This is a genomic window from Campylobacter sp. IFREMER_LSEM_CL908, from assembly GCF_025771545.1.
In the GTDB taxonomy this organism is placed as follows: Bacteria; Campylobacterota; Campylobacteria; order Campylobacterales; family Campylobacteraceae; genus Campylobacter_D; species Campylobacter_D lari_D.
The window spans coordinates 1-40,810 of the sequence record NZ_JAKMQK010000016.1 but is presented as its reverse complement, the minus strand read 5'-3'; the positions used below and the strand labels follow the sequence as shown (position 1 = coordinate 40,810).

Annotated in this window: 42 protein-coding genes; 31 read left to right on the top strand and 11 right to left on the bottom strand. The window is 29.5% G+C overall.

What is annotated here, in order from left to right; translation table 11 throughout:
* Together L8U04_RS07375 and L8U04_RS07370 are read left to right on the top strand one after the other, a co-directional pair.
* On the top strand, window positions 1-242 hold a 242-nt coding region (locus tag L8U04_RS07375; protein WP_263709757.1), incomplete at its 5' end, for a hypothetical protein.
* Window positions 243-362: 120 nt separating this feature from the next.
* Window positions 363-2,417, top strand: coding sequence for a ShlB/FhaC/HecB family hemolysin secretion/activation protein (locus L8U04_RS07370; RefSeq protein ID WP_263709756.1), 2,055 nt, complete (start codon window positions 363-365; stop codon window positions 2,415-2,417).
* Between the two features lie 17 nt (window positions 2,418-2,434).
* Here the strand turns inward: L8U04_RS07370 and L8U04_RS07365 are convergent, their stop codons facing one another.
* Complete coding sequence (locus tag L8U04_RS07365; RefSeq protein ID WP_133319790.1) at window positions 2,435-3,526, bottom strand: CinA family protein; 1,092 nt, start codon at window positions 3,524-3,526, stop codon at window positions 2,435-2,437.
* A 100-nt stretch (window positions 3,527-3,626) separates the two neighbouring features.
* Here L8U04_RS07365 and ileS point away from each other — a divergent pair, with 100 nt between their 5' ends.
* From ileS to L8U04_RS07325, 8 genes are all read left to right on the top strand, one after another.
* Entirely contained in the window at window positions 3,627-6,392 is a 2,766-nt protein-coding gene (gene ileS, locus L8U04_RS07360) for an isoleucine--tRNA ligase (protein ID WP_263709755.1), read from the top strand.
* A 99-nt stretch (window positions 6,393-6,491) separates the two neighbouring features.
* A complete protein-coding gene (gatA, locus tag L8U04_RS07355; RefSeq protein WP_263709754.1) occupies window positions 6,492-7,856 on the top strand; it encodes an Asp-tRNA(Asn)/Glu-tRNA(Gln) amidotransferase subunit GatA in 1,365 nt (454 codons plus the stop codon).
* A 10-nt stretch (window positions 7,857-7,866) separates the two neighbouring features.
* On the top strand, window positions 7,867-9,318 hold the full coding sequence (guaB, locus tag L8U04_RS07350) for an IMP dehydrogenase (protein ID WP_133319793.1): 1,452 nt from the start codon (window positions 7,867-7,869) through the stop codon (window positions 9,316-9,318).
* Window positions 9,318-9,491, top strand: a complete 174-nt coding sequence (xseB, locus tag L8U04_RS07345) for an exodeoxyribonuclease VII small subunit (protein ID WP_039628709.1) — start codon at window positions 9,318-9,320, stop codon at window positions 9,489-9,491. Before guaB ends, xseB begins: the two co-directional genes overlap by 1 nt.
* A complete protein-coding gene (locus tag L8U04_RS07340; RefSeq protein ID WP_133319794.1) occupies window positions 9,484-10,272 on the top strand; it encodes a carbon-nitrogen hydrolase family protein in 789 nt (262 codons plus the stop codon). The genes xseB and L8U04_RS07340 overlap by 8 nt, the downstream gene beginning before the upstream one ends.
* A 704-nt stretch (window positions 10,273-10,976) precedes the next feature.
* Entirely contained in the window at window positions 10,977-12,269 is a 1,293-nt protein-coding gene (gene murC / locus L8U04_RS07335) for a UDP-N-acetylmuramate--L-alanine ligase (RefSeq protein WP_263709753.1), read from the top strand.
* Window positions 12,262-12,609, top strand: a complete 348-nt coding sequence (locus tag L8U04_RS07330) for a hypothetical protein (RefSeq protein WP_263662975.1) — start codon at window positions 12,262-12,264, stop codon at window positions 12,607-12,609. Before murC ends, L8U04_RS07330 begins: the two co-directional genes overlap by 8 nt.
* Window positions 12,609-14,807 (top strand): endonuclease MutS2, encoded by a 2,199-nt coding sequence (locus L8U04_RS07325; protein WP_263709752.1) that lies wholly within the window; start codon window positions 12,609-12,611, stop codon window positions 14,805-14,807. The genes L8U04_RS07330 and L8U04_RS07325 overlap by 1 nt, the downstream gene beginning before the upstream one ends.
* Here the strand turns inward: L8U04_RS07325 and L8U04_RS07320 are convergent.
* Window positions 14,802-15,815 (bottom strand): hypothetical protein, encoded by a 1,014-nt coding sequence (locus L8U04_RS07320; protein ID WP_263665053.1) that lies wholly within the window; start codon window positions 15,813-15,815, stop codon window positions 14,802-14,804. The two genes, L8U04_RS07325 and L8U04_RS07320, sit on opposite strands and share 6 nt — an antisense overlap.
* The gene (locus L8U04_RS07315) at window positions 15,781-16,710 is read right to left on the bottom strand and encodes a polysaccharide deacetylase family protein (RefSeq protein WP_263661175.1); all 930 of its coding nucleotides are present in this window, start codon (window positions 16,708-16,710) and stop codon (window positions 15,781-15,783) included. Before L8U04_RS07315 ends, L8U04_RS07320 begins: the two co-directional genes overlap by 35 nt.
* A gap of 94 nt (window positions 16,711-16,804) precedes the next feature.
* Here L8U04_RS07315 and L8U04_RS07310 point away from each other — a divergent pair, with 94 nt between their 5' ends.
* From L8U04_RS07310 to L8U04_RS07270, 9 genes are all read left to right on the top strand, one after another.
* Window positions 16,805-17,503 carry an SIR2 family NAD-dependent protein deacylase gene (locus L8U04_RS07310; protein ID WP_220567304.1) on the top strand — a complete coding sequence of 233 codons (699 nt, stop codon included), beginning with the start codon at window positions 16,805-16,807 and terminating at the stop codon, window positions 17,501-17,503.
* Window positions 17,497-18,090, top strand: a complete 594-nt coding sequence (locus tag L8U04_RS07305) for a LysE family translocator (protein ID WP_263709751.1) — start codon at window positions 17,497-17,499, stop codon at window positions 18,088-18,090. The genes L8U04_RS07310 and L8U04_RS07305 overlap by 7 nt, the downstream gene beginning before the upstream one ends.
* A 3-nt stretch (window positions 18,091-18,093) precedes the next feature.
* Complete coding sequence (dapE, locus tag L8U04_RS07300; protein WP_263665055.1) at window positions 18,094-19,194, top strand: succinyl-diaminopimelate desuccinylase; 1,101 nt, start codon at window positions 18,094-18,096, stop codon at window positions 19,192-19,194.
* 133 nt (window positions 19,195-19,327) lie between these two features.
* Window positions 19,328-20,086 carry a CAAX protease gene (locus L8U04_RS07295; RefSeq protein ID WP_263709750.1) on the top strand — a complete coding sequence of 253 codons (759 nt, stop codon included), beginning with the start codon at window positions 19,328-19,330 and terminating at the stop codon, window positions 20,084-20,086.
* A gap of 31 nt (window positions 20,087-20,117) precedes the next feature.
* A complete protein-coding gene (gene thiS / locus L8U04_RS07290; RefSeq protein ID WP_066006795.1) occupies window positions 20,118-20,309 on the top strand; it encodes a sulfur carrier protein ThiS in 192 nt (63 codons plus the stop codon).
* Entirely contained in the window at window positions 20,306-21,106 is an 801-nt protein-coding gene (gene thiF, locus L8U04_RS07285; RefSeq protein ID WP_263709748.1) for a thiamine biosynthesis protein ThiF, read from the top strand. Before thiS ends, thiF begins: the two co-directional genes overlap by 4 nt.
* Window positions 21,106-21,864 (top strand): thiazole synthase, encoded by a 759-nt coding sequence (locus L8U04_RS07280; protein ID WP_133319804.1) that lies wholly within the window; start codon window positions 21,106-21,108, stop codon window positions 21,862-21,864. Before thiF ends, L8U04_RS07280 begins: the two co-directional genes overlap by 1 nt.
* Window position 21,865: 1 nt before the next feature.
* Window positions 21,866-22,999, top strand: coding sequence for a 2-iminoacetate synthase ThiH (gene thiH, locus L8U04_RS07275; RefSeq protein ID WP_263709747.1), 1,134 nt, complete (start codon window positions 21,866-21,868; stop codon window positions 22,997-22,999).
* Window positions 22,989-23,603 carry a thiamine phosphate synthase gene (locus L8U04_RS07270; RefSeq protein ID WP_263662965.1) on the top strand — a complete coding sequence of 205 codons (615 nt, stop codon included), beginning with the start codon at window positions 22,989-22,991 and terminating at the stop codon, window positions 23,601-23,603. The genes thiH and L8U04_RS07270 overlap by 11 nt, the downstream gene beginning before the upstream one ends.
* Window positions 23,604-23,607: 4 nt before the next feature.
* Here L8U04_RS07270 and L8U04_RS07265 read toward each other — a convergent pair whose 3' ends face one another.
* Window positions 23,608-24,969 carry a DASS family sodium-coupled anion symporter gene (locus L8U04_RS07265; protein WP_133319807.1) on the bottom strand — a complete coding sequence of 454 codons (1,362 nt, stop codon included), beginning with the start codon at window positions 24,967-24,969 and terminating at the stop codon, window positions 23,608-23,610.
* Window positions 24,970-25,172: 203 nt separating this feature from the next.
* Here L8U04_RS07265 and mapA point away from each other — a divergent pair, with 203 nt between their 5' ends.
* From mapA to L8U04_RS07235, 6 genes are all read left to right on the top strand, one after another.
* Window positions 25,173-25,820: an outer membrane lipoprotein MapA gene (gene mapA, locus L8U04_RS07260; RefSeq protein ID WP_263709746.1), complete on the top strand. Its 648-nt coding sequence runs from the start codon at window positions 25,173-25,175 to the stop codon at window positions 25,818-25,820.
* Window positions 25,817-26,398 carry a ComF family protein gene (locus tag L8U04_RS07255; RefSeq protein WP_133319809.1) on the top strand — a complete coding sequence of 194 codons (582 nt, stop codon included), beginning with the start codon at window positions 25,817-25,819 and terminating at the stop codon, window positions 26,396-26,398. Before mapA ends, L8U04_RS07255 begins: the two co-directional genes overlap by 4 nt.
* 21 nt (window positions 26,399-26,419) lie before the next feature.
* Complete coding sequence (gyrA, locus tag L8U04_RS07250) at window positions 26,420-28,990, top strand: DNA gyrase subunit A (protein ID WP_263662962.1); 2,571 nt, start codon at window positions 26,420-26,422, stop codon at window positions 28,988-28,990.
* Window positions 28,991-29,051: 61 nt separating this feature from the next.
* Window positions 29,052-29,561 carry an LPP20 family lipoprotein gene (locus L8U04_RS07245; protein WP_133319811.1) on the top strand — a complete coding sequence of 170 codons (510 nt, stop codon included), beginning with the start codon at window positions 29,052-29,054 and terminating at the stop codon, window positions 29,559-29,561.
* Window positions 29,537-29,983 carry a hypothetical protein gene (locus L8U04_RS07240; protein WP_133319812.1) on the top strand — a complete coding sequence of 149 codons (447 nt, stop codon included), beginning with the start codon at window positions 29,537-29,539 and terminating at the stop codon, window positions 29,981-29,983. Before L8U04_RS07245 ends, L8U04_RS07240 begins: the two co-directional genes overlap by 25 nt.
* A gap of 62 nt (window positions 29,984-30,045) precedes the next feature.
* Complete coding sequence (locus L8U04_RS07235; RefSeq protein ID WP_263709745.1) at window positions 30,046-31,248, top strand: ABC transporter permease; 1,203 nt, start codon at window positions 30,046-30,048, stop codon at window positions 31,246-31,248.
* Window positions 31,249-31,258: 10 nt separating this feature from the next.
* Here L8U04_RS07235 and L8U04_RS07230 read toward each other — a convergent pair whose 3' ends face one another.
* From L8U04_RS07230 to L8U04_RS07220, 3 genes are read right to left on the bottom strand one after another with little or no spacing between them, the layout of a single operon-like run.
* On the bottom strand, window positions 31,259-31,816 hold the full coding sequence (locus tag L8U04_RS07230) for an SCO family protein (RefSeq protein WP_220725290.1): 558 nt from the start codon (window positions 31,814-31,816) through the stop codon (window positions 31,259-31,261).
* Window positions 31,817-31,819: 3 nt separating this feature from the next.
* On the bottom strand, window positions 31,820-32,266 hold the full coding sequence (locus L8U04_RS07225; RefSeq protein WP_133319815.1) for a hypothetical protein: 447 nt from the start codon (window positions 32,264-32,266) through the stop codon (window positions 31,820-31,822).
* Window positions 32,266-32,685, bottom strand: coding sequence for a copper chaperone PCu(A)C (locus L8U04_RS07220; protein WP_133319816.1), 420 nt, complete (start codon window positions 32,683-32,685; stop codon window positions 32,266-32,268). The genes L8U04_RS07225 and L8U04_RS07220 overlap by 1 nt, the downstream gene beginning before the upstream one ends.
* A 127-nt stretch (window positions 32,686-32,812) precedes the next feature.
* Between L8U04_RS07220 and L8U04_RS07215 the strand changes: the two genes are divergently transcribed.
* From L8U04_RS07215 to L8U04_RS07205, 3 genes are read left to right on the top strand one after another with little or no spacing between them, the layout of a single operon-like run.
* Window positions 32,813-33,784, top strand: coding sequence for a L,D-transpeptidase family protein (locus L8U04_RS07215; protein WP_133319817.1), 972 nt, complete (start codon window positions 32,813-32,815; stop codon window positions 33,782-33,784).
* Window positions 33,784-34,791 carry an alanine racemase gene (locus L8U04_RS07210; protein WP_220567288.1) on the top strand — a complete coding sequence of 336 codons (1,008 nt, stop codon included), beginning with the start codon at window positions 33,784-33,786 and terminating at the stop codon, window positions 34,789-34,791. Before L8U04_RS07215 ends, L8U04_RS07210 begins: the two co-directional genes overlap by 1 nt.
* A 37-nt stretch (window positions 34,792-34,828) precedes the next feature.
* Window positions 34,829-35,038, top strand: coding sequence for a hypothetical protein (locus tag L8U04_RS07205; protein WP_133319819.1), 210 nt, complete (start codon window positions 34,829-34,831; stop codon window positions 35,036-35,038).
* Here L8U04_RS07205 and L8U04_RS07200 read toward each other — a convergent pair.
* From L8U04_RS07200 to hemB, 4 genes are read right to left on the bottom strand one after another with little or no spacing between them, the layout of a single operon-like run.
* Window positions 35,035-36,309 (bottom strand): (Fe-S)-binding protein, encoded by a 1,275-nt coding sequence (locus tag L8U04_RS07200; RefSeq protein WP_263709744.1) that lies wholly within the window; start codon window positions 36,307-36,309, stop codon window positions 35,035-35,037. The genes L8U04_RS07205 and L8U04_RS07200 overlap by 4 nt on opposite strands.
* Before the next feature lies 1 nt (window position 36,310).
* Window positions 36,311-37,666, bottom strand: coding sequence for an oxygen-independent coproporphyrinogen III oxidase (gene hemN / locus L8U04_RS07195; RefSeq protein WP_263709743.1), 1,356 nt, complete (start codon window positions 37,664-37,666; stop codon window positions 36,311-36,313).
* Window positions 37,663-38,136 (bottom strand): DUF2603 domain-containing protein, encoded by a 474-nt coding sequence (locus L8U04_RS07190; protein WP_220567285.1) that lies wholly within the window; start codon window positions 38,134-38,136, stop codon window positions 37,663-37,665. Before L8U04_RS07190 ends, hemN begins: the two co-directional genes overlap by 4 nt.
* Before the next feature lie 2 nt (window positions 38,137-38,138).
* Window positions 38,139-39,122, bottom strand: a complete 984-nt coding sequence (gene hemB / locus L8U04_RS07185; RefSeq protein WP_263709742.1) for a porphobilinogen synthase — start codon at window positions 39,120-39,122, stop codon at window positions 38,139-38,141.
* Window positions 39,123-39,193: 71 nt separating this feature from the next.
* Between hemB and ribA the strand changes: the two genes are divergently transcribed.
* Genes ribA through L8U04_RS07170 form a run of 3 tightly spaced genes read left to right on the top strand, consistent with a single transcriptional unit; the run spans window position 39,194 to window position 40,727 of the window.
* Window positions 39,194-39,754 (top strand): GTP cyclohydrolase II, encoded by a 561-nt coding sequence (ribA, locus tag L8U04_RS07180; RefSeq protein ID WP_220567283.1) that lies wholly within the window; start codon window positions 39,194-39,196, stop codon window positions 39,752-39,754.
* Window positions 39,751-40,344 (top strand): 16S rRNA (guanine(527)-N(7))-methyltransferase RsmG, encoded by a 594-nt coding sequence (rsmG, locus tag L8U04_RS07175; protein WP_263676569.1) that lies wholly within the window; start codon window positions 39,751-39,753, stop codon window positions 40,342-40,344. The genes ribA and rsmG overlap by 4 nt, the downstream gene beginning before the upstream one ends.
* On the top strand, window positions 40,338-40,727 hold the full coding sequence (locus L8U04_RS07170; protein WP_133319826.1) for a hypothetical protein: 390 nt from the start codon (window positions 40,338-40,340) through the stop codon (window positions 40,725-40,727). Before rsmG ends, L8U04_RS07170 begins: the two co-directional genes overlap by 7 nt.
* Window positions 40,728-40,810: the final 83 nt, after the last annotated feature.

Sequence of the window (40,810 nt, the reverse complement as noted above, 5' to 3'; positions counted from 1 at the left end):
GGACAGAACTTCAACCAAGCACTCCAGTGAAAAAAGAAAAATCTAAAAAAGATTTACCTTTTATAGAAAATAATATTTATTTATCAACTAGCGATAATTTGAAATCAGATGGTGGACTTGTGATAAAAAAAATTAGAAAAGAAAAAGATGTAGATAAGGCTGTCACGAGAAAAAGAGCAGTAACTTGCATAGTTAATGATGGATTTAAAACTATGAATCCTTGTGTAGTAAGTGATATATAAAATATAAATACTAGGTTATCCTAGTATTTATAGTTGTAGATATTATTGAAATTTACTATTGATCAATTCTTAAATTACAATTAATCTAAATCAAGTGTTATTATAAATTAAGGTAAAATCATGAAAAAACTTTCTCTTTGTATTATAGCAATTAGCTCTTTAGTCTATGCTAATAATGGAAGTATTATCATAGCTAAAAATGATATAGAAAAGGTTATAGAACTATCTCCTGATAGAAATCTCCCTCAAAACAAAGCTATCAAAGAAAATCTAAAAACTAAAGATGATTATAAAAAAGCTCAAGAAGCTAAAAAAGATTTTGAAGAAAAAAAGAAAGAATTAAAAGAAAAACTAAATCAAGAAGATGAAACTAATGAGGAAACTAATAATCAAACTAATAACAACACTACCAACCTAAATAACCAAATTAACACTAACACAAACAATGACAAAGCTAACACTAACTCTAGTATAAATAATCAAACAAACAATAATTCTAATTCAACTAATAATAGCTTTAATACCAATAATGCTTCAAACAATCATAGTTTTAATAACAACACTACCAAATTAAACAATCAAACCAATACCAACAATAATACAAGTAACCCAAATAATCAAACAAACAATAGTTCTAATAATAACTCTACTAACTCAAGTAATCAAACTAATACTACCACCACTAAACAAGTAATAACCAAATACAAATTTGTTATCACTAATGAAAACACTAGCTTTGAAAAGCTAGGTATTAAAGAAGAAGATTTACAAATACTCATTAGTGAGTTTAGCACTAGAAAATTTAGCTTGCAAGATTTACAAGATATATCTAATATTATTGCTTATTATTTCCAAGTTAATGGCTATCCTGCTGCAACAGCTTATGTACCCCAACAAGAATTTGAAGATAGTGTGCAAATAAACATAGCTTTGGGAACATTAGGTAAGTATATAATAAAGAATAAAACTACTATAAAAGATTATTTCATAGAAAGTAAGCTTAATGAAAGAATCAAAGGTAAAATCATCTCTACTAAATTAATAGAAGATAGTGTGTATAAAGTCAATGAAATGTATGGAGTACAAACCCTAGCAGGCTTACAAGCAGGAGAGAATGTAGGAGAAACTGATATAGTTATAGAAGTAGTTCCTGATACTAAGGCTAATGTATTATTATATGCTGATAATTATGGTATTAAAAGTGCAGGGGATATTAGAGCTGGTATTAGTATGGGATTTAATTCTATATTTAATATGGGAGATTATTATAATTTTTACTTACAATCAAGCAATGAAAAACAAATTAACTATGGGGCTAGTTATACTTTCTTTTTAGGAAATTTAAAAATTACTCCAAGTGTATCAAAAGGAAATTATTCTTTAGGTGGAGATTATCAAGAAGTTGGCTTTAGTGGAATTTCAAAAAGTATAGGTATAGACTTTTCTTATCCTGTATGGATTAATACTAATTCATCTTTATACTTTACTTCTAGTATTTATCATAAAACTTTAAATGATAAAGCTTTCGCTTATACACCATTTTCATATATAGCAAATAAAAATTCTAATGTAGGTAGTGTAGGTTTAGAAGGTTTATTTAGAGGCTTTGAGAATAATACCTTAAGTTATAGTGCTAAGATAAGTATAGGTAAGGTTAATGATGATGGACTTTTTATAGAAGATAATTATTTTAAAAATGAAAGCAAAGGCTTTGGTTGGTTTAGAAAACTCAATGCTAGTTTGAATAATTATTATAGTATTAATGAGTATATTACTCATACTTTAAATATAAACTATCAAAAGGTATTAGGGAATTTTGAATTAGATTCTTCTGAAAGTTCATCCTTAGGTGGAGCTTATGGAGTAAGAGCTTATGATAATGGAGAGGGAGATGGAGATAATACCATAGTAGCTAACTTTGGTATAAGAATAAATATACCAAATACTAATTTTTATTTTACTCCCTTTTATGATGTAGGTTATGCTTGGTATGAAAAAGCTTCAGGGGATAGATTAGCAGATGAGCATTTTTTAGATGCAGTAGGCTTACAAATACTTTATAATAAAGCTAATGAGTATTATATAAAGCTTGATGCAGCAAGAGCAGTTCATCAGTATAAATATGATGATGAACATAGAATGAAATTGTATTTAAGTGGTGGGGTGTATTTTTAACTACACCGTTTTTATAATTAAACACCAAAGAAAATTTCAGGTTTTAATCTAAGCATTAAACAATATGCAGCCAAACTAGCTTGCTCTCTTGTATAGTTTCTATTGCCTTGTATATGAATGCATTCTTGTAAAAAGGTTCCATCTTTATACATAGCTCCTATGTAGATGGTGCCTGCTTTGGTATTTTTATCATTTTCTTCTCCAGCTACCCCACTAAGCGCTAAAGCAAAATCACAATTTGTGGTTTTAAAAACCCCTTTTAACATAAAATAAATACAACGATCAGAATATTCCCCAACACTTTCTAAAGTATCATTGCTCACCCCAAGCCAAGAATTTTTTAAACGATTAGAATAAGTGATCAAAGAACCCTCAAACACATTAGAAATTCCTGAATTTTCAGCAAATTTTGAAGCACAAAGTCCTGCAGTACAACTTTCTGCAAAGGAAATTTTTAAGTTTTTTTCTAAAAGTTTTTTGGCTATAAATTTAATAGGATCATTTCCTAAAAATACTTTTCCTGCAAAAAGTTTGAAAACCCCTTTTAAAAATCCTTCTAGTTTTCCATATTGACTAGCACTTGCTCTAATGCAAATGAGATTATCTAATAATGCACTTGAGCAAGTTTGAATTTCAAAAGAAGTAGTAAGTGTGCTAAGTAAGATATTTGCACTCATTTCATCTATATCTAAAAGACAAAAATACGCATAGTCAAGTTCAGGATTTTGCAAAATCAAAGGCAATTTTTGCTCTATATTTATATTTAATAAATTAATATGGCATTGCTCAAAAGAACTTAAAAAGGAATTTTTTTCACGCAAAGCTTTTGAAGGTACTAGGGTATCATTTTCTAAGATTAAAACATCATCATTTAAGGTTGCTATGATTTTAGCTATGGTTGCATAGTATTCGCTAATGCTAAAAATGGTTATATAGCTATATTCTTTAGAAAGTTTTTCAAGTAAAAAAGGAAGTTCTTTATCAGGTTTGTTTATAAATTTTAACTCATGAAGCTCTAAAAACTGCTTTTTGTATTCTTCTTGTATATAACGCATATAATTTTCATTAATAATAATTTCATTGCCTATAATGATGATGAGATGTTTCATGATTTTCCTTTTTTTATTGCGATTATAACAAAAAAATAAGTGCAAATTAAAAGTATTTTAAGTAGAATTTACTATTTTTAAATTTTTCAAGGTGGATTATATGGATTATAAAGATACGCTATTGCTTCCAAATACGACTTTTGCAATGCGTGCAAATTTAGCAGAGCTTGAGCCTAAGCGTTTTAGCAAGTGGTTTGAAAACAACTATGCTTATGAAAAAATGAAACAAAAAAGACAAGGAATAAGCGAGAGTTTTACTTTACATGATGGCCCTCCTTATGCTAATGGACATTTGCATATTGGCCATGCTTTAAATAAAATTTTAAAAGATATCATCATTAAAATGCATTATTTTCAAGGTAAAAAAGTGCGTTTTACTCCTGGTTGGGATTGTCATGGTTTACCGATAGAACAGCAAGTTGAAGTTAAACTTAAAGATAAAAAGCAAAGTTTAAGCAAAAAAGAAATTCGTGAGTTTTGCAGAGAGCATGCGAGAGAATTTGTAAATATCCAAAGAGATGAATTTAAGTCTTTGGGTGTGATTGCTGATTGGGATGAGCCATACTTGACTATGAAAAATGCTTTTGAGGCAGATATTTACAAAGCTTTATGTAAAATCGCTAAAAAAGGACTTTTGCTAGAAAGAAGTAAGCCTGTTTTTTGGAGTTGGGCTGCTAAGAGTGCATTAGCAGAAGCTGAAGTAGAGTATGAAGACAAAGAAGATTATTCTATTTTTGTAGCTTTTGAGCTTGATAAAACTTCCCTTGAAAAGCTAGGTGTAAAAAAAGCTAAAGCAGTCATTTGGACTACCACGCCTTGGACTTTACCGGCAAATCAAGCTATATCTTTAAATCCAAATGAAAAATATGTTATCACTGAAGAAGGTTATATTTTTGCTAAAGCCTTGCTTGAAAATATGATTAATAAAAACTTCACTCAAGGAAAAATTCAAAAAGAACTTTTAGGTGTTGAATTTGAAAATTTAAGTGCTATTAATCCACTCAATCAAAGAAAATCCACTCTTATTTTAGGCGATCATGTTTTAATGGAAGGTGGAACAGGGCTTGTACATACTGCACCAGGTCATGGTGAGGATGATTATTATGTGTGCTTAAAATATGGCATTGAAGTGATTATGCCAGTAGATGATGGTGGGTGTTATGATGAAACACTAAGAGCTAAAGGGCTTTTGCCAGAGCATTTATTAAATGAGTTTATAGGACTTCATATTTTTAAAGCAAATGAGCGTATTTTAGAATTGCTTGGCGAAGCTTTGCTTGAAAGTTCTAAATTTATACATTCTTATCCATTTTGTTGGAGAACACATAAACCGGTTATTTATAGAGCTACAAAACAATGGTTTATCTTAATGGATGAGAAAAAATTAGATGGAAAATCTTTAAGAGAACTAGCACTAGAGCAATTAAATAATGTGAAATTTTACCCAGAAAGTGGGGTAAAAAGACTTAGTTCTATGATAGAAAATCGCCCTGATTGGTGTATATCAAGACAAAGAGATTGGGGTGTGCCTATCGCATTTTTTAGAGATAAAAACACCAAAGAAGTGATTTTTGATGATGATGTTTTAGATCATTTGGTGGGAATTTTTGAAGCAAATGGAGCTGATGCGTGGTGGGATTTAGAAATAAAAGATTTATTACCGCCAAATAGCAAATATGATCCAAATAATTTAGAAAAAGTTTATGATATTTTAGATGTTTGGTTTGATAGTGGTAGCACTTGGGAAGCAGTATTAAACTCAGCAAGATATGATGCAGGAGAATATCAAGCTTCAATGTATCTTGAAGGAAGTGACCAGCACCGTGGATGGTTTCAAAGCTCACTTTTAATTTCTACTGCTATCAATCACAAAACCCCATATAAAAACATACTTACTCATGGCTTTACCGTAGATGAAAAGGGTCAAAAAATGAGTAAATCTAAGGGTAATGTGATTTTACCTCAAAATGTAGCTAAAAATTATGGGGTAGAAATTTTAAGACTTTGGATAATGCTTAGTGATTATTCAACAGACTTAAAAATTTCAGATAATATCTTAAAACAAGTAAGCGAGCAGTATAGAAAGATAAGAAATACTATAAGATTTTTACTTGCAAATACTAATGATATGGAATTTTTAGAAACAAAAAATTTCACACTTTTAGATAAGTGGATTTTAATGCGTGCAAAAGTTGCTTTTGAAGCATGTGAAGTTGCTTTTGAAAAATATGAATTTGCAAAAGGCTTTAGTGTGCTTTTAAATTTCTTAAGTGCGGATTTAAGTGGAATTTATTTAGATGTGTGCAAAGATAGATTATATTGTAATGCAAAAGATGATACAAAAAGAGTAAGCGCGCAAAGTGCTATGGTGCTAATAGCTAGAAAACTTTTTGCGCTTTTAGCTCCAAGTTTAACTTACACTATAGATGAAGCTTTAGAACATGCAAATGTGGCCATTAAAGAAAATGCTAAAGATGTTTTTGATTTGGTATTAAAAAATGGCTTTGATTATGAGTATAAAATCGAAGATGATTTATTTATAAAATCAAGAGAAAAATTCTTTGAGCTTATAGATGTATTAAAAAAAGACAAAATCATCAAATCAACCTTAGAGTTAAGCTTGCAAACAAGTGCAAATGAGCTTTTGAGTGAAGATATTGAAGAAGTAGCTGATTGGTTTATGGTAAGCTCAGTAGAAAGCTTAGATGATAAAGAAGCTTTGAGTGAGTTTAAAATAGATGATCATAGTTTTAAAATAGTGCGTTCTTTATTGCACAAGTGTCCAAGATGTTGGAAATTTTTAGCAAAAGAAGAAGAATGTTTATGTCCAAGATGTAATAGTGTGGAAAAAGCAAAAAATGTTTGAGCAAGCTTTACCTTTTAGCGTGGTAGTGATTACTTTATTGAGCTTTTTATTTATCACGCTTTTTTTGTTTTATTTGGTTAAAAAATTTAAGGATAAATAATGGTAACTTTAAAAGAAGCTTTGAAATTTTCAAATGAAGAATTAGAAAATCTAAAAAAAGAATTAAATGAAAAAGCACATCAGCAAAAGCATTTAGGTGCTTATGTAGAGCAGTTTTTAAATAAAGACTTAAGCACTTCAGGTACTGGCGTACCAGTAGCTATAAAAGATAATATTAGTGTAAAAGATTGGGAATTAACTTGTGGCTCTAAAATTTTACAAGGCTATGTGGCTCCTTATGATGCAAGCGCTATTGTAAATTTACGCAAAAATAATTTTACTCCATTTGGAAGATGTAATATGGATGAGTTTGCTATGGGAAGTACAAGTGCAACTTCTTTTTATGGTAAGACTTTAAATCCGCTTGATAATACTAAAGTTCCAGGTGGAAGTAGTGGGGGGAGTGCTGCTGCGGTTGCTGCAGGGATAGCTTTAGCAAGTTTGGGTTCAGATACAGGTGGTTCAGTAAGGCAACCTGCTGCTTTTTGTGGTTGTGTTGGGTTTAAGCCAAGTTATGGAAGAGTTAGCAGGTATGGTTTAGCAGCGTATTCTTCAAGCCTTGATCAAATAGGAGTTTTAACGCAAAATGTTGAAGATGCCGCAATTTTATATGATGCTATTGCAGGCTATGATGAAAAAGATAGCACAAGTACAAACATAGCTTTTGAACCAACTACGCCAAAGCTAAATGCAAATAAAAAGCTAAAAATAGCTGTGATTAAAAACTATGTAGAACAAACCAATGATGATGTAAAACAAGCCTTATTAAAAACTATAGATATGTTAAAAGCAAATGGCCATGAGATTGTTTATAAAGACTTAATGGATTCTACATTTGATGTTGCGGCTTATTATATCATAGCAGCAGCTGAAGCAAGTGCAAATTTAAGCCGTTATGATGGTGTAAGATATGGTAGAAGAAGTGAAAAATGTGACAATCTTAGTCAAATGTATGTAAATAGCAGAAGTGAAGGTTTTGGTGAGGAAGTAAAAAGAAGAATTTTACTAGGAACCTTTGTTTTAAGTAGTGGCTATTATGATGCATACTACATCAAAGCACAAAAGGCTAGAAGATTTATCAAGCAAAAATATGAAGAAATTTTAAACGATTGTGATTTGATTTTTATGCCAGTTGCTCCAAGCGTTGCTTTTGGTTTTAACGATATAAAAACTCCAGTGCAAATGTATTTAGAAGATGTATTTACTATTTCAGTGAATTTAGCAGGACTTGGTGGCATTAGTGTGCCAGTAGGAAAAAATGAAAATGGACTTAGTATTTCTGCTCAGCTTATATGCAAAGCTTATGATGAGCAAACTTTATTAGATGGTGCTTTGAGCTTGGAAGAAATTATCAAAAACAAATAAAGGAAAAATTATGAAAATCATAAAACGCGCTTTGACTTTTGAAGATGTTTTACTAGTCCCTCAATATTCTGAGGTTTTACCTAAAGAAGTAGATATTAAAACAAGACTTACAAAAAATATCACCTTAAATATGCCTTTGATTTCGGCTGCTATGGATACAGTTACTGAACATAGAGCAGCTATTATGATGGCAAGGCTTGGTGGCATAGGGGTAATCCATAAAAATATGGACATAGCTTCACAAGTTAGAGAGATAAAAAGAGTTAAAAAAAGTGAAAGTGGCGTGATTATGGATCCTATTTATATAGGGCCTAAAGCAAGTGTTAAAGAAGCGCTAGAACTCATGGCTGAATATAGAATTTCAGGCGTTCCTGTGGTAGATGAGAATAAAATTTTAATAGGAATTTTAACTAATCGCGATTTAAGATTTGAAACTAACTTTGATAATTTAGTAGAAAATGTAATGACAAAAATGCCTTTAATCACTGCTAAAAAAGGCTCTACTTTAGATGATGCAGAAAGGATTTTCTCTACTAATAAAGTAGAAAAACTTCCAATCGTAGATGAAAATAATCGCTTAGAAGGTTTAATCACTATAAAAGATTTGAAAAAACGCAAAGAATATCCAAATTCAAATAAAGATGCTTATGGAAGATTAAGAGTGGCTGCAGCCGTGGGTGTGGGTCAGCTTGATCGCGTAAAGGCTTTAGTAGAAGCTGAAGTTGATGTTATAGTAATGGATAGTGCGCATGGACATTCTAAAGGGATTATTGATACATTAAAAGCAATTAAGGCTGAATTTAATGTAGATGTGATAGTAGGAAATGTTGCAAGTGCTAAAGCGGTTAAAGATCTATGTGAAGCAGGTGCAGACGCTGTTAAGATAGGTATAGGACCTGGTAGTATTTGCACCACACGCATTGTTTCAGGTGTGGGTGTACCTCAAATTTCAGCTATAGATGAATGTGCAATAGAAGCGAGTAAATACAGCGTGCCAGTAATCGCTGATGGGGGTATAAAATACTCAGGCGATATTGCAAAAGCTATCGCAGCAGGAGCAAGTAGTGTGATGATAGGTTCACTTTTAGCAGGAACTGATGAGAGTCCAGGTGAGTTATTTACTTATCAAGGAAGACAATATAAGAGTTATCGTGGCATGGGAAGCTTAGGTGCTATGCAAAAAGGTAGTTCAGATAGATATTTCCAAGAAGGTACAGCTCAAGATAAACTTGTACCTGAAGGTATTGAAGGTAGGGTGCCTTATGTAGGAAGTATAAAAAGTGTAGTACATCAACTTTTAGGTGGGCTTAGATCTTCTATGGGTTATGTAGGTGCAGTAGATATCAAAGCTTTCCAAGAAAGAGCTGAATTTGTAGAAATCACCGCAGCAGGATTAAAAGAAAGCCATGTGCATGATGTAACTATCACTGCTGAAGCACCAAATTATAAGGTGAGTAATTAATGGAATTTGAAGATCATATCAAACAAGCCGAGCTTTCTTTGGAAAAACTTAATGATAAAGATTTGGACCTTAAAACTTGCGTAGAAATTTATAAAGAAGGTTTAAAAAGTATCAAGCAAGCAAGAACTATGCTTGAAAATGCTAAATTAGAAATCGAGCAAGTAGATGAGTAGTGTTGTAGCTTTACAATTTCCCACTTTGGCTTTGAGTGAATCAAGGCTTGATTATTATCTAAAAGCTGCCAAGGAAAGTGGTGCGAATTTGGTGGTTTTGGGTGAGTATGTTTTAAATAGCTTTTTTAGTGAGCTAAAAACTATGCCAAAAAGCATGATCAAAGAACAAAGTCAAAGCAAAAAAGCAAGCTTGATAAAACTTGCTAAAAAATATGATTTAAATATTATTGCACCTTTCATAAGTGTTGAAAATGATGGTTTAAAAAAACTATGCTTAAAAGTAGGTCCACAAAATGTAAAAGTGTATGAGCAACAAATTTTAATGCCTTATGCACACTGGAATGAAGAAAAATTTTTTAACAATAAAAAAGCTGATAAGCTTAAACTTTTTACTTTCACACATGAGGGCTTAAAATGTGCTTTGCTTTTTGGCTTTGAGGCACATTTTGATATCTTTTGGCAAATGATCATGAAAAAAAAGATAGACTTAGTCATCATTCCCACAGCTAGCACCTTTGAAAGTAATCAAAGATGGCTAGAACTTTTAAAAACAAGAGCCTTTTTAAACTCAACAAGCATTTTAAGGGTTAATCGTATAGGTAATTTAAAGCAAGAAAATGAGTGGAAATTTTATGGAGATAGCTTTTTTATTAATGCTTTTGGCGAAGTGCAAGAGCAACTTGGCGATCAAGAAGAAATGCTTGTAGTGGAAGTTAGTAAGGCAAATGAAGCTAGAAATTTATGGGGCTTTGATAAGCTTGTGAAAAATTATGAAGAATAGTTTATATTTTAAAACACAAATTATACTTTTAATATAAAGTATAATTTGTTAGAATTAATAATTTAATATAGTAAATTTGGATTTAACTATTTTGTTTATTAACTATAAACCAAAGAATTGAAAATCCTATTATTCCAATTGGTAAGGCAAGCATAAATAATAAAAATTTTATAACTATTTTTGCAATGATTAAAAAAGAGCATTGATAAAAAATACATTATCTCCAAGCAGTATATTTTTTAGTTCTTTCCATACAAAATATGCAAAAGGAAATAATAAAAATTAATTCCTAACATAATGAAAAAAGAGATGTCGCTAGACGGTGGAGTGATTAAATAAAAAAACAAAAAAATACATGCTGTAAACACATAATGTCTTATAAGTCATACTAGATTTATAGTGCTAAAAACTTTTAGTGGATTGATCAAATTTTACTCCTTATTTATTTATAAAATATTTTGCAATTTTATTTTTTTAAATTAATTTAAACTTAATATTTTTATTTTAATATTGTTATATTAATACTAAATTAAATATAAAGTAGTTTTAGTATTAATAATTTATATAAGATTGTGTAAATATTTTGATGTGGCTATATGATTTATATCAGGATAAAATAAATACTCATTAAAAAGTTTATATTTTATTTTTAGTAAACAAATGATAGAATTTTGCCTTAAATTTTCAAAAAATTTGAGGCAAGAATGCAAAAAATTCATTTTATAGGTATAGGCGGTATTGGAATTTCAGCTTTGGCGAGATTTTTAAAAGAACAAGACTTTAAGATTAGTGGTTCTGATATCAAAGAAAGTAAAATCACAAAAGAATTAGAAAAAGAAGGTATAAATATAAAAATTCCTCATCATAAAGACAATGTCAAAGATGTGGATTTAGTGGTGTATTCAGCTGCTATCAAAGAAGATAATGAGGAATTAATCAGTGCAAAAAAACAAAACATCATAACGCTTTCAAGAAAAGAAGCCCTGCCTATGATTTTAAAAGACAAAAGAGTTTTTGCGGTTGCGGGAGCCCATGGTAAAAGCACGACTTCAAGCATTTTAGCAAGCTTGATAGAAGCTTCTGTTATTATTGGTGCAGTGCTAAAAGAAAGTGGTACCAATATGCTTTATAAAGAAAGCGAAAATCTCATTTTTGAAGCTGATGAGAGTGACAGTTCTTTTTTGAACTCAAATCCTTATTTAGCTATAGTGACTAATGTTGAAGCAGAACATTTAGATCATTATGGAAACGATCTTTCAAAATTATACAAAGCTTATGAAGACTTTTTGCGTTTGTCTAAAATTCAAGTGATTAATGCTGAAGATGAGTTTTTGTCAAGTTTAAATTTAAATAATGCAAAAAAGCTTTACCCAAGCAAAGATATCACAAATATTTATATGAAAGTAGAAAATTTTAAGCCAAAAACCTATTTTACACTTAAAGATTTAGGCGAATTTAGCGTTTTTGGTATGGGTGAGCATGTGGCGATGGACGCTGCTTTGGCTATTTTGGCTGCGAGTGAATTTATAAATATAGAAGAGCTAAAAACTAAGCTTTTAAAATATCAAGGGATTAAAAAAAGATTTGATATTTTATTTGCAAATGAAAATATGGCCTTGATTGATGATTATGGGCACCATCCAACAGAAATCAAAACAACACTTAAAGCAGCAAATGAGTATGCAAGCCTAGCTGGATATAAAAAAATCATAGCTATTTTTGAGCCTCATCGTTATACGCGTTTAAGTGCAAATATAGAGTATTTTAGCGAGGTTTTAGCAAATGTTGATGAGCTTTATATTTTACCTGTGTATGCAGCAGGAGAAGCTAAAATAGAGATTAATATGCAAAAATACTTTCCAAAAGCTAAATTTATAAAAGAAATCAAAAGAGAAGAAAGTGCTATTTATCTTGATGATAAGTTGATTGAAAATGGCTTGGTAATTGGTTTTGGTGCAGGAGATATAAGCACAAAGCTTAGGGGTAAGTATGTTTAAGATTTTTTTATATGTCTTAGCTTTTTTTGCGATTTTACTTTTTTTCATTTTTTTGCGTAAAAAAATAGGCAAGATTAGTAATTATCTTTTGATTTTAGTGTTGATTTTGATGATTGCCTTTGCGATTAAATTTGAGTTAAGTGCCACAAGAAGTGGGGTTTTGAAAAAAGAAACACTCAATGCATTTTTACAAGGACAAAGTCTAATTTGCAAAGATGTTAATGTCACTAAAGAGTATTTTAACTTTGAGCATGGAACGCAAAGTTTTATTTCAAATGGTAAAAATAAACAATTTAAAGCCTATGTTTTTGATATAAAAGATTGCAAGGTAGATAAATAATGCAAGAGCAATTTTTTAAAAAGTTAGATTTAGATGGCTATATAGAAGACTTTAGGGGACTTTTTGCAAGAGATAAAGAAATTTTTTTACAAGGTGATAGCAAGCTTCATTATAAAAGAATCAATGAGCTTTCACTGATTGATTTTAATCCTCCACCTATGATAGAAGAGCTAAATAGTGCTTTAACTCATCTTAGCAAGCAAGGAATTTTACATTTAAGTCAAAGCTTTGAATTTATTAAAATCTGTATGTATTTTAGATACTTAAAGGGTTTAAAATTTGAAGAAAGTTTAAAAGAATGGCTTTTAAAAATAGAAATTCCGCAGGCTATTTTAGAGCTTTTTGAGTATTTTGATGAAAAGGGTGAGATTAAAGAAAGTGTTGATGAAAGACTTGTTAATCTAAATTTAGCTCTAAAAATGAAAAAAGAAAGCTTGGTAGCTGAGTTTAAAAAACTTACCTATACCAAAAGTCTTAGTGCGTATTTAATCGATACACAAATCCATCTTATCAATGGTATAGAGGCCTTGCTTTTACGCGGTGGGTTTAATCATATCTTAAAAGCAAAAATCATAGGTAGAAGTAGTGGCGGTGGATTTTATGTGGTGCCTTTAAGCGTAGAAAAAATCCAAAGTCAAATAGATGAAATCAAAGATGCTAAAGAAGAAATTTTTTATGAGTATGCTAAAAAAATCAGCTTGATTTTTTATAAAAATTTGATGTTTTTGAAATTTATCAATAATGCTTTTGATTTATTTGACCATTATAGCGCTAGAGTTTTGATGGCTAAAAAACATGATTATGAGTTTGTTTTAACTGATAGTTCTAATAATTTAAGTTTATATAACTTCGCACATCCGGCTTTAAAAAATGCAAAAAGTGTTGATATAGAATTTAATAAAAAAGTTTTAATCATCACAGGTGTAAATGCAGGTGGTAAGTCTATGCTTTTAAAAGGAATTTTAAGTGCAGCTTTACTTGCAAAGCATTTACTTCCTATGAGAATTAATGCACAAAAAAGCCAAATAGGCAATTTCAAAGAATTTGATGCGATTTTAGAAGATCCACAAAATGTAAAAAATGATATTTCTACTTTTGCAGGAAGAATGTTGCATTTTTCTAAGCTTTTAGGTAAGAAAAATGTTTTATTAGGGGTTGATGAGATAGAGCTTGGGACAGATTTTGAAGAAGCTGCGTGTTTATATACTGAGCTTATTTCTAAGCTTTTAGAACAAGATAATAAAATCATCATTACAACCCACCATAAACGCCTTGCTATGCTTTTGGCTAAAAATTCACAAGTAGAACTTATCGCTGCTTTGTATGATGAGGAATTATCACGTCCAAAATATGAGTTTTTAAAAGGCACTATAGGTAAATCTTATGCATTTGAAACGGCTTTAAGATATGGCATAAGTGCAAATTTAGTGCAAAATGCTAAAAAGCTTTATGGAGAAGATAAAGAAAATTTAGAAGAAATGGTAAGTAAAAATATCAATCTTGAACTTTCTTTACGCAAGAAAAATGAAGAGCTTGAGAAAAAAGAAGCTAAGGTAGATGAAATTTTACTTTCACTTAAAGATCAAAAAGAAAAAAATGAGCAAGAATTTAAAAAGCTTATTTCTAATTTAGAATTTAAATACCACAAAGCCATAGAAGAAGCTAAAAAAACGATAAATCTAAAAGATATTAAAGAAAAACAAAGAAGTTTAAACAAAGCCAATGAACTTAAAAAAAGCATTGTTTTACCAAGTATGGAGCAAAATGAAGAACTTAGAGTTGGGGATTTTGTAAAATATGAAAAAATCAAAGGTAAAATCACTGCAATTTCAAAAAACGACGCGATGATTCAAAGTGATGGTTTGAGTTTGCGTGTGCCATTAAAGCTTCTTAAAAAAAGCAATCAAACCCCTACACAAAAGGTAAAATCAAGTGTCAATATAACCCGTCCAAGCGCTTTAAATATGACTTTAGATTTACACGGCTTAAGAAGTGATGAGGCGCTTGAAAGATTAGATAAATTTATCTCTGATGCTTTGATAGTGGGTTTTGATGAGGTGATAGTTTATCATGGTATAGGCACAGGAAAACTAGCTTTTGCGGTAAAAGAGTTTTTAAAAGCCCACAAAAGTGTAAAAAGCTTTAATGATGCTCCGATTAATCAAGGTGGTTTTGGTGCTAAGGTGGTTAAATTATAATTTATTAATCCTATCTTGATCACTATCACCTTTAAAAAATGCATAGTTTTTATTATTACATTTATATGCAAAATAGATATCTTGATTTTCTTTAATAAAAGGTTCAAAATAATTTGTAATCACTTCTTTATTTTTTTCTATAAATCCCATATTTGTAATTTTTGAAAAATCGTTAATATAGCAAAGAAAATCAATATATTCATAATCATTTTGTATTAAAAATTCTTGAAAAAGACTATAAATATTTTCTGTAAAATTACCTATAAAATCAACTATTCTAATGCATTTTGCTTGAAGTATTTTTATTTCTCTTGTAACAAAAATACATTCTAGTGTAGATTTTTCAAATATTCCCAAAAATTGATATTTGTAAAAAGGGTTGTTGTAGTATCTGTTTATAAAGTATTTTTTGGATTTATAAGGTATAAAATTAAATTTAATATTTGATTTTATGAATTCTTCTGCATTTAAAATTTTATATGTAAAATTAATATTTTTTAAGTTACATATCGATGGAGAATTTGCAAAATCAGCCATATAAAAAATATTTTTTTTATCATTTTTAATATAAAAATGCTTAAGTGGTTCTATTTTATCATATAAAAAAAGTTTATAATATTTTATACCATACTCTGATAATCCAGCATTTCCAATTGATTTTGGTGTTAAAGTTTCTAGTAGAAATTTAATTAATACTAATCCAAATGTAGGTTTAATGCTTTTCCAAATTCCAAACCATAAATCTTTGTTGGCTTCGAGTTTATTATCATATTGACTAAGTAAGGTAAAGCCTAATATAGATTGAATAATATTATCTTCTAATCCCAAAACAATATTATACCTTTGATTGTATTTATCTAAATACTGAAAATCAAGCACTTCTTTATTATAGGCAAATACATGATTTTTATTCCAATGATTTTTTATAAATTCCATTATTTTGTTTGCTTCTTCTAATTTTGCAAAACGGATTTCAACCATAGTTAGCCTTTCCATATATAAACTCATTGCAATCATACCTATGAAGAGCAAAAGGATTATTAATTAAGTCTTTGTAGTTAATATCTTTTGAAGGTATGGAGCTAAAAGCAAAATCAAAATTATATTTTTTAAGCCATCTTTTTGCATAAGAGGTGCTTTCTCCATAGGGATAAGAAAATATTTGTATTGGTGGTTTTATAAAAGAGTTTAAAAAATTTATAGAGGATTTTAGCTCATATTTTTGGTTATATATGTTCAATGTTTTAAAGCTTAAATGGGTAAAGCTATGGCTAGCTATCAACATACCATTATCACTCATTGTTTTCAATTCATTTTTACTTAAATATAAATTATCAAAAATTTCATCATCATTCCAAAAATTTGTAATAACTTGATCTAAAATTTTTTCTTTATATTCTGGTTTTATAAAATAATTAAATAAGAGTTTAAAGTCTTTTGTACTTTTATCATCATCCAATTCTTGATAATAGTTTTTAAAAAGTTTTAAAGAAGATCTTTTTAACATGCTTGGTTTTATAATATTATAGGCAGTGTTTAATAAAATCCCCCCCCCCATTTTTCCAAGTAAATAATGTATTCTATGAACATCTAGTGCTTTTTTCTGTTTAAATATACGAGTAGGAACAAAAAATATACCAAAAAGCTTTCTTTTTGTAAGTTCGTTAAAGACATAATTATAATGATCTTTAAGTCCATCATCAAAGGTTAATAGAATTTTATTTTTTAATTTATTACAAAACAATGGATTTTCTTTTAAAAATAAAAATTCTTCAAGGTTTACAAATCCAAATTCTTTTTCAAAAAAATCTAATTGTTTTTTAAAATTTTCAATATGTAAATATCTAAAATTAGGTAATTTTTTTACTTTTTCTCTTATGTAGTGATACATTATTATTTTCATAATTATCCTTTTTGGATATTATATCAAAGCTATCTTTAAAAAATAAAACTTAAATTTAATATTTTTTTGTTACTCTTTTAAACAAGGTTTAATAATGAAACAAGTGATGATTTTAAGCGGGGCAGGTTTGTCTGCTCCAAGTGGTATAAAGACTTTTAGAGCTAGCGGTGGGCTTTGGGAAGAGCATGATGTGATGGAAGTTTGCTCTGCAACTGGCTTTAGAAAAAATCCTAAAAAAGTTTTGGAATTTTATAATAAAAGAAGAAAAGAACTAGCTAGTGTTAAGCCAAATCACGCACATGAAATCATCGCTTTATTAAAACAAAAATTTCCAAAACAAATTAGCATTTTAACGCAAAATGTAGATGATTTATTAGAGCGAGCAGGTTGTGAAGAAGTGGTGCATTTGCATGGCTTTTTACCTGAGCTTAGGTGTTTAGAGTGTGAAAATATTTTTAACATAGACTATGAAAGTAGTGATGATAAAATTTGTCCTAAATGTCAAAGCAAAAGTGTAAGGCACAATATCGTGATGTTTGAAGAAATGGCACCAAATTATAAAATTTTATATGAAAAATTACAAAATTGTGATTTATTTGTATGTATAGGCACAAGCGGGCAGGTTTTACCCGTGGGAGAGTATGCAAGAGTATGCAAGCAAAGTATATTAAACAATCTTGATGAGGATAAATATTTAGAAAGTAATTTCACAAAAGTTTATATAGAAGATGTTTGCACGGCTATTGATAAAATCAAAACCGATATAGAAAATTTCTTGGAAGCAAAATGCTAGAAGTAATCTTACAAGGTATAGTTTTAGGTATGGGTGTGTCTGTGCCTTTTGGACCTGTAAATATTTTGATCTTAAATACTGCTTTGTCTTCTTTTAAAAATGCTTTTTGCGTTGGGCTCGGTGCTTTAAGTGCTGATATACTTTTTTTGATTTTGATTAATCTTGGGCTTTTAAGCTTTGCAAATAATGAATTTTTTTATAAAATACTAGCGGTTTTTGGCTTTTTCTTTTTGAGTTTTTTGGTATTTTTAATGCTAAGAAAAACAAGAAAAGTCGATCTTAACAAGGTAAATAAAACACATCCTTTAAAAGGTTTTAGCAAAGGATTTTTCTTAAATGTTACAAATCCTTATGTTATAGGCTTTTGGGTGAGTGTAGCAGGGCTTAGCATGCAGAGTAAAAACTCTTTTGCCTTGCTTTTTGGTTTGGTTGGTTTTATTGTGTTTTGGATTTTTACTCTATCGTTTTTTGTGTCTAAATTCAAAGCACTTGTAAAAAACAAACATATATTTTACATTAATCTTTTTTCAGCATTTATTTTAGAGTATTTTGCTCTTTCTATGCTGTATAAAGCTTTTATAGGATAGAACATGCAAGTAGTTGAAATTTTTAAAGAATTGAGCAAATTTAAATCCATCACCCCAGATGATGATGGAGCATTAAATTATATTGCAGTGGAGTTAAGTGATTTTGAAGCTTTTTTTATAGAAAAAGAAGGTGTGAAAAATCTTTTGCTGACTAAAAAATTTAGTGATGATGGTGAGCATTTAGCTTTTGGCGGGCATGTAGATGTAGTGCCTGCAGGAGAGGGTTGGAGCAGTGATCCTTTTGAGCCTTTAGAAAAAGATGGGTTTATTTATGTAAGAGGTGCACAAGATATGAAAAGTGGCGTGGCTGCTTTTATGTGTGCAGTTAAGGAGGTAGAAAATTTCAAAGGAAGAATTTCACTGATTTTAACAAGCGATGAAGAAGGCGAGGCTAAATTTGGCACGCTTGAAGTGCTTAAATTTATGCAAGAAAAAGATATGCTACCTGATTTTGCTGTGGTTGCTGAGCCAACTTGTGATAAAAAATTTGGAGATAGTATTAAAATAGGGCGTCGTGGTTCTATCAATGCAAAATTGCTTATCAAAGGCAAACAAGGCCATGTAGCATACCCGCAAAAATGCATTAATCCTGTGCATAATTTTGCTTTTGCTTTGAAATTTTTAGCAGGTTTTGATCTTGATCCAGGCGATGAGGTATTTGCACCATCTAAAATCGTTATTACTGATATACGCGGTGGTATGGAAGTGTGTAATGTAACCCCAAATGATTTAAAATTGATGTTTAATGTAAGAAATTCTCCACAAACTAGCTTAGAAGATGTAAAAGCTTATGTAGAAAAGACTTGTGAAGGACTTGATTATGAGTTGAGCATAAATCAAAGTTCAAATCCTTTTTTAACACAAAGTGATTCTAAAATCGTACAAAAACTAAATGAGAGTGTGCAAAAAATTACTCAAGTAGTGCCAGAACTTAACACCAAAGGTGGTACAAGTGATGCGAGATATTTTGCTGAGTTTGGTGTGAGGGTGGTAGAATTTGGCGTGTGTAATGATAGAATTCATGCAATTGATGAAAGAGTGAGTATAGAAGAGCTTGAAAAATTGTATTTAATTTTTAAAGATTTATTAGAGAATTTTAACTAGGAAAAGCATGGATGTAATAGGAATTTAGAGTAGCCTCTCATTTAAGAGTACCTTGCAGCTACCGGCAAGTTAGCCCTCTAAACTTCTAAAATTATATCATTAATTTTTTAAAATGGAGTTAATAGGAAGTAAAATGTCTTTTGAGCTTGATGTAAGTAGCTATGAAAAAATAGAAAAGCTATTTATCAATTTTAAATTAAAATGTGATTTTAAATTTAGAATGATAAAAGGGATTAATGTTTTGCATTTTGGATATTTGTGGGGAGCTTGCAAAGAAGCACAAAAGATTTTAGAAAAAAATCAAAAATGTGAAGATTTGTTTGAGCTAATTATGAAAATTTATTCCAAAAGACGCAAAAATCATCAAGCAAATTTTTTACTTTTACAATGTTATGAAAATGCTCTAAGAAGTACTTTAGCAGTAAAAATAGCAAATTTGTATAATAAGTTAGATGATGATTGGTTTAAATCTAGCGAAGAGGCTTTTAATCCTGCTTTAAAAAGTCTTTTAAAAAAAGTTAAAAAGAGATGTCAAAAAATAGATGAATATAATAGCACTTGGCAAATTTTTGATGATTTTTGTCTGATTGATTTAGAAGAGATATTAATAGATCATTGGAGTGAATTTGCTTATATATTTAAAGATAAAAAAATATATAAAAATCAAGTCTTACCAAGTTTTGGCACCAAAGAACATCTTAAAACAAAACTAAGCCAAATAAGAAAAGCTAGAAATGAAACCTATCATAATAAACCTACAAAAATAAAATTTAAAAAAGATTTGGAAATTTTACTTTTGAGATTTGGTTATAATTTAGAAGATGCTATTGATATTGGAGAGATAAAAGAAGCTGTTATTTTAAGATTTAATTATAATAATGTAAGTGAGTAAGTATTTTAAGTAAAATAAGTAAAGGTTTTAAATGATTATCAATGGGCAAAAGCTTGAGTTAAAAGAGCTTAGATTTATGGATTATGTTAAAGAAAAGCAATTAAAAATAGAATTTATTGCCTTAGAATTAAACGGAGAAATTATCCCAAGGGATAAATTTGAAAATTTGATTTTAAAAGAAAATGATAAAGTAGAGATTGTTACTTTTGTAGGTGGTGGTTGATGAGAATTAAATTTAATGGTAGTATGATAGACACGCATTTTAAAAATACTTTGGATTTTTTTCAAAGTGTGAGTAAAAATGAAAATGATGTATGGATAGTCAATGGTTTTGCAACAAAAGAAAGTTTGGAGCTAAAAGAAAATGATGAGCTTTTTTGTATAGAAAAAAATACTTTACCACCATATGAAGCTCTTGATGCGATGATGAGAGCAAGACATACTCCAAAACTTCATGATAAGCTTAAAAAGGCAAGTGTGGCAGTGTGTGGGCTTGGTGGACTTGGCTCGCATATAGCTATAAATTTAGCAAGAAGTGGGGTTGGTAGGCTTCATTTGATTGATTTTGATGTGGTTGAGCCAAGTAACCTTAATCGTCAAGCTTATATAGTGGAAGATTTGGGTAAATTTAAGGCTGAAGCTTTAAAAGATCAAATCGCTAAAATTAATCCTTTTATAGAAGTATTTGCACAAGTTTTAAAAATAGAAAAAGAAAATATAGCCAAACTTTTTACAAATGATGATATAGTTTGTGAAGCCTTTGATAGTGCAAAATATAAAGCGCTTTTAGCGCAAAATTTTCATCAACACTATCCTCAAAAAACATTAATTTGTGCTTCTGGCTTAGCAGGATATGGCGATAGCAACAGCATACAAACAAGAAAAATTGCAAAAAACTTTTATGTTTGTGGTGATTTAAAAAACGAGGCAAAAGTAGGTAATGGACTTATGGCACCGCGTGTAAATATTTGTGCAGGACATCAAGCAAATTTAGTTCTAGAACTTTTAGCGAGCGAGTAATGGAAAAATTAAAAATAGGAAAATATGAGTTTAATTCCAGGTTTATTCTAGGTTCTGGGAAATTTTCTTTTGAGCTTATAAAATCAGCCATTGAAGAAGCAAAAGTTGAGATTATCACCTTAGCTTTGCGTAGGGTAAATGATAAAGGTATAGAAAATATACTTGATTTTATCCCAAAGCATATTAAGCTTTTACCAAATACTTCAGGTGCAAGAAATGCTAATGAGGCATTGCGTATAGCAAGACTTGCAAGAGAGCTTGGTTGTGGAGATATGATTAAGGTCGAAGTAATTAGCGATAGTAAATATTTATTACCGGATAATTATGAAAGTATAAAAGCAGTAGAACTTTTAGCAAATGAGGGTTTTACACCTTTAGTTTATATGTATCCTGATTTATATGCAGCGCGTGCTATGGCTAATGCGGGAGCTGCTGCTATAATGCCTCTTGGAGCTCCTATAGGAAGCAATAAGGGCTTAAAAACTAAAGAATTTATACAAATTTTACTTAATGAAATTAGCTTACCTATTATAGTAGATGCAGGTATAGGAAATCCAGCACAAGCTTGTGAAGCCATGCAAATGGGAGTAAGTGCAGTGATGGCAAATACCGCCATAGCTCAAGCTAAAGATGTAGCAAAAATGGCAAAGGCTTTTGCTTTGGCTATAGAAGCAGGATATAATGCGTATTTAGCAGGTATAGCAAATGAAAGTACGCCAAGTGCAAGCTCGCCTTTGAGTGGTTTTTTAAGAGATTAAAATGCAAAAATATCCTCATATGCAAAGTATTGAAAGTGAGATTTTAACTAAGGTTTTAAAAGAAGTTGAAAATTTTGATGAAAGTAAATTTAGCGCTTTTGATGTAAAACAAGCTTTAGTTAAAGATTATCTTAACATAGAAGATTTGAAAGCTTTGCTTTCAAGCGCAGCGGAAGATTTTATAGAAGATTTAGCACAAAAATCAAGCAAGATTACTCAAAAATATTTTGGAAATTCCATTTCACTTTTTACACCTTTATATCTTTCTAATTTTTGCAATAGCAAATGTACTTATTGTGGATTTCAAAAAGGAAATAATATTAAAAGAGCTAAGCTAAACGAGGCTGAAATTCACAAAGAAATGCAAGAGATTAAAAAAAGTGGCTTGGAAGAAATTTTACTCTTAACAGGTGAGGGTAGGGAATATGCTAGCGTAGAATATCTTACCAAAGCTTGCGAGATAGCAAAAGAGTATTTTAAGGTCGTGGGAATTGAAGTTTATCCTATGAATGTAGATGAGTATGTATTGCTTCATGAAAAGGGTTGTGAATATGTAAGTGTTTATCAAGAAACTTATAATCAAAAAACTTATTCTAAAATTCATATTGAAGGTGAAAAAAGTGTATTTGAGTATCGTTTTCATGCACAAGAGCGAGCATTAAAAGCAGGTATGAGAGGGGTTGCTTTTGGAGCTTTACTTGGCGTGGATGATTTTAGAAAAGATGCTTTTGCTACGGCTTTACATGCGTATTTTTTACAGCAAAAATACCCTCATGCTGAAATAGCTTTATCTATCCCTAGATTAAGACCTATTATTAATAATAAAAAAATTCATCCAAAAGATGTAAGCGAAACAAGACTTTTGCAGGTTTTATGTGCTTATAGATTATTTTTACCTTTTGCAAGTATTACGATTTCTACGCGTGAAAGAGCAGGATTTAGAGATGGGGTTATTAAACTTGGAGCTACTAAAATGAGTGCAGGTGTAAGCGTGGGGGTAGGTGAGCACCAAGGTGATAAAAAAGGTGATGATCAGTTTCAAATTAGTGATATGCGTAGTGTTGATGAGGTTTTAGCTATGTTAAAAAATGCAAATTTACAAGCTATAATGAGCGATAGTATTTATGTGGGATAAAAAAATCATTGCTATTAGCGATAGTCAAAATACCCAAGGAGATTTTTTAAATTTTATTGAAAAACTAAGTCAAAGTAGTATTGATGCTTTAGTGCTTAGAGAAAAACATTTGGATGAGTTAGAATATACTAAATTAGCCAAAGAAGTATTAAAAATTTTTAATAAAACTCAAAAAATTTGCTTTTTGCATTATCATTATGAAGCTTGTTTAAAATTAAATCATCAATTTTTTCATGCTCCCTTAATAATTTTACAAAATTACCCACAAAGTTATAAAAAATTTGAGCTTTTGGGTACTTCTATCCATTCTAAAGAAGAATTAGATTTAGCTTATAAGTTTAAAGTAAATCATGCTTTTTTCGGACATGTATTTGAAAGCTCATGTAAGGCTGATTTAACACCAAAGGGTATAAAAAATTTAAAAGATTTGTTAGAAGTTTCAAAAATACCCATTTATGCCATAGGTGGGATAAATATCCAAACTATAAATCACTTAAAAGATTTAAATTTAGCAGGCGTATGTATAAGAGAAGCTTTGTATAAAAGTAAAGATGTAAAAAACTATGTTTTAAAGTGTAAAGATCTTTTAGTCCAAAAGGACTAAAAGATTATAGCCAGAAAAAGTATGCAATTACTGCAAGTGCGATTGAGCAAAAGATATTTAATATAATCCCAACTTTTACCATTTCTTGTTGTTTAATATGTCCTGTACCAAAAACTATAGCATTTGGTGGTGTAGCAACTGGTAGCATGAAAGCACAAGAAGCACCAATAGCAATGATTAAAGCAAGTCCTAAAGCAGGAACACCTAAAGTATCTGCTATAGAGATAAATAAAGGCACAAGTAAGGCTGCTGAAGCAGTATTTGAGGTAAATTCAGTTAAAAATACTATAAAAAATGCCACAATTAAACCTATAATAAATAAATGTCCATTTTCTATAAATGAAATGATAGTATCAGCCATTACTTTACTAGCGCCAGAATCTCTTAATACTACACTTAGAGTGATGCCTCCACCAAAGAGCATTAATACACCCCAATCGGTATTTTTTTGTATATTTTTCCAATCAATTACTTTAAAAGCACATACTAAAACAGCAGCCAATAAAGCAATAATTGCATCAAGATTTGCTATTTTGTGTCCAAAAATACTTGTGATGATAGGACTGATATTACCACTAAAAATCCAAGATAGTGCAACGACTAAAAAGATTATTAAAGTGATGATTCTAGGTCTTGTAAGTTCTATATTTTCAGTATGTAAATCAACTTGTAGATTAAATTTAGGTTTAAACATAAAGTATAAAATTAAAATCATTGCAGGTAGGAAAATTAAAACAATAGGAATTCCGTATTTTAACCATTGTGCAAAAGTAATGTGTAATTGAGTGGCAACGATTGCATTTGGTGGAGTTCCTACTATGGTGCCTATACCACCTATACTCGCACTAAAAGCTATACCTAAAAGGATGAAAACATAAGTATTTCTATCTTTTTGCGGATCAAGTGAAGCTAACATACCTATAGCAAGCGGAAGCATCATAGCTGCTGTTGCGGTATTACTCATCCACATAGATAAAAACGCAGTGGTAATAAAAATATACAAACTAGAAAGGCCTAAATGCCCTTTTGCTAATGTTAAAATTTTATGTGCAATAAGTTTGTCTAATTTTTGATGATGCATAGCTGCGGCCAAAGCAAAACCACCAAAAAATAAAAAGATATTAGAATCAGCAAAACCTGTTAAAGCTTTAGCGGTGGGTAGTAATCCCAAAATAGCAGCTAAAACAGGTACTAAAATAGCTGTAATAGTAACATGCAAAGCCTCGCTAAGCCATAAAACGGCAATAAAAATTAACAAAGATAAACCTTGGTTTACTTTAGTTTCACCAAAAGGGGAAAAATAAAGCAAAGCGATAAATAACACTAAATCAGCAACGACTATAAGTGTTTTTGTATTTGAACTCATTTAACAACTCCTTTAAAATATTGCAGTTTTGTAACATATTCTAAATGAATTTTCTTTTAAATATCAATTTTTGTATAAAATTTTTTCAATAAAATTATTCTTGTGTGAAAAAAAGTAAGTTTTAGTAAAATTTATTTGTTTTTGGTATAATTTTTGCTAATTAAAAATCATAAAATAATAAAGATGATTCTAAGGAAAAAAAGATGTTAAAAAAAGTATTTGTATTTGTTTTAGCTTTATTTTTTAGCGCATGTGCTGTAAATTCTAAAAATCAAAGTGTTGCAAAAGTTAATGAGCTTATAAAAATTCAAGCACAATGTTATAATCCTTCTGATTTTAAAGCATATGAAGCAAAAATTAAAGGCCTTGTGTATATTAGTGATGTGGGACTTAAGTATTGCGCAAATAAAAGAACAATTGATAAAAGTGCTTCCTTAAAAAAAGTTTATATTCATAGGGTATATGATTTAAATGAGAATTTAAAATATTCTTCTTCTAATGGAAGTAATTATTACATCAATGAAAATTTCAACTATTATTTTTATGTGTTTTTAAAAGAAGAATTAGAAAATAGAGGTATAGTTGTAGTAGAAGATACACAAGATTCTCCTTATGTTTTAAGAGTAGATTTAAGTTTTAATGATTTTTATTCTAAATTTGATTCTAATTCTTTATTTTCAATTATTGCTAGTCAATTGACACTAAAAGATATTAATACCAATAAAACTATTAATATTAAAACCAAACAAGAAGTTAAAGGTTTTTATAATATCAAAGATCTGCCTTTTTTCACTCAGCTTCTTATAAAACAAGTGGCTAATAAATCTGCAGATATTATCAGCTCTTTGTGAGGTGTTTTAATTGCCATGGATTTTCCTTTGCGAGTTTTTGTCCAGCTTGCAAGGAAGAGCTTTTAGAATATTCTTTAGGTATAAGAGAACTTGAGGGAAATTTTAAAGTTTATTATTTTTATCAATATGAGCAAATTAAGCATTTGATTTATTTTAAACACAAATTTCAAGGCTATTTTGTTTTAAATGCTTTAGCAAAATTGAGTTTTGCTAAATTTGAGGATTTTTTTCAACCATCTTGTAAAATTAATGCTATAGCTTTAGATGACAAAACATATAAAAATTACTCTCATACTGCTATTTTAACTAAATACTTAAATACTAAATTTATAAAACCTATGTATCACACCTTGCAAGCTAGTTCAGAATTTAAATATAGTGGTAAAAGTTTGAAATTTCGTAAAGATAATAAAAGATCTTATAAGCTTTTAAAGCGTCCAAAATATCCTGTAATTTTAGTAGATGATGTGATAACTACTGGATTAAGTTTATTAGAGGCAAAAGAGCTTTTAGAAAAAAATAATATTGAAGTGCTTTTTGCTTTAGTTTTGGCTAATGCAAAATTTGATACAATATAGGCATTAATTTTAAGGATTTTTATGGAAAATATTTTTACTAAAGATTCAGATATTGAAAATATAGATATAGAAAGTTCTATAAAAAGTAGTTATTTAGATTATTCTATGAGTGTTATTATAGGCCGTGCCTTACCTGATGCTAGAGATGGGCTTAAACCTGTTCATAGAAGAATTTTATATGCTATGAATGATTTAGGTGTTGGAAGTCGTAGTGCATACAAAAAATCAGCGCGTATAGTGGGTGATGTAATCGGTAAATATCATCCACATGGTGATACAGCTGTATATGATGCTTTAGTAAGAATGGCGCAAGATTTTTCTATGCGTTATCCAAGCGTAGATGGACAAGGAAACTTCGGTTCTATTGATGGCGATGGTGCTGCTGCGATGCGTTATACTGAAGCTAGGATGACGATTTTAGCTGAAGAGCTTTTGCGTGATATAGAAAAAGATACGGTTGATTTTATACCAAATTATGATGATTCTATGAGTGAGCCTGATGTTTTACCTGCTAGGGTCCCAAATTTATTGCTTAATGGTTCAAGTGGTATTGCAGTGGGTATGGCTACCAATATTCCTCCGCATAGCTTAAATGAGCTTATTGATGGTTTGCTTTATTTAATTGATAATAAAAACGCAAGTTTAGAAGAAATAATGCAATTTATTAAAGGACCTGATTTTCCAACCGGTGGTATTATCTTTGGTAAAAAAGGTATTATAGAAGCATACCGCACAGGTCGTGGCAGGGTAAAAGTAAGAGCAAAGACCCATATAGAAAAAAGAGCTAATAAAGATATTATTGTAATAGATGAACTTCCTTATCAAACTAACAAAGCAAGATTAATAGAGCAAATCGCTGAACTTGCCAAAGAAAAACAAATTGAAGGTATTGCTGAAGTTAGAGATGAGAGTGATAGAGAAGGAATTCGCGTGGTGATTGAGCTAAAACGCGATGCTATGAGTGAGATTGTGTTGAATAATCTTTTTAAATCTACCACCATGGAAAGCACTTTTGGTGTGATTATGCTTGCTATACATAATAAAGAGCCAAAAGTTTTTTCTTTAATTGAGCTTTTAAATTTATTCTTAAATCATAGAAAAACTGTAATTATTAGAAGAACTATTTATGAATTGCAAAAAGCTAGAGCTAGAGCGCATATTTTAGAAGGTTTGAAGATTGCGCTAGATAATATTGATGAAGTGATAGCTTTGATTAAAAACTCTCCTGATAACCCAACGGCTAAAAATTTATTAATGCAAAAATTTGGTCTAAGCGAGCTTCAATCTAATGCTATTTTAGATATGAAATTAGGTCGTTTAACAGGTCTTGAGAGAGAAAAAATTGATAATGAATTAAGGGAATTATTAGCAGAAATAGAGAGGCTTGATCAAATTTTAAAAAGCGAAACTTTGCTTGAAAATTTAATCAAAGATGAGTTAAAAGAAATCAGAACAAAATTTGATGTACCAAGAATCACTCAAATTGAAGAAGACTATGATGATATTGATATAGAAGATTTAATACCAAATGAAAATATGGTAGTTACTATCACTCATCGTGGCTATATTAAGCGTGTTCCAAGTAAGCAATATGAAAAACAAAAACGCGGTGGTAAAGGCAAGGTTGCAGTTACAACTTATGATGATGATTTTATAGAAAGTTTCTTTACGGCAAATACACATGATACCTTGATGTTTGTTACTGATCGCGGACAGCTTTATTGGCTTAAGGTTTATAAAATTCCTGAAGGAAGTAGAACTGCTAAAGGCAAAGCTGTGGTTAATCTCATTAATTTACAAGCAGATGAAAAAATCATGGCAATTATTCCAACCACTGATTTTGATGAAAGTAAATCATTGTGTTTCTTTACTAAAAATGGTATCGTAAAACGCACAAATTTAAGTGAATATCAAAACATTAGAAGCGTGGGTGTAAAAGCGATTAATCTAGATGAAAATGATGAACTTGTTACTGCAATTATCGTAGCAAGGGATGAAAATGAAACTCAAGAACAAAATTATGAAGAAAATTTAGAAAATGAAATGCTTGAACCTAATGAAGAGCTTGATAATACTATCGTTGGTAAAATGCTTTTTGCGGTTACTAAAAAAGGTATGTGCATTAAATTCCCACTTGCTAAAGTTAGAGAGATTGGCCGTGTAAGTAGAGGGGTAACTGCGATTAAATTTAAAGAAAAAGATGATGAGGTTGTGGGTGCTGTTGTTATAGAAAATGACGCTCAAGAAATCTTAAGCGTAAGTGCAAAAGGTATAGGTAAGCGTACTGATGCTGGAGAATATAGACTTCAAAGTAGAGGTGGTAAGGGTGTTATTTGTATGAAACTTACTGCCAAAACAAAAGATTTAATCGGTATAGTCATAGTTGATGAAAGTATGGATTTAATGGCATTAACAAGTAGTGGTAAGATGATACGCGTTGATATGCAAAGCATTAGAAAAGCAGGTAGAAATACAAGTGGTGTAATTGTTGTTAATGTTGAAAATGATGAGGTTGTAAGCATTGCTAAGTGTCCTAAAGAAGAAGATGAGGAATTAGATGCTGAAACTAATATGGATTTAAATTTAGAATAGTAAAATTATTGGAATGCTTTTTGCTATTTTAATAAAATCAAATAAATTGAAGGTGTAAAAAATGAAAAAAGTTATTTTTATGTTTTGTTTAGCTTTGGGTTTTAGTGCTTGTGCACTAGATCAAAGAGGTGTGAATCCAAATCAGACTCAAGCAGCAAATTCTGATGTTGTGGTTCAAAAAGTTGATAAAGATGATGTGCGTAACATCATTAGAGAAGAAAAAATGCTTGCAAATGATACAAGCACAGACAATGATTTAACTTTTACAGCGGTGGGTGAGGGTATTGCTCCTTTAAATACGGTTTCAGTTGGCCAAGCTTTAGCTTTAGCTAAAAGAGCGGCAATTACCGATGCTTATAGACAATTAGCAAGTAAGTTGTATGGTGTCAGAGTTAATGGTAAAGATACAGTAAAAGATGCAATGCTTAAAAGCTCAACTATTACAGCACAGGTAAATGGTTTGATTAAAAATGCAAGTGTTGTAGATCAAGACTTTAAAGATGGTCTTTATAGAGTAAATGTAGAACTTAAAATTGATGCTGACAAGTGGAAAGAATTGTTTGCTTATTAATCCTCATAATTTTTAATGCTACTGCCCAAGATGAATTTATATTTTGGGCAGAACTTTCTAATAAAAATTTTATTCTTTATCATCAAAATGAAACTATTTCTATGGCTATGACTAAAAGTAAAAATAAAAATTTAGAATATGCTTGTGAGTTAGCATATACACCAAGTGATTTGAAATCTTTAATACGCAATGATTTTGGTATGGTGGCTGAAGAAAAGATGACAAAGCTAGATAAATTTAACTTTTTAAATGCTCACAAAAATGATTTAATTGATTGCTTTTTTAACTCAAAAATAGATGTAAAAGACTTTGTAAAAAGTGAACAAGCAAGTGCGCAAAGTGAAACTTATGTGAGAATTTTGCCACTAAGATTTATAGTTGAATTTCACGATAATAGTGCCTTTGTATATTATCTTAAATAAATACAAAGCTTGCTTTTATAAAAATCAAGTTAAAATACTTAAAAAAATATTAAGAGTAAAAGATGTATAAAAGTATCCCTCGTTATTTATTATTTAAATATCTGCGTTTTGATAAAGATCAACCCTTTATTATGCTTTCAAAAATTTTAGCCTTTTTAGGTGTAAGTATAGGACTTTGTGTGCTTTTAGTTGCAATGGCCATTATGAATGGCTTTGATAAAGAATTTGAGAGAAAACTTTTTACTATGAATTACCCTATCACTATATTACCGCGTTTTGGGGCAAATGTAGATGATAAATTGTTGCAAGAATTAAGAAGCAAATTTCCAAATTTATTATTTAGCCCTTATATTGCTACTCAGGTTATAGCAAGAAATGATTTAAAATTGGAAGGCGGTATGCTTTTTGGGGTTAATTTTGAAGATGAAAAAAAGATCAATGAGGTAGTAGCTCAAGCTTTAAAAGATAAAAAAATAGATAATTTTGATATTTTAATTGGTAAGGGCTTAAAAGATGAATTTGGACTTGATTATAATGAAAAAATTACCTTAATTTTTTCCAATCTTGATGCAAGCGGATTTTCGCTTATTCCAAAAGTTAAAAGATTTGATGTTATGGCTGATTTTTCTTCAGGTTTGTTAGCTTATGATAAAGCTTATATGTATACAGATGTAAAAGCTTTAGCTAAGATTTTGTCATATCCCCAAGGAAGTTATGATGGGGTACATGTATATTCAAATAAGCCTTTTGAGGATATTAAACAAATTGAAGCTTTTTTGGGTGCAAGATATGCTAGTATAGGCTGGTGGGAGCAAAATGGAAATTTCTTTGCAGCATTAGCTTTAGAAAAAAGAGCTTTGTTTATAGTATTGATGTTGATTATTTTGGTTGCAAGTTTAAATATAGTAAGTTCTTTATTAATGATAGTAATGAATCGTCGTAGTGAGATAGCTTTGCTGCTTTCTTTGGGAGCTAGTAAGTTAGAGATTAAAAAAACATTTTTTTCTTTAGGATTTTTGATAGGTGGAGGTGGTATCGTAGCAGGTGTGATACTTGCAGCTATTGCTTTGTGGATACTTGGAAATTTTGACATTATTTCTTTACCAAGTGATGTTTATGGCATGAGTAAGCTACCTTTGGAGCTTTCTTTTGTTGATTTTTGTACTACGATTTTTGGTGCTATTATGATTGTGAGCTTGTCTTCTTATTATCCTGCTAAAAAAGCAACACAAGTAGATATTTTAGACACTTTAAGAAACGAATAAATTGAAAAATTTATTCGTTTAAGAATTTTTGAATTTCATTGAAAAAGTTTTCATAACTGATATCTTTAATGGTTTTAATAAATTTTCCATTCTCATCAATCAAATAAAATTCGCCACTATGTGCTATAGAATATCCCATAGCAGAATCTTTAAGATTGATTTTTTCATATACTACGCCATAATTTTTAGTAACTTTTTCTAATTCTTTTTCATCTTTAGCAACTAATGCAGTTGAATTTGGGTAAAAATACTTTACCCATTGGCTAGTTTGAGTTAAGTTGTTATCTCTTGCTGGATCTAGTGAGATAAATATCACATGAGCTTTTTCTTTATTTGGCATTTTTTCTAAAACATTAGCAATCAAGGCAAGCTCACTAGGACAGACATCAGGACAATATGTATAGCCAAAATATACAATTAGTTTTTTACCGATAAAATCTTTTAGACTAAGTATGCCTTTTTCAGAATTTAAGTGAAAATTGTATTTGTTGTTTTCAAAATACTGCACAGATATAAAAAATACTCCAAAAATTACCACAATTAATAAAAAAATATTTATTTTTTTCAAATTTTACCTCTTTACATCAAAGTCAAAATAAAAACCTAGTGGAGTTTCATCATCAAAAAGCTCTATTCTAAAACGCATTATATCTAGAGTGCAAGAACTTAAAACTAATTTAGCATGATAAGTATTGTTTATTTTTTTAAATTGTGGAACAATATCTCCCATATACATATTAAGTCCATAAACCCTAGCATTAAGTTTTTTAAACTCACCTAAATTGGTAATATTTAAATCAAGCTCATTTAATGTAGTAATAGGCTTTGGATTTAAATTTACTAAGACTTTTTTATCCTTAAAATTGTATTCACATTCTTGAATGTTTAGATCACATGTTAGAGGTGTTAAAGTGGTAATTAATTCTCTCTTTTTTCCGGTATTTGATGAATTGGTGTAAAAATAAGCCCCGCATATAGCAAAGACTATAGCTAAGGCAAAGACAAGTAGATTTTTCATTATTTTTTAATGCTTCTTGACTTGATATCTTTTAGTTCAATTGTACTATTATCATCAAAATAAAGAGTTAGATTGGCCTTTGTTTGCGGTGTGATATTTTCTTTGAGATTTAGTATCATAATGTGCATCCCACCAGGTTTAAGTTCAGTGCTTGAATTAGCTTTTATTGTGATTTGAGGAATTTGAACCATCATTTTTTTACCATCTTTCATAATATGATCATGAATTTCAGCTGTATCGCTTAATGAACTTTGAGCTTTTATGAGTTTAATATCTTTGTTGGAGTTGTTTTTAAGTTCTAAAAAAAATGCCGTTGTTTTAGAATTAGGTGGAGTTTGTCTTACATAAGGATCATTTATAGTAATTTGATTTGAAAAAGCAAAAGTGCTTAATATGGCTAAACTAAGTAATTTTTTCATTATTTTTCCTTTTTTTGTTTTTGGTTATTTGTAAAACATTATACACGGAAAAAATTAAAAATATATTTATTGTAAAAATATTATAATTAGCTCTTTGTTGTTTTAATTTTTAATAGAAAGGTGAAAATTGTTTAAAATTATATTAGCATTGTTTAGTTTGGCTGTGTTTGCAAATGCAAATAATCTTGCAAAAATTTATCTAAACGAAGGTATTGATGCAGTTGAAAGGGTATTGGAGCAAGAGTTAAGTAAAAAAGATTTTTGGCTTGATGAGATAAAAGACAAAAATATTAGTTTAGGATATTATGAGGAAAATGTTGCAATAGTTTTAACAAATAAAAGTGATAAAATTATTAGAGTTTATCACTACAATGATGGAAAAGTAGAAAAGAAATTTATCCAAAGGGATGTTTTAACAGGTTTAGCTGGAGATAAAGAAGTAGAAGGAGATTTAAAAACTCCAATAGGTTTTTACGAACTTGGAAAGAAATTTTATCCTGGTGATCCATATTATGGCCCATTTGCATTTGCAACAACTTACCCAAATGTTTTAGATAAAACTTTGGGTAAAACAGGTGGTGGTATTTGGATTCATGGCTATCCTTTAGATGGAACACGCTTGGATACTTATAAAACTAGAGGTTGTATTGCTGTGCATAATGATTTATTGGAAGATTTTAATAAATTAGTAGCTGATAGAAAATCTTATGCAATGACAGAAGAGAAAAATAAAGTAAGAGCAACTCATGATGAAATAGCGATTTTACTAGCTAATTTATTTGCCTGGAAAGATAGTTGGCAAAAAAGTGATATAAATAAGTATTTATCTTTTTATGATAAAAAAATTTTTAAACATAATAATAAATCTACTTATGAGCAATTTGCAAAAAATAAAGAAAGAATTTTTGCAAAGAGAGAAAAAAAGAGCATTAAATTTTCAGATCTTAGCATAAGTCCTTATCCAAATGATAAAAATGAGAAAATTTTTAGAATAGGATTTTATGAAGACTATCGTAGTACTAACTATAAATTCAAAGGAGAAAAAGTCCTTTATGTTAAGCTAGTTGAAGATAAAATGCAAATTTTAGCTGAACAATAATGGCATATATAAAAATTGATCGTTTGGCTTATGAGTATAATCTTGACTTAATAGCCTCTAAAGCAGGAGGTTATCAAAAAGTAATATGTGTTTTTAAAGATAATGCTTATGGACATGGAGCTAAGCTTTTAGCTCCTATAGCTAGAGCAAAAGGTATAAATTTTATAGCGGTAAAAAATGAAACTGAAGCAAAAGAGCTTGAAGATATTTTTGATAATATCTTAATTCTATCCCATCATCCACATGGCAATGAAAGTGAAAAATTTATTTATGCTTTAAATGATAAAAATGATATTAAAAAATTCAAGCAAAATATAAAAATTCATTTAGTTGTAGATACAAATATGCATAGAAATGGAATTATACCTGAAGAAATTCAAGAAGTGATACAAGAACTACAAAGTAATAATTTAATACTTCATGGAGTGATGATGCACTTTGCAGGAAGTGATGAAATAGATGCTAGTTATTTTGTGCAAAAACAAAAATTTAAACAAGCTAAAGAGCTAATATATACTTTGCTTTGTGATGAAGCTAAAAAGCTTATATTTCATTCACATAATTCTGAAGCATTGTTTAGAGCAAGCGAGCTTGGGTGCGATGAGTATTGTAGAGTAGGGCTTGTGCAATTTGGCTATGCGCATTTTAATAAAGACTTACGCAAAGTTTTAAGTTTATGGGCTGAAAAATTAAGCCAAAGAGTGTTGAAAAAAGGTCAAAGTGTTGGTTATGGTGGTGTATATAATGCAAAAGAAGATCTTGAAATAGCAACTTATGATTTAGGTTATGCAGATGGGCTTTTGCGTTATGATGGAAAACAAGATTTTTTTCTTCCTAATGGTAAGAAATTGCTTGGAAAAATGTCTATGGATAGTTTTTCTTGTGAGAATGATGAAGATGAAATTTGTGTTTTAAATGATGCAAATATTATGGCTAGTTTTTTTAATACTATCAACTATGAAATTTTAGTCAAACTTTCTCCAAATTTGAAAAGAATTTTAGTTTAAGATAAAAAGTGTTAATATATCTAAAGAAAGGGCAAATATGGCATTTTTAAATTGGGCTATTTTAATTTTATTTTTATTTATAGTATTTTTATTGATAAATCGTTATGAGAGAAAAATAAAAATTTTATATAAAAATATTGAAATCTTGAAAAATGAGTGTAAAAAAAATAGTGAAAATATAGAAAAAAATAGAATTTTAATTGAAAAAAATAGATCAAATATCGAAGATATAAAAATTCAAGATTAATTTTTATCTTGAAGTATTTTTGCTATCAATTCTAATGGATGTAAAAAATGCGTGGAGGATTTTTCATGCTCTAATGCATTTGAAATTTGCATTCTACAAGCTGAACATTCTGCACTGATAATTTCCACATTGCTTTTTTGTATATTTTGAGCTTTTCTTATACCAACTTGCAAAGCTTTTTCATAGTGATCAGTTTGCATACTAACACCGCCAAAACCACAGCATTCATTTGAGTTAATAAGTTCTTTGAAAGTATAGTTTTGTTTAAGCAAGGCTCTAGGTTCTTTAAAAACACCTTGCATTTTTCTTGCATGACAAGGATCGTGGTATGCAATTTTTGTCTTTAATTTTTTCTTTGTTTTTAAAAGCTCTTCTAGTTTAGTATATTCATAAAAATATTTTGTTGCAAGTAGTATTTTACTAGAAATATTTTTAGCTCTTATAGCCCATTCTTCATCTTTTTGCATGTGGAAAAAATGTTCATAGTCTATATTAATCATCGCAGAACAGGTTGCTTCAGGGATAATGATATAATCTAGAGTTTTTAATTTTTCTTCAAAATAAACGATATTTTTTTTAGCTAAAATTTCTACACTTTTAAAATCTCCAGTAAAATAATGAGGAGCACCGCAACAAGATTGATCTTTTAATAAATCTACATTGATTTTAAGATGTTTACAAATTTCAAGCAAAGCAAAGCCCGTATTTGTATAAGAGTAATTTGACAAGCAGCCTATAAAAAGTCCTATGGCTTTTTCACCTTGATTATTTATGAAATCAGGATTAGAAGCTAGAAAGCTTTTTTTAGCTAAAGAAGGAAGCAAACGATCTTTTTTAATTAAAGGTAGGTTAAATTTAGCTTTCATTCCCAAATTTTTATGTTGTAAACTAAAAGCACAGCTTTGGAAAACATAACCAAATCTTGCTAAAATATCTAGAATTTTTCTGCGTCTTAGAAAAAAGAAAGCAAGTTTTTTGTACCAAGCAATGCCAAATTTTTGTGCTATATCGTAACGCACTTTTTCAATAGCGCTATCCACTCTTAAATGGCTTGGACAAGCTTCAACGCAATTTGTACACAAAAAACATGATTCAAATATTTTTTTAAGATTTTTATCAAGCTCTAGTTCTTGGTTTTCATAAGCACTGATTAAATCTAAAAAGCCACGAGGGGAAGTACTTTCATCGCGATTTATTTCATGTATGGTGCAAACTGGTATGCATTTTCCGCATTTTACGCAAGCATTAGAAATTTCATTAACATTTAACATATTAAACCGTTTTAGAGAAAACTTTTTTATCTTCGCTAATGCGTTTTAAATATTTATCAAAACACATAGCAATATTACGGATTAAAAGCACTCCTGTTTCATTAACTTTGATATGAGTTTTATCTATGTTGATAAATTCATTAAGTTTTTGGAGTTCTTCTAAATCTTGCTTAAAATATTCAAAAAAATCAATCTTAAATTTACTTTCAATATTTTTTATATTAAGAGCAAAATTACTCATAAGTTCCATAATAACAGCTTTTCTTAGTTCATCATCATCATCAAGCATAATACCTTTTTCGCAAGGCAATCGACCTTCATCGATAGCCTTTTCGTAGCTTGGCATATCTTTGAAATTTTGCATATAGTGTCTTTTACCTTCGCCTATACTTGTTAGGCCAATCCCGATTAAATCAGTTCCGCCTTTTGTAGTATAGCCTTGAAAATTTCTATGCAAACTACCATTTTCTAAGGCTTTAAAAAGTTCATCTTGTGGTTTTGCAAAATGATCCATTCCTATCATTTTATAACCATTTTGAGTTAAAAATTTTTCACAATATTCTAAAATTTGAAGTTTTACATCAGGACTTGGTAGAGTGTTTTCGTCAAATTTTCTCATATTTTTTTTAAGCCAAGGCACATGTGCATAATTAAAAATAGCAAAGCGATCGGGATTAATCAGCAGTGCTTTTTCTAAAGTTTGCTTAAAACTTTCTAGACTTTGATAAGGAAGGCCATAAATTAAATCCATATTTACTGAATTTATCCCTTTTTTTCTTACCATATCTACTGCATTTTTGGTAAGTTCAAAAGGTTGAATTCTATGAATTTCCTTTTGAACCTTTTCGTTAAAATCTTGCACACCAAAACTAATACGGTTGAAGCCATTTTGAATTAAAACATCAGCTTGTTCTTCATTTAAGAATCTAGGATCAATTTCACAACTTACTTCACTATCTTGGGTAAAATTTGGAAAAATGCTTTTTATTTTAAAAATCAAACTTTGCAATTGTTTAGCAGAAAAAAAAGTAGGTGTACCACCACCAAAATGCATTTGAGCTACTTCTCTTTGTGTGTCAATGGTATTTGTTAAAAGATCAAGTTCTTTAAAAAGATAATTTAAATACCTTTCTTTACTTTCTTCTTTTGCGGTATATATTACATTACAACCGCAAAAATAACAAGCACTCCTGCAAAAAGGCAAATGAAAATATAAAGATAATTGTGCTGTTTGTTGTTTTAAAATTTTTATATAGTCTTCATATTTAAAATGGGTGTTAAATTCTATTGCAGTAGGATAAGAAGTGTATCTAGGTCCTGCTTTGGAATATTTAACAAAATTTTTATAATCTCTCATTTTTTACCTTTTTGCATCATTTCTTTCATGTTTATAAATAAGTTAGGATGTTTTGTATGAATATTGCTGATTAATTGATCTAAATCAATATTAACTTCTTTTATACCTTTGGAAACTTGATGTTTAATCTCATCCATTGCGACTGTCCATACATCATTAAAGTCAATAGGAATTTGTTGATAGATAGCCTTTTCTAGTTTAAGTTCAAAATTATCCTTTTGTATCTTTTTGGCACTTTGTAAAAACTCAATCAGAGTTTTTACAGAAAACATAGTTTTAACTTCATCATTTTCATCTACTATAAACCATGGTTCGGGTGCTAAATTATGGCCATTTTTTAGACTTAACTTTTTTTCTTTATCGTTAATGTGGGTTAGATGAAATATAGTTTGATTGTGTTTTTCTATGCCCAAATGATTAGATAATTCATTGATTACATCTTGAGAGCTTTTTTTGCTTAGACTATTCAATCTCACTCCTTATTTGTTAATAATTTTGCAATTTCTTTTGCATGATAAGTTATGATAAGCTTAGCTCCAGCTCTTTTAAAAGCAAGCATAGTTTCAAGTACTATTTTTTCATAGTCAATCACACCTGCTTTTTGACCTGCTTTTAACAAAGCATATTCCCCGCTTACATTATACACACAAAGTGGAAGTTTAGAATGATTTGCTATATCTTTTACTACATCTAAATACGCAAGTGCTGGTTTTACCATTAAGATGTCAGCGCCTTGTTTTTCATCTTCTAAGCTCTCACATAAGGCTTCTTTACCATTGGCAAAATCCATTTGATAGGTTTTTCTATCTCCATAACTTGGTGCAGAATCAGCCACATCTCTAAAAGGCCCATAATAGGCTGAAGCAAATTTAGTAGAATAAGCCATAATAGGTAAATTTTCAAAACCATTTTCATCTAAAGTTTTTCTTAAAGTTTCAATAATACCATCCATCATGCCGCTTGGTGCTATCATATCTGCACCGTTTTTAGCATGAATTAGAGCTTGTTTGGCTGAAATTTCTAAAGTTAAATCATTATCTACGCTTTCACTTTTTGGATCAATAATACCACAATGCCCATGATCAGTATACTCACAAAAACAAAGATCGGTAATTACTACCAAATCAGGAAATTTTGCTTTAATAGCTCTTAGACTTGTAGCAATCAAGCCATCATCGCTTAATGCATCACTTCCACAACTATCTTTTTTGGAACTTTCTAACACGCCAAATAAAATAATCGCTTTAATACCAAGATTAATTAACTCCTCACATTCTTTTAAAATTTCATCTAAGCTCATTTGAAACACACCTGGCATAGACATGATTTCATTTTTAATATTAGCACCATTGATAACAAAAAGTGGATAGATTAAATCATCTAAATTTAAGGTATTTTCTTTTACTAAGCTTCTAATATTCTCATTAAGTCTTAATCTTCTAAAGCGTTTAAACATAAATTTCCTTTTTGTTTGTTAAAATTGTTTAAATTCTAGCATATTTTTTATAAAAAAGGTAAAGTAAAATAATGACTATTCAAATTTCTGAAATAGCAAAACTCCCCACTCGTTTTGGGGAATTTAATATACAAAGTTTTAAAGAAAATGATAAAGAACATCTTTGTATTTTTAAAGGAAAATTGGAAAAAGAAGTTAATATTAGAATCCATTCAGAATGTTTAACAGGGGATGTTTTAGGAAGTTTAAAATGTGATTGTGGAGAACAGCTTGATTTTTCTTTAAAATACATTCAAGAGCATGGTGGTATGGTGATTTATCTAAGGCAAGAAGGAAGAGGTATAGGACTTTTTAATAAAATTAATGCTTATGCTTTGCAAGATAAGGGTTTTAATACCATAGAAGCAAATCATCAATTAGGTTTTAAGGCAGATGAGCGTAGTTATGAAATAGTAGAATTTATACTTAAGCATTATAAGATTTCTAAAATTAACCTTTTAACTAATAATCCTGAAAAGCTAAATTCATTAAAAGAAAAAATTAATTTAAGAGTGCCTATTTTAATAAAAGCAAATCGTTTTAATAAAGATTACTTAGAAATTAAATATACACAAATGGGACATCTAAATTGAAAAAATACGAAGAGCAATTAAATTTTTTAAAAGATTTTGCAAATAAAGATGATTTTTTTAAAAAAATCACGCTCTATAAAGAGTTGTTAGAAAAATTTAATGCTGTGCATAATTTAACTCATTTTGAAAATATAGATGAAAATATTATTGATAGTGTTAAAATTTTAGACTTTTATGATTTGAGTAATAAAAAAAAGATCATTGATATTGGAAGCGGGGCTGGTTTTCCTGCATTATTTTTAGCTTGTATTTTGCAAAATAATGAATTTTTTCTTTTTGAGCCTAGCGCTAAAAAGGCTTCATTTTTAAGGGTGGTTAAAACTGAACTTAATTTGATAAATGTAAATATCATAAAAGAAAAATTACAAAACTATCCACCTTTTAAAGTAGATTTAATTACTTCAAGAGCTTTGATGGATGTAAAACCTTTGGTAGAAATTTCAAATGGTTTTTATGATAAAAATACTTTATTTTTGCTTTATAAAGGAAGTGAAGTTTATGATGAATTGCAAGAATTGAAAGATTATCAAATTTTTAATCAAGGCTTTAGGAATTATTGTCTTTTAAAGATAAAGGAAAAATTATGTTAATTTTTGGACATCCTTTGATAAATATGCAAAAATTTAGTCATTATGAAAATATTTTTATCAAAACAAATGTAAATTGTTTTAACTATAATGAACAAAATATAAAAAGTGCAAAAGAGGAAAAAATAGATTTTGCTATATATGCCAAGAATGAGGAAGAAATTTTACTTTCTAATGCACTAGGAGCAAAATATATTTTAATAGAAGATGAGAGATTAGCAAAAATTGCCTCAAAAATGGCTGAGTTTTATATGTTTGACTCTAAAATTTTATTTTTACTTGATGTTTTAGATAATAATTTAAAAAAAGCTTATGAGTTAAGCGTTGATGGAGTGTGTTTAAAATCTTATATCACTCAAACTAAACCCATTAAGGGTTTAGTTTAATTATTTAAAACTTTTTCTTCCTAGCATCTTCTAAGATATCATTAGCTATTTGATTGACATTGTCTGCAACTATAGCGCTGTCG

Excerpts from the sequence above, each read along its gene's own strand:
- L8U04_RS07365 (WP_133319790.1), bottom strand. The coding sequence starts at position 3,526 with ATGAAACATCTCATCATCATTATAGGCAATGAAATTATTATTAATGAA.
- dapE (WP_263665055.1), top strand. The coding sequence starts at position 18,094 with ATGCAAGTAGTTGAAATTTTTAAAGAATTGAGCAAATTTAAATCCATC.
- hemN (WP_263709743.1), bottom strand. The coding sequence starts at position 37,666 with ATGAGAGATTATAAAAATTTTGTTAAATATTCCAAAGCAGGACCTAGA.
- L8U04_RS07235 (WP_263709745.1), top strand. The coding sequence starts at position 30,046 with ATGTATAAAAGTATCCCTCGTTATTTATTATTTAAATATCTGCGTTTT.
- L8U04_RS07310 (WP_220567304.1), top strand. The coding sequence starts at position 16,805 with ATGAAACAAGTGATGATTTTAAGCGGGGCAGGTTTGTCTGCTCCAAGT.
- L8U04_RS07210 (WP_220567288.1), top strand. The coding sequence starts at position 33,784 with ATGGCATATATAAAAATTGATCGTTTGGCTTATGAGTATAATCTTGAC.
- L8U04_RS07320 (WP_263665053.1), bottom strand. The coding sequence starts at position 15,815 with ATGAGTTTATATATGGAAAGGCTAACTATGGTTGAAATCCGTTTTGCA.
- guaB (WP_133319793.1), top strand. The coding sequence starts at position 7,867 with ATGAAAATCATAAAACGCGCTTTGACTTTTGAAGATGTTTTACTAGTC.
- hemB (WP_263709742.1), bottom strand. The coding sequence starts at position 39,122 with ATGTTTAAACGCTTTAGAAGATTAAGACTTAATGAGAATATTAGAAGC.
- mapA (WP_263709746.1), top strand. The coding sequence starts at position 25,173 with ATGTTAAAAAAAGTATTTGTATTTGTTTTAGCTTTATTTTTTAGCGCA.
- murC (WP_263709753.1), top strand. The coding sequence starts at position 10,977 with ATGCAAAAAATTCATTTTATAGGTATAGGCGGTATTGGAATTTCAGCT.
- gatA (WP_263709754.1), top strand. The coding sequence starts at position 6,492 with ATGGTAACTTTAAAAGAAGCTTTGAAATTTTCAAATGAAGAATTAGAA.
- xseB (WP_039628709.1), top strand. The coding sequence starts at position 9,318 with ATGGAATTTGAAGATCATATCAAACAAGCCGAGCTTTCTTTGGAAAAA.
- L8U04_RS07330 (WP_263662975.1), top strand. The coding sequence starts at position 12,262 with ATGTTTAAGATTTTTTTATATGTCTTAGCTTTTTTTGCGATTTTACTT.
- ribA (WP_220567283.1), top strand. The coding sequence starts at position 39,194 with ATGACTATTCAAATTTCTGAAATAGCAAAACTCCCCACTCGTTTTGGG.
- L8U04_RS07370 (WP_263709756.1), top strand. The coding sequence starts at position 363 with ATGAAAAAACTTTCTCTTTGTATTATAGCAATTAGCTCTTTAGTCTAT.
- thiS (WP_066006795.1), top strand. The coding sequence starts at position 20,118 with ATGATTATCAATGGGCAAAAGCTTGAGTTAAAAGAGCTTAGATTTATG.
- L8U04_RS07315 (WP_263661175.1), bottom strand. The coding sequence starts at position 16,710 with ATGAAAATAATAATGTATCACTACATAAGAGAAAAAGTAAAAAAATTA.
- L8U04_RS07245 (WP_133319811.1), top strand. The coding sequence starts at position 29,052 with ATGAAAAAAGTTATTTTTATGTTTTGTTTAGCTTTGGGTTTTAGTGCT.
- L8U04_RS07340 (WP_133319794.1), top strand. The coding sequence starts at position 9,484 with ATGAGTAGTGTTGTAGCTTTACAATTTCCCACTTTGGCTTTGAGTGAA.
- L8U04_RS07270 (WP_263662965.1), top strand. The coding sequence starts at position 22,989 with ATGTGGGATAAAAAAATCATTGCTATTAGCGATAGTCAAAATACCCAA.
- L8U04_RS07280 (WP_133319804.1), top strand. The coding sequence starts at position 21,106 with ATGGAAAAATTAAAAATAGGAAAATATGAGTTTAATTCCAGGTTTATT.
- ileS (WP_263709755.1), top strand. The coding sequence starts at position 3,627 with ATGGATTATAAAGATACGCTATTGCTTCCAAATACGACTTTTGCAATG.
- L8U04_RS07205 (WP_133319819.1), top strand. The coding sequence starts at position 34,829 with ATGGCATTTTTAAATTGGGCTATTTTAATTTTATTTTTATTTATAGTA.
- L8U04_RS07295 (WP_263709750.1), top strand. The coding sequence starts at position 19,328 with ATGTCTTTTGAGCTTGATGTAAGTAGCTATGAAAAAATAGAAAAGCTA.
- L8U04_RS07220 (WP_133319816.1), bottom strand. The coding sequence starts at position 32,685 with ATGAAAAAATTACTTAGTTTAGCCATATTAAGCACTTTTGCTTTTTCA.
- gyrA (WP_263662962.1), top strand. The coding sequence starts at position 26,420 with ATGGAAAATATTTTTACTAAAGATTCAGATATTGAAAATATAGATATA.
- L8U04_RS07225 (WP_133319815.1), bottom strand. The coding sequence starts at position 32,266 with ATGAAAAATCTACTTGTCTTTGCCTTAGCTATAGTCTTTGCTATATGC.
- L8U04_RS07265 (WP_133319807.1), bottom strand. The coding sequence starts at position 24,969 with ATGAGTTCAAATACAAAAACACTTATAGTCGTTGCTGATTTAGTGTTA.
- thiH (WP_263709747.1), top strand. The coding sequence starts at position 21,866 with ATGCAAAAATATCCTCATATGCAAAGTATTGAAAGTGAGATTTTAACT.
- L8U04_RS07305 (WP_263709751.1), top strand. The coding sequence starts at position 17,497 with ATGCTAGAAGTAATCTTACAAGGTATAGTTTTAGGTATGGGTGTGTCT.
- L8U04_RS07325 (WP_263709752.1), top strand. The coding sequence starts at position 12,609 with ATGCAAGAGCAATTTTTTAAAAAGTTAGATTTAGATGGCTATATAGAA.
- L8U04_RS07200 (WP_263709744.1), bottom strand. The coding sequence starts at position 36,309 with ATGTTAAATGTTAATGAAATTTCTAATGCTTGCGTAAAATGCGGAAAA.
- L8U04_RS07170 (WP_133319826.1), top strand. The coding sequence starts at position 40,338 with ATGTTAATTTTTGGACATCCTTTGATAAATATGCAAAAATTTAGTCAT.